51 protein-coding genes and 1 riboswitch (1 of these 52 cut by a window edge) are annotated in these 57,671 nt (G+C 38.9%); of the genes, 20 read left to right on the plus strand and 31 right to left on the minus strand.

Annotated features, from left to right (window positions below):
• From ACPF7B_RS06960 to ACPF7B_RS06970, 3 genes are all read left to right on the plus strand, one after another.
• On the plus strand, positions 1-605 hold the 3' end of the coding sequence (locus ACPF7B_RS06960) for a CoA-disulfide reductase (protein WP_490505100.1). The gene continues 745 nt to the left of window position 1, outside the view; the window shows 605 of its 1,350 coding nt (coding positions 746-1,350); the start codon falls outside the window, past its left edge; it ends in the stop codon at positions 603-605.
• A 156-nt stretch (positions 606-761) separates the two neighbouring features.
• Positions 762-1,505, plus strand: a complete 744-nt coding sequence (locus ACPF7B_RS06965; RefSeq protein WP_490505101.1) for a MipA/OmpV family protein — start codon at positions 762-764, stop codon at positions 1,503-1,505.
• 292 nt (positions 1,506-1,797) lie between these two features.
• Complete coding sequence (locus ACPF7B_RS06970; RefSeq protein WP_490505102.1) at positions 1,798-2,499, plus strand: FadR/GntR family transcriptional regulator; 702 nt, start codon at positions 1,798-1,800, stop codon at positions 2,497-2,499.
• 158 nt (positions 2,500-2,657) lie between these two features.
• Here the strand turns inward: ACPF7B_RS06970 and ACPF7B_RS06975 are convergent, their stop codons facing one another.
• From ACPF7B_RS06975 to ACPF7B_RS07010, 8 genes are all read right to left on the minus strand, one after another.
• The gene (locus ACPF7B_RS06975) at positions 2,658-3,359 is read right to left on the minus strand and encodes a LysE family transporter (protein WP_490505103.1); all 702 of its coding nucleotides are present in this window, start codon (positions 3,357-3,359) and stop codon (positions 2,658-2,660) included.
• 169 nt (positions 3,360-3,528) lie between these two features.
• Positions 3,529-4,440, minus strand: coding sequence for a Kdo hydroxylase KdoO (gene kdoO / locus ACPF7B_RS06980; RefSeq protein ID WP_490505104.1), 912 nt, complete (start codon positions 4,438-4,440; stop codon positions 3,529-3,531).
• A gap of 151 nt (positions 4,441-4,591) precedes the next feature.
• Positions 4,592-5,800, minus strand: coding sequence for an anhydro-N-acetylmuramic acid kinase AnmK (anmK, locus tag ACPF7B_RS06985; protein WP_490505105.1), 1,209 nt, complete (start codon positions 5,798-5,800; stop codon positions 4,592-4,594).
• Entirely contained in the window at positions 5,800-6,732 is a 933-nt protein-coding gene (gene murQ, locus ACPF7B_RS06990; RefSeq protein WP_490505106.1) for an N-acetylmuramic acid 6-phosphate etherase, read from the minus strand. The genes anmK and murQ overlap by 1 nt, the downstream gene beginning before the upstream one ends.
• Before the next feature lie 183 nt (positions 6,733-6,915).
• Positions 6,916-7,569: an outer membrane protein gene (locus ACPF7B_RS06995; RefSeq protein WP_490505107.1), complete on the minus strand. Its 654-nt coding sequence runs from the start codon at positions 7,567-7,569 to the stop codon at positions 6,916-6,918.
• Between the two features lie 212 nt (positions 7,570-7,781).
• Positions 7,782-8,414 (minus strand): outer membrane protein, encoded by a 633-nt coding sequence (locus tag ACPF7B_RS07000; protein ID WP_490505108.1) that lies wholly within the window; start codon positions 8,412-8,414, stop codon positions 7,782-7,784.
• Between the two features lie 167 nt (positions 8,415-8,581).
• A complete protein-coding gene (locus ACPF7B_RS07005; RefSeq protein ID WP_490505109.1) occupies positions 8,582-9,223 on the minus strand; it encodes an outer membrane protein in 642 nt (213 codons plus the stop codon).
• An 802-nt stretch (positions 9,224-10,025) separates the two neighbouring features.
• On the minus strand, positions 10,026-11,615 hold the full coding sequence (locus tag ACPF7B_RS07010; protein WP_490505110.1) for a peptide chain release factor 3: 1,590 nt from the start codon (positions 11,613-11,615) through the stop codon (positions 10,026-10,028).
• A 184-nt stretch (positions 11,616-11,799) separates the two neighbouring features.
• Between ACPF7B_RS07010 and ACPF7B_RS07015 the strand changes: the two genes are divergently transcribed.
• Positions 11,800-12,246: a universal stress protein gene (locus ACPF7B_RS07015; protein ID WP_490505111.1), complete on the plus strand. Its 447-nt coding sequence runs from the start codon at positions 11,800-11,802 to the stop codon at positions 12,244-12,246.
• A 113-nt stretch (positions 12,247-12,359) separates the two neighbouring features.
• Here the strand turns inward: ACPF7B_RS07015 and ACPF7B_RS07020 are convergent, their stop codons facing one another.
• Positions 12,360-12,941, minus strand: coding sequence for a TetR/AcrR family transcriptional regulator (locus ACPF7B_RS07020; protein ID WP_490505112.1), 582 nt, complete (start codon positions 12,939-12,941; stop codon positions 12,360-12,362).
• 245 nt (positions 12,942-13,186) lie between these two features.
• On the opposite strand from ACPF7B_RS07020, the gene aas reads away from it, so the two are divergent.
• Together aas and lplT are read left to right on the plus strand one after the other, a co-directional pair.
• Complete coding sequence (gene aas / locus ACPF7B_RS07025; protein WP_490505113.1) at positions 13,187-15,340, plus strand: bifunctional acyl-ACP--phospholipid O-acyltransferase/long-chain-fatty-acid--ACP ligase; 2,154 nt, start codon at positions 13,187-13,189, stop codon at positions 15,338-15,340.
• Position 15,341: 1 nt separating this feature from the next.
• Positions 15,342-16,604, plus strand: coding sequence for a lysophospholipid transporter LplT (gene lplT, locus ACPF7B_RS07030; protein ID WP_490505114.1), 1,263 nt, complete (start codon positions 15,342-15,344; stop codon positions 16,602-16,604).
• A 145-nt stretch (positions 16,605-16,749) separates the two neighbouring features.
• On the opposite strand, the gene ACPF7B_RS07035 is transcribed toward lplT, so the two are convergent.
• Positions 16,750-18,285 carry a helicase HerA-like domain-containing protein gene (locus ACPF7B_RS07035; protein WP_490505115.1) on the minus strand — a complete coding sequence of 512 codons (1,536 nt, stop codon included), beginning with the start codon at positions 18,283-18,285 and terminating at the stop codon, positions 16,750-16,752.
• Between the two features lie 393 nt (positions 18,286-18,678).
• A riboswitch (M-box (ykoK) riboswitch) is annotated at positions 18,679-18,842 on the plus strand.
• Positions 18,843-19,053: 211 nt separating this feature from the next.
• Here ACPF7B_RS07035 and mgtE point away from each other — a divergent pair.
• Positions 19,054-20,058 carry a magnesium transporter gene (gene mgtE, locus ACPF7B_RS07040; protein ID WP_490505116.1) on the plus strand — a complete coding sequence of 335 codons (1,005 nt, stop codon included), beginning with the start codon at positions 19,054-19,056 and terminating at the stop codon, positions 20,056-20,058.
• 101 nt (positions 20,059-20,159) lie between these two features.
• On the opposite strand, the gene metG is transcribed toward mgtE, so the two are convergent.
• The 6 genes from metG to cmk all read right to left on the minus strand — a co-directional run bounded on the left by metG (position 20,160) and on the right by cmk (position 26,772).
• Positions 20,160-22,271 (minus strand): methionine--tRNA ligase, encoded by a 2,112-nt coding sequence (metG, locus tag ACPF7B_RS07045; protein ID WP_490505117.1) that lies wholly within the window; start codon positions 22,269-22,271, stop codon positions 20,160-20,162.
• A gap of 102 nt (positions 22,272-22,373) precedes the next feature.
• Positions 22,374-22,850 carry a 2-C-methyl-D-erythritol 2,4-cyclodiphosphate synthase gene (gene ispF, locus ACPF7B_RS07050; protein ID WP_490505118.1) on the minus strand — a complete coding sequence of 159 codons (477 nt, stop codon included), beginning with the start codon at positions 22,848-22,850 and terminating at the stop codon, positions 22,374-22,376.
• Positions 22,841-23,560 carry a 2-C-methyl-D-erythritol 4-phosphate cytidylyltransferase gene (ispD, locus tag ACPF7B_RS07055; protein ID WP_490505119.1) on the minus strand — a complete coding sequence of 240 codons (720 nt, stop codon included), beginning with the start codon at positions 23,558-23,560 and terminating at the stop codon, positions 22,841-22,843. Before ispD ends, ispF begins: the two co-directional genes overlap by 10 nt.
• A gap of 152 nt (positions 23,561-23,712) precedes the next feature.
• The gene (locus tag ACPF7B_RS07060; protein WP_490505120.1) at positions 23,713-24,018 is read right to left on the minus strand and encodes an integration host factor subunit beta; all 306 of its coding nucleotides are present in this window, start codon (positions 24,016-24,018) and stop codon (positions 23,713-23,715) included.
• A 224-nt stretch (positions 24,019-24,242) separates the two neighbouring features.
• Positions 24,243-25,910, minus strand: coding sequence for a 30S ribosomal protein S1 (rpsA, locus tag ACPF7B_RS07065; protein ID WP_490505121.1), 1,668 nt, complete (start codon positions 25,908-25,910; stop codon positions 24,243-24,245).
• Positions 25,911-26,103: 193 nt separating this feature from the next.
• On the minus strand, positions 26,104-26,772 hold the full coding sequence (cmk, locus tag ACPF7B_RS07070) for a (d)CMP kinase (RefSeq protein ID WP_490505122.1): 669 nt from the start codon (positions 26,770-26,772) through the stop codon (positions 26,104-26,106).
• A gap of 215 nt (positions 26,773-26,987) precedes the next feature.
• Between cmk and hemC the strand changes: the two genes are divergently transcribed.
• The 7 genes from hemC (at position 26,988) to ACPF7B_RS07105 (ending at position 36,566) form a co-directional block, all read left to right on the plus strand.
• Positions 26,988-27,911, plus strand: coding sequence for a hydroxymethylbilane synthase (hemC, locus tag ACPF7B_RS07075; RefSeq protein WP_490505123.1), 924 nt, complete (start codon positions 26,988-26,990; stop codon positions 27,909-27,911).
• Positions 27,904-30,249: a uroporphyrinogen-III C-methyltransferase gene (locus ACPF7B_RS07080; RefSeq protein WP_490505124.1), complete on the plus strand. Its 2,346-nt coding sequence runs from the start codon at positions 27,904-27,906 to the stop codon at positions 30,247-30,249. Before hemC ends, ACPF7B_RS07080 begins: the two co-directional genes overlap by 8 nt.
• Before the next feature lie 2 nt (positions 30,250-30,251).
• Positions 30,252-31,691, plus strand: coding sequence for a heme biosynthesis HemY N-terminal domain-containing protein (locus ACPF7B_RS07085; protein ID WP_490505125.1), 1,440 nt, complete (start codon positions 30,252-30,254; stop codon positions 31,689-31,691).
• A gap of 140 nt (positions 31,692-31,831) precedes the next feature.
• Positions 31,832-32,680 (plus strand): dihydropteroate synthase, encoded by an 849-nt coding sequence (gene folP, locus ACPF7B_RS07090; RefSeq protein WP_490505126.1) that lies wholly within the window; start codon positions 31,832-31,834, stop codon positions 32,678-32,680.
• Positions 32,681-32,776: 96 nt separating this feature from the next.
• Entirely contained in the window at positions 32,777-34,699 is a 1,923-nt protein-coding gene (locus tag ACPF7B_RS07095) for an ABC-F family ATP-binding cassette domain-containing protein (protein ID WP_490505127.1), read from the plus strand.
• 138 nt (positions 34,700-34,837) lie between these two features.
• Positions 34,838-35,596, plus strand: coding sequence for an SDR family NAD(P)-dependent oxidoreductase (locus ACPF7B_RS07100; protein WP_490505128.1), 759 nt, complete (start codon positions 34,838-34,840; stop codon positions 35,594-35,596).
• 40 nt (positions 35,597-35,636) lie between these two features.
• On the plus strand, positions 35,637-36,566 hold the full coding sequence (locus tag ACPF7B_RS07105) for a dipeptidase (protein WP_490505129.1): 930 nt from the start codon (positions 35,637-35,639) through the stop codon (positions 36,564-36,566).
• A gap of 94 nt (positions 36,567-36,660) precedes the next feature.
• Here the strand turns inward: ACPF7B_RS07105 and ACPF7B_RS07110 are convergent, their stop codons facing one another.
• From ACPF7B_RS07110 to ACPF7B_RS07120, 3 genes are all read right to left on the minus strand, one after another.
• The gene (locus tag ACPF7B_RS07110; RefSeq protein ID WP_490505130.1) at positions 36,661-37,464 is read right to left on the minus strand and encodes an outer membrane protein; all 804 of its coding nucleotides are present in this window, start codon (positions 37,462-37,464) and stop codon (positions 36,661-36,663) included.
• A gap of 181 nt (positions 37,465-37,645) precedes the next feature.
• On the minus strand, positions 37,646-38,722 hold the full coding sequence (gene alr / locus ACPF7B_RS07115; protein WP_490505131.1) for an alanine racemase: 1,077 nt from the start codon (positions 38,720-38,722) through the stop codon (positions 37,646-37,648).
• 69 nt (positions 38,723-38,791) lie between these two features.
• Positions 38,792-39,451: a glutathione S-transferase family protein gene (locus ACPF7B_RS07120; protein ID WP_490505132.1), complete on the minus strand. Its 660-nt coding sequence runs from the start codon at positions 39,449-39,451 to the stop codon at positions 38,792-38,794.
• A 229-nt stretch (positions 39,452-39,680) separates the two neighbouring features.
• Here ACPF7B_RS07120 and ygfZ point away from each other — a divergent pair, with 229 nt between their 5' ends.
• The 3 genes from ygfZ (at position 39,681) to ACPF7B_RS07135 (ending at position 41,911) form a co-directional block, all read left to right on the plus strand.
• Positions 39,681-40,379 (plus strand): CAF17-like 4Fe-4S cluster assembly/insertion protein YgfZ, encoded by a 699-nt coding sequence (ygfZ, locus tag ACPF7B_RS07125; RefSeq protein ID WP_490505133.1) that lies wholly within the window; start codon positions 39,681-39,683, stop codon positions 40,377-40,379.
• 20 nt (positions 40,380-40,399) lie between these two features.
• A complete protein-coding gene (locus tag ACPF7B_RS07130) occupies positions 40,400-41,431 on the plus strand; it encodes a 6-phosphofructokinase (RefSeq protein ID WP_490505134.1) in 1,032 nt (343 codons plus the stop codon).
• A gap of 90 nt (positions 41,432-41,521) precedes the next feature.
• Positions 41,522-41,911, plus strand: coding sequence for a RidA family protein (locus ACPF7B_RS07135; RefSeq protein ID WP_490505135.1), 390 nt, complete (start codon positions 41,522-41,524; stop codon positions 41,909-41,911).
• 221 nt (positions 41,912-42,132) lie between these two features.
• Here ACPF7B_RS07135 and ACPF7B_RS07140 read toward each other — a convergent pair whose 3' ends face one another.
• The 12 genes from ACPF7B_RS07140 to ccmC all read right to left on the minus strand — a co-directional run bounded on the left by ACPF7B_RS07140 (position 42,133) and on the right by ccmC (position 54,502).
• Positions 42,133-45,369 carry an efflux RND transporter permease subunit gene (locus ACPF7B_RS07140; protein WP_490505136.1) on the minus strand — a complete coding sequence of 1,079 codons (3,237 nt, stop codon included), beginning with the start codon at positions 45,367-45,369 and terminating at the stop codon, positions 42,133-42,135.
• 65 nt (positions 45,370-45,434) lie between these two features.
• On the minus strand, positions 45,435-46,640 hold the full coding sequence (locus ACPF7B_RS07145) for an efflux RND transporter periplasmic adaptor subunit (protein ID WP_490505137.1): 1,206 nt from the start codon (positions 46,638-46,640) through the stop codon (positions 45,435-45,437).
• A gap of 54 nt (positions 46,641-46,694) precedes the next feature.
• Complete coding sequence (locus ACPF7B_RS07150) at positions 46,695-47,186, minus strand: MarR family winged helix-turn-helix transcriptional regulator (RefSeq protein WP_490505138.1); 492 nt, start codon at positions 47,184-47,186, stop codon at positions 46,695-46,697.
• Positions 47,187-47,355: 169 nt separating this feature from the next.
• The gene (gene ccmB, locus ACPF7B_RS07155) at positions 47,356-48,027 is read right to left on the minus strand and encodes a heme exporter protein CcmB (protein WP_490505139.1); all 672 of its coding nucleotides are present in this window, start codon (positions 48,025-48,027) and stop codon (positions 47,356-47,358) included.
• Positions 48,020-48,661 carry a cytochrome c biogenesis heme-transporting ATPase CcmA gene (gene ccmA, locus ACPF7B_RS07160; RefSeq protein WP_490505140.1) on the minus strand — a complete coding sequence of 214 codons (642 nt, stop codon included), beginning with the start codon at positions 48,659-48,661 and terminating at the stop codon, positions 48,020-48,022. The genes ccmB and ccmA overlap by 8 nt, the downstream gene beginning before the upstream one ends.
• Before the next feature lie 2 nt (positions 48,662-48,663).
• Complete coding sequence (locus ACPF7B_RS07165; protein WP_490505141.1) at positions 48,664-49,953, minus strand: tetratricopeptide repeat protein; 1,290 nt, start codon at positions 49,951-49,953, stop codon at positions 48,664-48,666.
• A 1-nt stretch (position 49,954) separates the two neighbouring features.
• On the minus strand, positions 49,955-50,446 hold the full coding sequence (locus ACPF7B_RS07170; protein WP_490505142.1) for a cytochrome c-type biogenesis protein: 492 nt from the start codon (positions 50,444-50,446) through the stop codon (positions 49,955-49,957).
• Positions 50,443-51,003: a DsbE family thiol:disulfide interchange protein gene (locus tag ACPF7B_RS07175; RefSeq protein ID WP_490505143.1), complete on the minus strand. Its 561-nt coding sequence runs from the start codon at positions 51,001-51,003 to the stop codon at positions 50,443-50,445. The genes ACPF7B_RS07170 and ACPF7B_RS07175 overlap by 4 nt, the downstream gene beginning before the upstream one ends.
• A gap of 9 nt (positions 51,004-51,012) precedes the next feature.
• The gene (locus ACPF7B_RS07180) at positions 51,013-52,995 is read right to left on the minus strand and encodes a heme lyase CcmF/NrfE family subunit (RefSeq protein ID WP_490505144.1); all 1,983 of its coding nucleotides are present in this window, start codon (positions 52,993-52,995) and stop codon (positions 51,013-51,015) included.
• Between the two features lie 39 nt (positions 52,996-53,034).
• Entirely contained in the window at positions 53,035-53,532 is a 498-nt protein-coding gene (ccmE, locus tag ACPF7B_RS07185; protein WP_490505145.1) for a cytochrome c maturation protein CcmE, read from the minus strand.
• Positions 53,516-53,692 (minus strand): heme exporter protein CcmD, encoded by a 177-nt coding sequence (gene ccmD, locus ACPF7B_RS07190; RefSeq protein ID WP_490505146.1) that lies wholly within the window; start codon positions 53,690-53,692, stop codon positions 53,516-53,518. Before ccmD ends, ccmE begins: the two co-directional genes overlap by 17 nt.
• A 33-nt stretch (positions 53,693-53,725) precedes the next feature.
• Positions 53,726-54,502 carry a heme ABC transporter permease CcmC gene (gene ccmC, locus ACPF7B_RS07195; RefSeq protein WP_490505147.1) on the minus strand — a complete coding sequence of 259 codons (777 nt, stop codon included), beginning with the start codon at positions 54,500-54,502 and terminating at the stop codon, positions 53,726-53,728.
• A 227-nt stretch (positions 54,503-54,729) separates the two neighbouring features.
• On the opposite strand from ccmC, the gene ACPF7B_RS07200 reads away from it, so the two are divergent.
• Genes ACPF7B_RS07200 through ACPF7B_RS07210 form a run of 3 tightly spaced genes read left to right on the plus strand, consistent with a single transcriptional unit; the run spans position 54,730 to position 57,564 of the window.
• Positions 54,730-55,860 (plus strand): NAD(P) transhydrogenase subunit alpha, encoded by a 1,131-nt coding sequence (locus tag ACPF7B_RS07200; RefSeq protein ID WP_490505148.1) that lies wholly within the window; start codon positions 54,730-54,732, stop codon positions 55,858-55,860.
• Between the two features lie 9 nt (positions 55,861-55,869).
• A complete protein-coding gene (locus ACPF7B_RS07205) occupies positions 55,870-56,163 on the plus strand; it encodes an NAD(P) transhydrogenase subunit alpha part 2 (RefSeq protein WP_490505149.1) in 294 nt (97 codons plus the stop codon).
• A gap of 3 nt (positions 56,164-56,166) precedes the next feature.
• Positions 56,167-57,564 (plus strand): NAD(P)(+) transhydrogenase (Re/Si-specific) subunit beta, encoded by a 1,398-nt coding sequence (locus ACPF7B_RS07210; protein WP_490505150.1) that lies wholly within the window; start codon positions 56,167-56,169, stop codon positions 57,562-57,564.
• Positions 57,565-57,671: the final 107 nt, after the last annotated feature.

Raw genomic sequence — 57,671 nt, forward strand, 5'->3', positions numbered from 1 at the left:
CAAACACCGAGTTTATTACCGATACGCGTTTAAAAAAACTCCCAAATGGCGCCATCATTATTAATCAATATGGTGAAACATCGATCCCTAATGTCTTTAGTGCCGGTGATTGTGCCACTGTTCCTCATCGTCTATTAGGGGATCGTTATATTCCTTTAGCAACCTCAGCTAATAAACTGGGACGGATCATTGGAAGCAATATCGTTTCAGATCGAGAACATTATATCGCTTATCCCGGAAGCCTTGGTTCAAGCCTTATTAAAGCTGGACAATATGAGGCCGGCAGCACCGGACTAACAGAGACAATGGCAGCAACCATTGGGGATGATTTCAAAACGACCTTAGTGACAACGCCCAACCATACCAACTACTATCCCGAGCAAGAGATACTCACCATTAAACTTGTTTATCATAGAGTAAGTAAAGTATTGGTAGGTGCACAAATCTTTGGAAAAAAGGATGCGGCACTCAGACTGCATGCTTTATCAGTAGCAATTCATGCAGGTTTGACTACCGATGAGTTAGGGCTTTTAGATTTAGGATATGCCCCTCCCTTCACAACAACATGGGAAGCCATCAATATTGCGGCAAATACGGCTAAGTAATAAAACATTATGGAATATAAATATTATTAAACTCGCTTTTCTTCAATCCTTTTTACAATTAATATAAGTCCATAATCTTATAATGGAATGATGGGGAGCGATCTTTTAACACGCTTTCATTACCGAATAACGCTATTAAAAAAATACAAAACTAATATGAAAAAATTACTAATTGCGAGCCTCTTTATAACAACTAGTTCATTTGCATTCGCTCAGACGAGCAATTTAAGCCTCGGCGTAGGGGTTGGTTATCAACAAAAACCGTATGTCGGTGATAATTCTGACTGGGTTCCTGTGCCCCATTTAGAGTATCAATCAGGCGCTTTTTTCATTAAAGGGCTAAAACTCGGTGTTGATGTCATTGATATTAATAATACAAAGGTTGATCTCCACTTAAATTATCAATCATTAAGCTTTAAACCGGGAGATTCTCATTGGCCGTTCAATGGATTAGATCGCCGTAAATCAACCATTCAACTCGGTGCGGGTATTAGCCATCGCTTTGATAATAACCTCTTTGTGAGTGCTGATATCGGTGGCGATATTCTTGGCCGAAGTAAAGATATGGTGGCGAATGCAAATGTTGGATATATCTATCGTGTCAATGATCATTTTAATCTTGTTCCACGCGCCGGATTAACATGGGATGATAAAAAACACAATCGCTACTACTATGGAGTTTCAGCAGCTGAATCAATGCGTACAGGGATTCGTCAATATCGCCCAGGCAGCTCTGTAACACCTCATATCGGCATTGGTATGACTGTCAAAGCGACAAATAACTTCCACGTTTTTGGTGGTATGGAATTTAAATTCCTCCCAAGTGATGTAAAAGATAGCCCAATGACAAACCGCTCTACCTTATCGAGCTTCGCATTAGGTCTTAACTATAGTTTCTAACACTGTTAGCCATAAAATAATATCGACCAAGCACTCACTTCAAGAGTGCTTTTTTATTGTTCGCCATAAGGCCTTGTAAAAATATTTATTGCGCAGAACGCACTTTTGTGCAAAAGTGAAATTGTTCCGATTTTTTAAATACACAAGCCTATCAAAAATAATCATGCGATCGGTTCTCATACAACAATAATAATAAATAGACTGCGCATAGTGGTTTATCCCATACGATGAGTCATCCTATACACTTATAAAAAGACTCAAATCGACCATCATTCTATAGGAGGAATATAGTATGAAATTGAAAGCTGTTGAGCGTCCACCCCATGAAGAAGTGATTGTAGATATTATGGAAATGATTGAATCTGGCGTTTTTCTACCCGGAGAGATCTTACCCTCCATCGAGCAACTCTCAACAGAGCTCAACAAAGAGCTCAAAGATGTGACAGAGGCCGTTGAACTTCTTGTCGCTGAAAGTATTTTCCTTGATAAAGAAGGGCTACTCTTTTTAACCCACAGCGATAAAGATCTTATTTTAAGCCGCTTACGCTATCGCCTTTTAAATATTCACTCGGCCGATATTATCGAGCTTTTAGAAATTCGAGAAGGCTTAGAAACTCGCGCCTTTATTCTCGCAACAAAAAGGGCGACAAATCAGGATTTAGAAGCCATTGAAACGGCACTAATCGCGCTTGAAGAGCGGATTAAACTCCATAAAGCGGCAACAAAAGAGGATCTTCGTTTCCATTTAGCACTCGTGAAAGCAAGTCATAATAGTGCACTTGTGGATATTGTCGAAACGCTTTATCAACAGCTCTTTGAATCGATCTATGAGACGCGCACAACCATGCGTAAATTAAGCGATGTATCCCATTTTGTTGAAATTCATCGTGAACTTTATAATGCGCTTTTGCATAAAGATGCAGTAAAAGGTGTCACAATTTTGCAGCAGCATATTGAAGATACCATTTCACTGTATCAATCGGTTCCACAATAACCATTCTTTTGAAGAATTTGATCATCATAAAAAAGCGAATAGTGTAAAGATCTATTCGCTTTTTTCAACTCTCTATTGGGATAACTTCTCTCTTATCCACAATTTCTTAGGACAAGGTTATGGATAACTCTGCGCACGGCAGGATAATAACTTCTATCCTACTGATTTATCACCTGTACAGCCGCTTGATAAAAGAGACTAATCGCAAATCCAATAAAGAAGATTCCGGCAATCCCATCAATATAACCGCCGGCACGCTGATACATTGCTTTAAGCTTTGGCATTGAGAAGAGTAAAATAACAACACAAAACCAAAGAAATGTCTCAATTACTACTAATGAGAAGATCTCAACGCGCATTACATTGGAAATATGATCGCCGACAAAAATCACAAAGACGCTGCCAAAATAGATTAATGATTTAGGGTTCGAGAGATTGGTGAAGAGTCCTTTGAGAAAAAGATGCCAACGAGTACTGTTTTTGGAAGGTAGATCAATATCCACAACCCCTTCTTCTAAAGGATTATCAAGCATCTCTGCCATCGCTTGCTTCGGAGTCTTAATCTGTTTGTAGCCACTTTTAATTAGGAGAATTCCTAAATAAGTTAGATACATTGCCCCACCTGCAAAAAGAATCGTTTGAATCCAGGGGAATTTTTCCACAAGTACATGTAAACCCAACAATGCGACAATCGCCCAAACAGCAACCCCCATCGTAACACCTAGAACAGTCATCAATGCATCTTTACGCGAATGACTGACAGCGATTTGCGTCACTAAGAAAAAATCAGGCCCCGGTGTTACTAATGCCATAAAGTGAATCCCAGCGAGCGTGACTAATAACATTGTTGCTTCATACATAATAGACGTATTATCCCTCAATAATTATTTTAATTACTAACAAGTAGAATATTATCAATAAGTTGTAGATAAAATCACAAAAAAATACTGACATGTAGAATATCAGTATTTTTTATAGGATAGTGCAGAAAACTCAAAACGGTTTTATTCCGTTTTATTCATAAGGCTTTTATAAAAGCGGCTTTCCAATCATTCCCTCTAATATCTTTAAAGGCGATTGCGCAGGATTAACCATATCTTCGACATCCAGCTGATAAGTCTGTTCTAGCATAAATTGCCCACTCATTGCCGCATGTGGCGTTTGATCGGAGAAACAGATCCAAGTTGAACCCGGCATAAAATTGACATCCCATTGAATACCATTTTTTTGATAATCTTCATCTTCTTTCATCAGATCATGAAATTGCAGCATAATATGATCATAATGAGTTCGACGACTTTTAGTGATCTGTAACTTATCCAACAATGATGCACCTAAACTCGAATACGACTTGGTTTTAGGTAATAAACGATTGGCTAATTTCGGAAATGCTTCACCAACACGCCATTTACGAGGAATACCATTAGGATTAATATTATTAAAGATACGAATAATACGTTTACCATGAAGAGGACGCGATGGGAATGCATCCACATGTAGACGGCGGTCATCTTTACGGAATGAATGACTATCACTCCACTCATCAATCGCATTAAGTCGTAACGTATTCATTGGGCTATGAAGCTTGCCTTTGTACTCAGGAATAAGATCCGTTAATAGACGATAACTCGACTCAGCGTACCGTTTTAATAATCCTTTTAATGCCGCTTGTTGAGCATCTGATACATTATCAGCAACGCCGCGAATAGCATCTTTGTCCGCCTGATACATGATATTTTTACGCTTAGGACTAACTAAAGCAGGATCTAACAGGGCCGATTCTTCAGACGTTAAAATAAAAGGAAGTGATGGAAAATAGAGCACATCGCCTGCTTCGAGATGACGAACGATATTGTCGTGATCATTCTTTTCTGAACGCCACTCTGTAATTCCTAACTCTAAAATGGGTGCATCTTGTTGTGAGTTGACCGTTTCAGACATGTGAACCTCCTAAAATAGCGTCGATAGGTTAACGTTTGATTAAAAATCAGTTTTTTCCGTAACAATTGAATTTTAACTATTTGAAGTTAAATAAAAAATATTTAGTCACTAACTATCAATTGAACTCGTTTTCAATGGCAATATTCTACCATCAATTCTTATTTTGCGGGAATGGATTAGGACAAACTTGACCTAGCACCAGCGGCAAATGGCTACCGGTTGCACGTGGAACATTCCCCGCTTGCCCAAGTTTCGCCAAATAACCGAGTAACGCAAACGCAACAGCTTCTTTAGCATCACTAGAAATACCGATATCTTCATTCGTCAATACAGATATTTTGGGTAATTCTTCTTGTAAACATATCATCAGTGCAGAATTATAAGCACCACCGCCCCCGACAATAACCTCATCAACCTCAATAGTCGGAAAAATAAATTGACGATAACTCTCAGCCATCGAATACGCCGTAAAACGTGTTAACGTATGAATAATATCTTCCGGAGAATAGGACTGATATTGTAAAAGAAGCTGCTTAGTATAATCTTGTCCAAATAGTTCTCTACCAGTCGATTTGGGAGGTTTTTCCGATAGATATGGATGCGCTTTGAGCTCTGCTAAAAATTCTGGGATAACCGTTCCCTTACGCGCCACTTCCCCATTATCATCATATGACCTGTTGAATAGTAACTGCATAGCATCATTGATCATCATATTTCCCGGTCCCGTATCAAATGCCCATAGATCATCAATCGTACTGTTGCTCGGCAAAACCGTTACATTTCCGATTCCACCAATATTTTGTAATAATCGGTTTTTAGAAGCGTCACGATATAAAAACCACTCCGTCATTGGTACAAGTGGCGCACCATCTCCGCCAGCGGCAATATCCATCATCCTAAAATTAAAGTAAACATCAGTTTGATGTGTAAGCGCCATCATCGATGGGTCACCGATTTGCAAGGTTGAACGACAAAGCCCCTCTCTTTGCGCTTTTGTTTGTGGTAGATGGTAAATCGTTTGCCCATGGGAAGCGATAAAATCGAGCTCCCCAGTAAAGTCTTGAAAGCGAAGAGGTTCATGTTTTTTCAGCTCATTCACCTCATTCAACAGCACTGTAACACTTTCACTGTAAAGCTCCCCAAGTTCGCAATTTAATGAACAGATTTGCGAGACTTTCGCCGTATCATCATGACAAACTGCTTGCAGCCGCTCCTTTAAATCATTCGCTAAAGGTAATGAGATAAAATGTAAAAGCTCGCAAGTAATATTCTCCTCCGCACCATTAAGCACGACCAATGAAAGATCAACTCCATCTAGCGATGTACCAGTCATGATCCCAACTGCAAACTGTCGTGACATTATTCAATCCTTTTTACTGACTCATCGTTCTTTAAGAGCCGATGCACACTACCATTATACATTTGGAGAAGTCGCTCGGCCTCCGAAAAATCAACATCTAATAATTCCATTACAATGGCACTTTTCACATGATTATTCGCTGCCGTTAGAAGCTCCACGGCGCGCTCATATTCACAATCGGTGAAATAGATCACCATTTTACGCGCACGTTCAATCAGCTTTGCATTGGTTGCCCGAAGATCAACCATCTGATTTTGATAAACTTTACCCAATTTAATCATCGTACCAGTGGAAAGCATATTAAGGATCATCTTTTGAGCACTTCCTGACTTCATGCGTGTAGAACCAGTAATGACTTCCTCCCCCACAATCGCTTCAATTACGATATCGGCTCTTGCCGCCATTGGGCTCTCTGCTGTGCAGGTTAAGGCAATCGTTTTGCTTCCAATTCTTTTTGCATACTCAAGCCCTGCAATACAATAAGGTGTTCGCCCTGATGAGGCTATCGCACAGAGAATATCTCGCTGATTAAAATGAATTGATTTTAAATCCTCCACTGCAAACAAACAATTATCTTCCGCAGCTTCAACAGGATGCCGTAGAGCACGATCACCGCCGGCAATCAGAGCAATAATCTTCTCTTCCCCAACACCAAATGTTGGTAGACATTCCGAGGCATCTAAAACGCCTAAACGCCCAGAAGTCCCTGCGCCAATATAGACTAACCGACCACCATTATTGAGCGATACAACAATCGCATCAATACTCTTAGCAATAGCATTTGTTGCCGCTTCTACCGCATCTATAACTGAGCGATCTTCCTGATTAATCAATCTCACCATCTCAACAGTAGAGAGTTGATCAATATGCTTTGTACGAGGATTAACCTGTTCGGTACCAATATTCTCAAGAGATATTCGCTCACTTTTCATCAATATTATTCCACTATTTTCTAATCAACAATAGAGCTATCTTAACGGTTTTTCATAAAAACCGCTCAATTGGTAAGCAATAAAAAACCTTGCGAAAATAGTAATATACTTTCACTATGTTCGTAAGGTTTTATTTTATATAAGGATTATGAATTAATAATTCAAAAAGTGGAATGTACTTTCTTAGAATGTATAACGAACACCTAGATTCAATTCGTTTGCACGAAGTTTAGAAGTTGCTTTAACATTATTTTCTGAAGCATTAAATTTCACTTTACCATAATCAGTAAAACGGTAGCTCACATCTAATGCAAGATTTTTATCAATCTTGTAAGCTGTTCCTACTGAAGCATTCCAAGCAAAATTACCTTTGCTTTTTGACATTGAGAAACTTTCTTCAGCATCTGTATACCCAACACTATTTTTCAAGCGGGCATAACCAATACCAGCACCAATATAAGGTGTAAAGTTTGTACCTGTATTGAAATCATAATAGACATTTGCCATTAATGATTGAGACTTCATACTGTTTTTAAGTTCGACATGCTCATCACCATCAAAAAATGACTTATTCATTTTTTGCTTTCCATTTAAACCATACTCTAATTCAGCACGAAGAGTGTTTTCGCCCATTGGGAAGATTAAACCATAAGCCAGACGGATACCTGCAACGCTTTTATTCTCTTTAAATTTCTCAGAGTCTTTATGACTTTTCACCTTATAAGTACCGTAGCTCCATACACCTTTACCCGATACATATTGCTCAAAATCTTGCGCCATTGCTGATGATGCAAAACCCATGACTGAAACCATTGAAATAATAAGTAACTTTTTCATTTTGAAATCCTAATATTCATTCTCATTAAGAAGGAATGTTAGTTTACAATATAAATATTTTTAAATAGTAGTTTTTTTTGTTAAATATATGTGAATTTAAAGCTAAACCATTGAAATTTTTGGTCATTTAATTCTCAAAACTTACTAACTTTTTTATAACAAACAAAAAACCACTCATGAAGAGTGGTTTTTTGTTTGTTATGAAAAAATAACTAATATTGAGGGAAAGTATAACGAATACCAATGTTCAATTCATTACCTCTGAGCTTCACTTTTCCTTTCGGTACAAATCCTTCTTTATTAAAGGTATGTTCTACTTTTCCATAATCCGTGAAACGATAGCCAATATCCATTTTTAAATTTTCATTAAATGCATAACTAACACCAGCCCCCACATTCCAAGCGAAATTACCTTTGCTTTCAGAGCCATGATAGCTAGATGGAAACCCAACTAAATCTAAACTATTTTTTACTCGTGCATATCCAAGTCCTGCTCCAACATAAGGGGTCCAATTCGAACCTGTATTAAAGTCATAATAGAAATTTGCCATTAATGTTTGGGATTTTGTTTCGCTTTTATCACCATCCATCGTTATTTTTGCTTTCCCATTAAAACCATATTCTAGCTCTGTTCTAATTTGATTTTGACCAACAGGAAATGCAATACCATATGCTAAACGAAGACCCGCAACACTTTTACTCTCACTCTCTGAGCTTGATCCTTCAAATTTATTCGTCAAACGATTAAACACACCCTTACCAGCAACATATTGTTGAAAATCCTGAGCCATTGCAACTGATGAAAATGTCGCCATTACTGCTACTGTTAATAATAATTTTTTCATAAAAATCCTTAATATGAGAAAGAGATAATTAATACAAGTAATTGTATTAATTGTAATTTTACATTTATAAAAATAAAGAGTAAAGGATCGAATCGCTCACAAAAAAGCTTACCAATTTCTAATTGGTAAGCTTTGAAATATATTAGTTACTTTAAATTAGCAACGAATTAGAAAGAGTAACGAACCCCTAAGTTGAACTCGTTCGCACGTTGTTTCACTTTTCCTTCAGTTTGGTCTTCAAATTTATGTGTGACTTTCCCATAATCTGCAAAACGATAGCTTGCATCTAATGCTAGATTCTTATCGATTGCATAAGTTGTACCGACACTCACGTTCCAAGCGAAGTTACCTTTACTTTTTGATGTTAAATAACCATCATCTCCGGTCTGCCCAATCGTATTTTTCAAACGCGCATATCCAATCCCCGCTCCCACATAAGGAGTCCAGTTTGAACCTGTATTGAAATCAAAATAAGCATTAACCATTAATGTTTGTGATTTTGTATTACTATGGAATTTTGCAAAGCCATCACCTTCACGCCAAGAATCCTCATATTTCACTTTCCCATTGTAGCCATACTCTAATTCAGCACGAAGATTGTTATCTGCCATCGGCACAATCACACCATATGCTAGACGAATTCCGCCAACATTTTTATTTTCCTTAAAATGACCGTCTTCATCTTCAAACTTATTATTTACGTGCGCTAATACACCTTTAGCGGATACATATTGCTCAAAATCTTGAGCAGTTGCGATAGATGTGAATGAAGCAGCTGCAAGCGCTGAAACGATTAATAATTTTTTCATCTGATCTCCTATTAACTTTTAAGCACTATAAAGAATCAGTATTTTAACCTTTACGTAAATATTTTTAAAGATTATTATATTTTAATAATTTTACACTCTACTATTATTAATTTTTATTTCTACAATCAATGTCTTGTAATAATCATTAAGTATTGAATGATGGATAATTATCTTTAAAGATTTGATAATTTCTTCAATAATCTTCGCTTTTAATTCTCAATTCCAAGCTAACAACATATTAGAAAACATGCGAGGTTTTGTTTTTTAGCGCTACAAGCCCCCACTGACAACATAAGGCTAAGAAATAGAAAAAGGTAAAAACCCAATCCTTCGACTATGCAAGTGATATATCAATTCTATCCGCAAATTCAGAATGATAGTCTCTTTCTAACCTTACAAGAACCAAGCAATTATTTTGGAAATTACGGGCAACACCTTCAGCATTAATTATTTAATATTTATTAAAATAATTATCGACAGATAATTAATCTATTTTCGCCAATTACTAAAACCATTACCGATTTTATTTTTTGAGTACCTGATGCCATTCTTTACCTCCCTATAAATAATCATATAGGTTTTCTAGCCTATCATGTTCGTTTTTCGAGGCGAATAATGCGACTAATTATCGAAACAAAAGCTTACCGAAATTAAATATTTTAGTGATCTTAACCGCATGATCAAACAAAGTATGAATCGTGAAAACAGTTTCTCATTATTAAGACTGCTGATTTCACGATTTTTGATTGCTTAACGTAACGATGACCTCTTTCTACTTTTCCCAGAGAATATTTACAACTTACTATCCATGAATTTCACGGAAGGCATCAAAGGAAATATCAGGATAACGCTCTTGAGCAAGATGTAGATTTACACGAGTTGGTGCAATGTAGACATATTCGCCATGATGATCAACCGCTAAATTATCTTCTGCTTTACGTTTAAACTCATCAAACTTCTTCGGATCTTTTGAATGCACCCAGCGCGCAGTAGAGACATCCACGTGTTCAAAAATACAATCCACATTATATTCGAGCTTTAGACGATGAGCAACGACATCAAATTGTAGAATACCAACAGCGCCAATAATGAGATCATTATTACGAAGGGGTTTAAAGAGCTGTGTAGCCCCTTCTTCACAGAGCTGTTCAAGTCCACGCTCTAGATGCTTCATTTTCAGAGGGTCACGTAGACGTGCACGGCGGAATAATTCCGGTGCAAAATCAGGAATCCCTTTAAAGCTCAACTCTTCACCTTCGGTAAAAGTATCGCCGATACGAATTGTTCCATGATTATAAATACCGATAATATCACCTGCATAAGCCTCATCTAAATGCCCACGATCAGACGCCATAAAGGTTAAGGCTTCAGGAATACGAATATTTTTACCAATACGAACATGACGCGCTGTCATCCCTGGCTTGTATTGCCCCGAGCATACACGCATAAAGGCAATACGGTCACGATGACGTGGATCCATATTTGCTTGAATTTTAAAGATAAATCCAGTCAGAGGCTCTTCATCCGCCATCACATCACGAGTAAGCGTTGCTTGCTTTTTAGGGCACGGTGCAATCTCCACAAAACCATCGAGCATCTCTTGTACACCGAAGTTAGTAATTGCGGAACCAAAGTAGACCGGCGTCAAGCGACCTGCTAGATACTCTTCAAGATCAAATTCATGACTTGCGCCACGAACAAGTTCGACCTCTTCACGAAATGCATCTGCTCGTTCTTTTCCAAGCACGTCGTCAAGCTCTGAGCTATTTAACCCTTGAACAACGCGCCCTTTACTTTTTGTTCCGCGCTCAGTGGAATCATAGAGATGGATATAATCCTCTAGAATATGATAAACCCCTTTGAGATCACGCCCCATTCCAATCGGCCATGTTACCGGTGCACAATTGATTTTAAGCACATCTTCCACTTCATCAAGAAGATCAATAGGTTCTTTTCCATCGCGGTCAAGTTTATTGATAAAAGTAATAATCGGCGTATCTCGCAGGCGACAAACATTCATTAGTTTAATTGTCTGCTCTTCAACCCCATTCGCACAATCAATCATCATTAATGCTGAATCTACCGCAGTTAAAGTACGATAGGTATCTTCGGAAAAGTCCTGATGCCCAGGGGTATCAAGTAAGTTAATCATACAATCGCGATAAGGGAACTGCATCACAGAGGAAGTCACTGAGATTCCCCGTTGCTGTTCAAGTTCCATCCAGTCAGAAGTTGCGTGTCTCGCGGCTTTTCGGCCCTTAACTGAACCTGCGAGATTAATCGCTCCTCCAAATAAAAGGAGTTTTTCAGTCATTGTTGTCTTACCCGCATCGGGGTGAGCAATAATGGCAAATGTACGGCGGCGTGCAACTTCTTTCGCTAATTTACTCATGATCTCTTATATTTAAATTCTGCTATAAATCGGTGCCCGTATTGTACACGTTTTTTTAATCTAGGTCGTTTTTTCAAAGCTTTTCAATTGCTAAAAAGCCCATCTCTTGCTATAACGAAAAAAGAAATTATATTCTTCAACAGTAGAATGGAAACTTACTTATCACATATCGGAGATTCAAAAAATGTCTGAACATGAAACTGAATATCAACATATTCTTGTAGCAGTTGACCAATCACAAGATGCAGAAAAAGTTGGGCGCCAAGCCTTAGTGGTGGCAAAACGTAATCACGCAAAAATTACACTTCTCAATATTCTTGAAGGAATCAGTATTAGCGCAGGGTATGAATTAATGCCTATTATTCCTCAAGTATCTGATAGTGAAATTATTGCAGAAGCGAAAAAGACAATGCGTGAACTATCGATGAAGCTCGGCATTCCTGATGCAGATACTATGGTCATTTCAGCACTTTCAACCAAAGAAGGCATTTTACGCGCAGCTGAAGAATTAAAAGCGGATCTTCTTGTTATCGGTTCACATACGCGTTCAGGCTTAGGTGTTTTGCTAGGATCAACCTCTGGAGCAATCATTAACGATTCTCCTTGTGATATCCTAACGGTGAAGGTGTAATCCCTTTCTATCATTCAAAATCGGTGATGGCGTTTAAACATACTCAAAAGGTGCATTTGTAAATGCACCTTTTTTATCGATAGCTAAAAAATTATTTATAAATCAACTCGATACTATTTTGCTAAAAATTTATAAATACTACCGGCAACTTCTTCGGTAAATGCCTCCCATGAAGCATGTTCTTCTTGAAAGAAATTATATTGAATCAACGGTTCTAAAATTAAACCTGTATAAAGTGATACCAACGTTAATAAGGAGATTTGATTATCAATTTCTCCTGCTTCAATACCTTGCTCGAGCATTTTTTGCATCCAAAAATGGGGTTTCAGTGCATCATCAACTTGTGCCCAAAATTTATATTGCGACAATAATGCAAATTGAACGCTTGCCGGATCCGCATGATAGAGCGCATAAGTATAGCGTTGCATCGCTTGAAGCCGCTCAATCGTTGTCTTATTCGTATCTAAAGCAATTCGTTCGATCTCTTTGGTATATTTTTTTAAAATGAGGCTAAAGAGATAGAGTGCCATCTCCTCTTTGCTTTTAAAATGTTTATAGAGAGCAGCTTCTGATGTACCTGCCTCTTTTGAAATATCACGAACTGAAACAAGATCATAACCATGTTCCGCAAACAGTGTTAGCGCCGCAATAAGATAGCGGCTTTTACTACCCTCATTTGAAAAATCAAATTTCATACTTGCCTCAAAAAAGATAACGATCGTTAACGTTAAGTCTAGCAAATATCGAATGATTGATAAAGAATCTTTCTTTCTAGTCTTTCAGATAGATACAAAAAGTTAACGATTGATTACTTTTTTCTTGACATCTAAATAAAGAGACTTTAACCTACAAAAAGTTAACTATCGTTTACCAAAAATATTTATGACAAAATGGGCGATGGGAATTAAAAAATTTATTTTTAAAAAGGATTAATAAAGGCATGAGAAGCTTCTTGCGCATTCTCTTTAAACTCTTCTATCGCATTGAAGTATCTATTGCACCGGAGAGCCAAAACTGTGAGGGGATTATTATCTGTAATCACCAATCTTTTCTTGATGGTTTACTGCTAGGCGTCTATCTTCCACAGCGCCCACTCTTTGTTATTGATCGGGCCATAGCAAATCGTTGGTATTTTAAATATCTACTGAGGTTTGTTCCCCATTTAACTGTTGATCCGCGACATCCTATGGCGATTAAGACGTTATTACAGCATGTGCAAAAAGGAGAAAGTATCGCGATTTTCCCAGAAGGACGTATCACTGTAACAGGCACTTTTATGAAGTTTTACGAAGGCGCGGCTTTTATCGCCCAAAAGAGTGGTAAACCTCTTATTCCCGTCTATATCAATGGTGCGCAATTAAGTTATTTCAGCCGACTGAAAGGCATTATTAAACAACGCGCTTTTCCTAACATTACTCTTTCGGTAAAAGCTCCACAACATCTTGAAAATTTACCAAATACAGATAAATCAACACAATTAGATCGCTATGATCTTGCTACTAAAACTCAGGAAATTCTTATGAATACACGTCTTGATGCCTTTAATCCCACATCTATTTTTGCGAGCTTTGTTACTGCACGCAAAACCTTTGGTAAACGAACGATCTGTATCGAAGATATTCAACGTAGGCCCATGAGCTATGGCGATATTATTACTCATAGCCTCGTACTTTCACGTCTCTTTTCACGTTTTACAAAAGAGGCTGAACGCGTTGGGGTTATGCTTCCCAACACAATTGCCGCAGCAACAACGATATTGGGATTAAATGCCATTAATCGTGTTTGCGCAATGTTAAACTATACATCGGGCATCGAAGGCATTAAAGCTGCGATTACCGCTGCCGAACTCAAAACAATCATTACTTCACGCCGTTTTATTAAAGAAGCAAAGCTGCAATTTTTAATAGACGCATTCCCCGATATTCATTGGCGATTCTTAGAGGATCTCAAAACTGAAATGCGCTTAAAAGATAAACTCTGGGCTTTTTGGGTGCGACGATCACCGTTAAAATATCTTCCGAAAAATAGCGCCGACAATGAGGCGGTCATTATTTTTACCTCTGGGTCTGAAGGAACACCAAAAGGCGTTGTTCATACCAACCGCTCAATCTTAACAAATGTTGAACAACTTCATACTGTGGCAGATTTTTCTCCCAAAGACACCTTCATGGTAATGTTGCCACTGTTTCATGCTTTTGGATTTACGGTTGGTTTACTCACCTCAACGCTCTCTGGTGCAAAAGCCTTTTTATATCCATCTCCGCTTCACTACCGAATTATTCCAGAGATGATTTATGAAATTCGAGCGACGGTACTTTTTGGAACTTCAACATTCCTTCAAAACTATGCTCGTTACGCTAATCAATCCGATTTTGCATCGCTACGTTATGTTGTTGCCGGTGCCGAAAAACTCAATGACAATGTTAAAGCTACATGGCAGAAAAAATTTGGCATTCGTATCTTAGAAGGCTATGGCGCTTCTGAATGTGCACCGGTCATTTCGATCAATCTTCCTTCACTCTATAAAGAAGATAGCCTTGGAAAGTTATTGCCGGGGATGAAAGCAAAATTACTTCCCGTCGAGGGGATTGAGAAAGGCGGACGATTATTAGTGAAAGGAGACAATGTCATGAAAGGTTATCTATTTGTCGATCATCCTGGCGTAATCTCCACTGAAACACTTGATAATCATAAAGGTTGGTATGATACCGGCGATATTGTCGATATAGATAAAGCGGGATTCCTAACCATTGAAGGTCGCGTGAAGCGATTCGCTAAAATTGCCGGCGAAATGGTGTCACTTGAAACAGCAGAGCGAATCTTTCGTGAAACCTACCCTGACTACCAACATGCAGCAGTGATTCGAAAAGATCAAGCAAAAGGTGAAGCGATCGTGATGTTTTCAACAATTCCTTCAGATGTTGACCGTAAAGCCCTCTCTCAATCAGCACGAGAACTAGGCTTACCGGAAATAGCGATTAGTAAAGATACACGTTTCATCCCTGAGCTCCCTCGTTTGGGTACTGGAAAAATTAATTACCAAACACTCAATACACTCGTAGAAACAAGTAAATATGAGGAAAATGAGATTTAATATGACTGCCAAAACTCAAACTTTGACTAATCAAGGCTTCAATCGAGAAAAGCTTTTTAACCGCGGGATTATCACAACCGTTAATGCGCAGTTTTTCTCCGCTTTTGCCGATAATGCTATCTTTTTTGCACTTCTTGAGATGTTACAAACCGATTCATATGGTAAAGAGAGCACCTACATCTTACAAGGCTCATTTGTGATCTTCTACATTGCGCTCGCCCCCATTGTCGGATTTTTTGCGGATAATATTGCAAAATCAAAGATCTTAATGATTGGAAATAGTCTCAAAATTTTAGGAGTACTTCTGCTCTTTACCGGCATTAGTCCTTTTCTCTGCTACGCTTTTGTCGGACTTGGAGCAGCAGTCTATTCTCCAGCCAAATTTGGAATTTTAAGTGAGTTTGTAAATGAAAAGTTATTGATTAGAGCAAATGGTCTAGTAGAAAGTTCCACCATTCTGGCAATTCTTGCAGGCTCTGCAGTCGGAGGGATCCTTGCTGAGATAAGTATTTATCATGCTTTAGCATTAACAATTTTCGCCTATATTCTCGCAGCATTTTTTAATGGATTTATCCCAAAGATTATTCCGAACGCTCCACAAAAACTCGAGCCTAAAATTGTGGCATACCAATTCTTAACGACGCTCACAAAATTACTACAAGATCGTAAAGCACGCTTTGCCATTATGGGAACAAGTCTCTTTTGGGGGGGCGTCGCAGTATTAAAGTTACTGCTCAATGATTGGGTACGTGACATCTTGGGCGAAGGAACGGAGATGGTGTCACAACTAAGCGTTATTGTTGGAGTCGGCGTCATCATTGGTGCAGCACTTGCGGCAATTTTTATTCATCAACGCAATATTCGCATCAGCCTTTTTGCCGGCATCACGATGAGTATGTTAATTTTTCTCTTTTTACTACAAAAAAACTACCTTCTAACTTATCTCATTCTACTGTTGATCGGTGCTTGCGGCGGCTGTTTTCTTATTCCCCTCAACGCTCTTCTACAAACTCGTGGGGGAATCTTTAATACCGTTGGATCTGCAGTGGCGATTCAAAATCTCTTTGAAAATAGCTTAATGTTAACTGCTATCGCCATTTTTGGTGTATTAACAAGCTTTACTGTCTTTAGTATTACAACGCTTATGGCGCTCTTTGCTGCACTCTTTTTCTGTGCCATTTTAGGACTCTTTTATGATGCCCGTAAATATAAAATCTTTGCTGAAAATCATCGTTCAGATCATGCTAAGGTTCAAGTTGAGTAATTATCTTACAAATATAAAAGCCCGCTATCAAAGCGGGCTTTTCACTACGTTAGAAATTACAAAATGTTTATCACAAAACTTATCCACAGAAATTGGGGATTACTCTACATAAGGTTTAAAATCATCGCTAATCATCGCTAAAAAATTAGCGACGTTTACGCCCCCCTAGCGTTCCACGTACAATTTCATTGCTCAATTGGCGCATTAAAGTTTTACTTGTTTGTTGCACAAGACCATCCTTTTTTCCACCTCGAGGCCCCGTTGATCCAAAGAGAAACTCTTTCAGTATCCCAAATAACCCACCGCCAGCAACTTCTGCGGGTACTTTTTTTGCAGCCTCTGCTTCCGCTTTTTCTCGTTCTGCGACAGCAGCCGCTATTTCAGCTTCTTTTGCTGCTTCAAGCTCCGCTTTTTCTAATATTTCATACGCAGATTCACGATCAATCATCTCTTCATAACGCCCATAAATAGATGATTGATTAATTAATGTATTGATCTCAGCCGGTGTTAAAATCCCCATTCGTGATTCTGGTGCGAGAATAAATGCGCGTTCGACAACATTCGGAGCACCTTTCTCTCCTAAGAATGAAATTAACGCCTCACCAGTACCAAGCTCACCAATCACTGTTTCTGCATCAAAATTAGGATTTGCACGCATCGTCTGTGCTGCTGCTCGAACTGCTTTTTGATCTCTCGGCGTAAATGCTCGAAGTGCATGTTGAATACGGTTCCCTAGTTGACCAAGAATATTATCCGGAATATCTAATGGCGTTTGAGATATAAAGTAGATACCAACCCCTTTCGAACGAATCAGACGTACCACTTGCTCAATTTTATCCAAGAGCGCTTTAGGTGCGTCTTTAAAGAGTAAATGCGCTTCATCAAAGAAAAAGACAATTTTAGGTTTATCCATATCACCTACTTCCGGCATACGTTCAAAAAGTTCCGACATGGTCCAAAGCAAGAACATTGCATATAGTTTAGGCTGGTGATAGAGTTTTTCTGCCGATAAGATATTGATCATTCCTCGACCATTACTTTCTCGCATAAAGTCAAAAATATCGAGATTCGGCTCTCCAAAAAACTGCTCAGCGCCTTCAACTTCTAATTGTAATAAACCACGTTGAATCGCACCAATTGAAGCAGTTGCGATATTACCATACTCTTTTTGCAAAGATTTTGCATTATCTGCAACATAGCGCGTCATCGCACGCAAATCTTTAAAGTCAATAAGAAGTAAACCATTATCATCTGCTACTTTGAAGATGATATTTAAGATTCCTAATTGAACCTCATTTAATCCCATCAATTGCCCTAAAATAAGCGGTCCCATATCGGAAACAGTCGCTCGGATAGGATGACCTTTTTCTGCAAAAACATCCCAAAATGTCACAGGGTTATCATGCGGCGTCCAATCTTGGTAATCCGTTGCTTCTAAACGTTCTTGTAATTTAGGGTTGAGCGCGCCTGCGGCCGCAATACCTGAAAGATCACCTTTCACATCAGCCATAAAAACAGGGACACCAATTTTTGAAAAACTCTCTGCGAGTTTTTGCAATGTCACCGTCTTACCTGTCCCCGTAGCTCCTGTAATAAGCCCATGACGATTGGCCAAATTAGAGAGAAGATTAAGTTCTCGATGATCTGCTGTTTTACCAATTAAAAGAGGATAACCGCTCATATTCTTTTTCCTTTTACTAATAATTCGATAAGGTGACATTACTATTTAACATGCATATTCAAGGCGCAATTGTACTAAATATTCGATCATTTAGGGATAATTTCCTGTATTTAATGATAAATTTTGATTATTTTTTGAAAGTTATTGCTCTAAAAAGCGTAACATTTCACCTAAATCATTATACCCCCTATCTTTGCCTTCTTTTCTTCGAAGCCTCATTTAAAATTTTATTTTAAAAAACAATATATTAAATTTCACCCTATGAGAAAATACCATTTAATTTAACAAATAAATAATCATTAATATCATTATATTTACAAAAATCATTGATAATCCTTGAAAGATAGGTAATACTACGCACACAATTATTTTGTCTTAATAAGATTTCTTATTAACTATCCTCGTTAGGTGAGGCTCCTATATGGAGATACGCTACTGCCCAGAAACGTCGAGAGACACCAACGGGTCAGCAGAAACTGTCGAGCTAAGGCAGTATCTAATGTAGTCGGAATTCTTCCATGCCATATAGTGCTAAAACTTTACGAAAGAGGAGCGATCTTTGACAGATCTTTTGAATATACAATTCAATACTGATGATCATGTCATAAAAACACCCTCCTCACTCTGTGATTGGGTGTTTTTTTGGATCTAAAAAAGTAGATTTTTTTAAAGTCTGCCGACTCTTTTACGTGGATACCACGCGTTAGCTTCAGAGCGACGCTTAACAAAATATTATTTTTATGTAAATAAAAGATAGGAGTTAAGCAAATGGTAATTCAAGACCGTAATAAAAAATTTGGTTACGAAACAGCAGGTTCATTGATGTCCGATGATTTCATCACACTACCAATGGATAAAAATGTGGATGATACCATCAACTATTTACGAAAAACCCTCTACCAACGAGAAGATATTCACTATATCTATATTCTCAATCCTGAAAAGGTGTTAGTGGGAGTGATCGCGATTCGTGAACTTTTAGCTGCTAAAGGAGATGCAACATTAGCAGATATTATGAAAACAAAGCTCAAGAAGGTCACCACTGATATTGACCAAGAGCAAGTCGCGCAATTGTTCCAGAAAACTGATCTTGTTACTGTACCTGTGGTCAATAATGCTAATCAGATCATCGGGGTAATCCATATGGATCAAATTCTCGATGTCATGGAGCAAGAAACAACAGAAGATGTCTATCGCATGGCCTCAATCAACAGTGATCATCTCGAGAGCCAAAATATTCTAGTTGCAACGATTGGGCTACTCTATCGCAAACGTATTGCGTGGTTGATTATTCTGGTCTTTATGAATATTTTCTCTGGCGCTGGTATCGCAACATTTGAAGAATTGATTGAAAGCAATGTTGCGCTTGTCTTTTTCTTGCCACTTTTAGTCGATAGTGGAGGAAATGCAGGTGCGCAATCTGCAACATTAGTTATTCGTGCAATGGCGCTTGGTGAAGTTCGGATGAAAGATTGGTTTAAAATGATGAGTAAAGAGATTGTTATATCTGCTCTACTTGGTTTTACCATGGCACTTGCTGTGTCATTGATCGGTATATTCCGAGGAGGACCAGAAATTGCATTTGTTGTCGCATTAACCATGATTGGGGTTGTGATGATTGGTAGCTTAATTGGTCTTTCACTTCCATTTATCTTTAATAAGTTAAATATGGACCCTGCAACAGCAAGTGGACCATTAATCACCTCTATTTGTGATATCGTCGGGGTCTTTATCTACTTCGGTATTGCCAGCGTCTTTATCTCTTTGACTTAATAGTATCATCATCAAAAAAGCTAGCGGATCCTTTCACAAAGTCGCTAGCTTTTTTATTAAGAATGAACACTCCAAAGAGCTTTGATTCCTATCAGTCCACGTTAGGAAATTTTTGCACCAGGCTTCAATTCACCTAACGACGTTAAGACAGATAAAGAATCATCTGCAGCGGCTGAAAGAATCATTCCCTCACTCACACCAAAACGCATCTTCCGTGGTGCTAGATTTGCAACAACAACTACATATTTACCTTCAAGTGCTTTGGGGTCTTCGTAGAATTTTCGAATACCAGAAAAAATAGTACGCGGTTTTTCCTCACCTAGATCAATCTGGAAAGTTAGAAGCTTATCGGCACCTTCAATAAAATCACACGATAAGACCTTCCCTAAACGTAAGTCAATCTTTGAAAAATCATCAATCGAAATATATTCACTCACTTCTGATTTTGTTCCTTCTTTACTCGATTGTTTATTCTCAGATTTTGTATCGACAGTTTTTACAGCATCTTTACGAACCGCTGAAAGTGCCTCTTTATTTGCTTCAATTAAACGATCTAAGTCCTTACGATTTAAACGTGTCATTAAATGCGTATATGCTTCAACTTTATGCCCTTTAGGTAATGATTTCTCTAATGTTGCAAAAGAGAGTGGCTCAATATTTAAGAAGTTTTCGACACGCGCGGCAACCACAGGGATCACAGGCTTAAGGTAGAGCGAGAGTAAACGAAACGCTTCTAGATAGCCTGTACAGAGATCTTGTAACTGTACACGCTTTGTCTCATCTTTCGCGATTTCCCATGGTTTCATCTGATCAAAATGTTCATTTACATCATCACATGCTTGTGAGATTTCACGAAGCGCTGCACCGAAATTACGATTTTCAAAGCCAGCTTTAATTTTCTCCGCTCGAGCTTTAATCGATTCGATAAGATCATCTGTTTCTGCTGATACTGTTCCTAATTGATTATTAAACTCTTTTTCAATGAAACGGCTTGTACGGGACGCAATATTGATATATTTACCAATAAGATCAGCATTTACACGATTCACAAAATCATCAAGGTTTAAGTCAAAGTCATCAATCACACCACTTGATTTTGCTGCAAAGTAATAACGTAACCATTCGGGATCAAGATTCTGTTCCACATATGAACGTGCTGTAATAAAAGTTCCGCGTGATTTACTCATTTTAGAACCATCAACTGTTAAAAAACCGTTAATCGCATATTGCGATGGAACACGATGTCCCGAAAAGTTTAACATTGCTGGCCAGAAAAGGGTGTGGAAATACATAATATCTTTACCGATAAAATGCACCATTTCAGTACCCGCTTCAATAGCTTTATCCCGTTGAATAAAGCTCTCAAAATCAATATTACCTTGTCGGTCACAATAGTTTTTAAAAGAGGCAAAATAACCAATTGGTGCATCTAGCCAAACATAGAAATACTTATTTTCAGCATTAGGAATCGGGAAACCAAAGTAAGGCGCATCACGAGAGATATCCCAATCCGACAGTTTACAGTCGCCTTCTTCACCAATCCATTCACGCATCTTATTCGCAGCCTCTGGCTGTAAACGTGATTTATCTTCTAAAAATTCCCGCAAGAATTCTACACAACGTGGATCTGATAATTTAAAGAAAAAATGCTCAGATGGACGCATAACCGGTGTTTTCCCAGTTACCGCTGAAAATGGATTAATCAATTCCGTTGGACGATAGGTCGCTCCACATGCTTCACAATTATCCCCATATTGATCTTTTGCATGGCATTTGGGACATTCACCTTTGATAAAGCGATCTGGTAAGAACATTTGACGTTCTTCATCATAAAATTGTTCAATCATTTTTGTTTCAATCAGCCCATTTGCTTTCAGCGTTAGATAAATCTCCTCAACTAATTGCTGATTCTCTTTTGAATGAGTTGTGTAATAGTTGTCAAAGTTCACATAAAAACTATCAAAATCTTGCAAATGAGCATCATGAGCTTTCGCAATTAGTGCTTCTGGAGTGATACCAAGCTCATCAGCTTTAAGCATAATTGGTGTTCCATGCGTATCATCCGCACAGATATAATAGACATTGTTTCCGAGCATGCGTTGAAAACGAACCCAAATATCGGCTTGTGCATAGCCTAAAAGATGACCAAGATGAATATCACCATTTGCAAATGGTAAAGCGTTCGTTACAAATATATCTCTCTTCTTTTGCATACTCTTTTAAATCCTATTAATAATAAATATATCGAGTTATGACTTTGATACTTTTGATCAGCCATAAACTCTCTTTTCTCTTTTGGGCAAAAATAAAGCGATTTAAGCGACTGGAAAGAGACTAACCACAACTTGTGCTGCAATACCTTCCTCTCTCCCTACAAAACCCATTTTTTCCATCGTCGTCGCTTTAACATTGATATCGTTTACACTAATAGCAAGATCTCCAGCAATTGTCCGCTCAATGGCTTCGCGATATGGCATAATCTTAGGCCGCTCAGCTAAAATAGTAATATCAATATTACCAACCTGATATCCTTTGTCTAACACTCGCTTATACGCAGCAATTAATAATTTTCGGCTATCTGCCCCTTTATAGGCCGGATCGGTATCTGGAAATAATGTACCAATGTCGCCAGCTTTTGCTGCGCCTAAAATCGCATCCGTAAGCGCATGCAATACAACATCACCATCGGAATGCGCCTTAAATTTTTTATGAAACGGGATTTTCACCCCGCCCATCATTAAATGATCACCCTCTTCAAAAGTATGAACATCAAACCCGAATCCTACTCGCATCGTTTTCTCTCTTTAAAATAGAGACTCATCAACTCTAAATCTTCAGGATAAGTGACCTTAAAATTATGAGTATAGCCTCGATATACCTTTGGGAAGAGCCCATTATACTCTAAAACAGAAGCCTCATCAGTGGCATTTACACCCTCTTTTTTAACGCGCTCCATCGCAGGTAAAAGCACGGATAACTTTACCATTTGCGGCGTCTGGGCCTGCCATATTTTTGATCGATCAAGTGTTTGCGTAATACAATGGTTATTATCTACAATTTTTAATGTATCCGGTGCAGGAATCGCCATAATACCGCCAGATTCAGGCGCATCTGCAATCACTGATTGTAAAAATCTTGATAATTCCGACGGTGCTAAACCAGGTCGTGCAGCATCATGCACCGCAACCCATACGTTGTCTATGGGCTCACCTTTCTGCTCTAAGGCCGCCTTCAACGATTGCACTCCTGCTAATACTGAATCAAAACGTGTTACGCCGCCTTCTACTCGCCAAATGGGTTTGACAAACCCTGCTGGGGAAAATGAATCATTCGGAGCAAGCACCAAAATTCCCCCTTTAATTTCCGGTGTTAAATCGAATAAAGTCAGGGTTCGATGCAAAATCGACTGCCCTGCAAGATGAAGGTGCTGTTTAGGAGTTGCACTCTCCATGCGCTGCCCAAACCCCGCAGCAGGAATGATAAAATAGATCGGTACTTGCATAAAATGCTCTAATAAATTCGAAAAAATAGTAACTAATATCTTACCGCAAACTCAAGACCCTAATAAAATAAAAGAGTATCTTTATAAAGATACTCTTTTATAAGTTACATTCTAGCAACAGATATTTTAAACAAGTAACATTTTAAGTGATCTTATTTTGTCAATGTAAAATGTGCTTTACTTGCATCTACGCGCTCACGCAATAATTTTCCAGGTTTAAAATGCGTTGTATATTTACCACTTAATTTAACTGCATCACCCGTTTTAGGATTGCGACCAATTTTTGGTTCGCGATAACGAACAGAAAAACTTCCAAAACCACGAATTTCGATGCGGCCACCGTTTCCTAAAGTATCCGTAATCTGTTCTAAAATCTTTTTCACACTTTTTTCTATCTCCGAAACAGAACAATGTGGATATTTTGCACTTAAACGTTGAACCAATTCTGATCTTGTCACTATTTAACTCCTTTAAATATATGTATCTCAAGCGTTTGATTTAATGAAAATTAGTAAATATATGTATATTTTGATGAATATTACAATTTATTCTTTTGTTTCGCAAGATTAAATATAGAAAATCATGATTTTTAAAACATATAGGAATCAATATGATCAAAGAAAAAACCGCAAGAAGCTTGCTTCTCACGGTTTTATTAATATTACATTTTTTTACAAAAATATTACTGCTGTTTCATTTGTTCTTTTAAAAGATCACCAAATGTTGTAGCAACTTGACTGTCATTATTGTACTCAGCGATATCTTGTGAGCTTACTTCATCCACAGCTTTCACAGAGAGTACGATTGAACGATTACGACGATCAACGCTTACAAAACGCGCTTCAACTTCATCACCAACATTGTAGACATTACGAACATCTTCAACGCGCTCAGATGAAATTTCAGATGCACGAAGGTTACCTTCAACACCGCCACCTAAGTCAACAACTGCATATTTAGCATCAACTTCTGTCACAGTACCTTTTACTAAAGAACCTTTCTCATGCTCTGCTAAGAATGCAGAGAATGGGTCTTGGTCTAATTGTTTGATACCAAGCGAGATACGCTCACGGTCTGCATCTACGGCAAGAACCATTGCTTCGAGCTCATCACCACGGCTGTAATCACGGATTGCTTCTTCACCAGGCATACTCCAAGAGATATCTGAAAGATGAACAAGACCATCGATTCCGCCATCAAGACCGATAAAGATACCGAAATCAGTGATTGATTTAATAGTACCGGAGATACGATCACCCTTGTTGTGTTTCATCTCGAACTCAGTCCATGGATTTGGCATGCACTGTTTCATACCGAGTGAGATACGGCGACGTTCTTCATCGATATCGAGAACCACAACGCCCACTTCTTCACCCGCTGTAACAACTTTAGAAGGGTTAACGTTTTTGTTAGTCCAATCCATTTCTGAAACGTGAACAAGACCTTCAATACCTGGCTCGATCTCAACAAAACAACCATAATCAGTAATGTTAGTAACTTTACCTTTTGTTTGAAGTCCTGCAGGGAAGCGCATAGCGATATCTTTCCATGGATCTTCACCAAGTTGTTTAAGACCAAGTGATACACGGTTACGCTCTTTATCGAATTTGAGAAGCTTCACTTCAATCTCTTGATTGATTTCTACGATCTCAGAGGGGTGACGAACACGCTTCCAAGCCATATCAGTGATATGAAGAAGACCATCAATACCACCAAGATCAATAAACGCACCGTAGTCAGTAAGGTTCTTAACGATCCCTTTAACCACATCACCTTCTTCGAGGTTTTTAAGTAATTCTTCACGTTCTGCAGAATACTCTTCTTCAAGTACCGCACGGCGTGAAACAACGATGTTGTTACGCTTTTGATCAAGTTTAATAACTTTTAACTCAAGCTCTTTACCTTCAAGGTAAGCGATATCACGAACAGGACGAACATCTACTAATGAACCTGGTAAGAACGCTCGCTCTGTACCAATATCAACAGTGAAGCCGCCTTTAACGCGACCTGAGATAACCCCTTTAATGATTTCATCATTTTCGAGTTTTTTCTCAAGGAACGCCCAAACTTCTGCACGTTTCGCTTTTTCACGTGAAAGACGAGTTTCGCCGAAACCATCTTCTAGTGACTCAAGGACAACATCAACTTTATCGCCAACTTGAACTTCTAACTCACCGTTTAAATCTTGGAACTGTTCGCTAGGAATGCGGCCTTCACTCTTAAGACCTGCATCAACGATCACAAAACCATTTTCGATTTTTACAACCGTTGCTTGGATAATTCCACCGACTTCACGTGCTTGTTCTTCGGCAATTGATTGTTCAAATAATTCTGCAAAACTTAATGACATATATATAAAAAATGCATAGACAATACGAATATCAATTATAAAGGCAATTACCTTTGTTAATATTCCATCTACGACTTGTTTAAAGGAATAAAAAACATAAATAAAATTACGGTTTCATTACTTCCTAGAAGTTTGTCCCCGCTATTTATGATACCAACGCTCTTTTATCGAAGTAGTATGTGAACCGAAACGATTAAGCTAGCCTTTTTTCAACTAACGCCCACACAGCTTCAAAAACTTCTGAAACCCCTAATGTCGATGTATCAATAACAACAGCATCATCTGCGGGAAGTAAAGGAGAAACGCTACGAGTTCGATCTCGTTCATCACGTGCTTCTACTTCAGATAAAATCTCGTCTATATTAACGCATATACCCGCATCTAACAACTGTTTATATCGTCTTTTCGCACGTTCCTCGGCACTTGCTGTTAAAAAGATTTTTAACAGTGCATCAGGGAAAATCGCCGTCCCCATATCACGACCATCAGCAATTAAACCGGGAGCAATCGCAAAAGCACGCTGACGTTCAATGAGATTCTGCCGTACAAGAGGATGTTTAGCCACAATTGATGCATTACTACCAGTAGACTCTTTTCGAATTATTTCTGTCACATTCTTACCATCGAGAAAAATAACTAAATGATTCTCTTGTGCTTCAAAACGAAGCGGTAACTTGATCGCGAGTTTTGCAACTGCATTTTCATCTTCTAAGTCAACAGCTTGTTGAGTTGCGAATAGACCAAGCGCCCGATAAATTGCTCCGGAATCCAAAAAATGCCACTGTAATTTCTTCGCTAATTGCAGCGAAAGCGTCCCTTTCCCAACACCACTTGGTCCATCTACTGTAATAATCTTTGTCATGACGCTTCCTTCTGTTATTTTGTCGCCAATTATATATACTGTTTTATGATAGTAACGAATAAGGGGAATTTCTCCTTGATTCCCTAATTATTACTTCAAATAGATCTCTGAATATGATTCATTTTGATAAGCAATCAATTCTATCGCAAGAGATATTTATTATAAATATCGATATAATAAAGCGTATTTAATCAACAATAGATAGGAATTACTCGATGAAACTCACCATTGCTACGCGTGAAAGCCCTTTAGCTCTCTGGCAAGCGAATCATGTTAAAGATCAACTTCTCAAGCATTTTCCTGAACTGCAAGTAGAGCTACTTGGCATGACCACAAAAGGCGATCAGCTTCTCTCTTCGCCTCTTAGCAAAATTGGTGGAAAAGGTCTTTTTATCAAAGAGCTTGAAGTTGCGATGATGGAAGGTTTAGCCGACATCGCTGTACACTCGATGAAAGATGTTCCGATGGCTTCACAGTTACCGGAGGGATTTAGTGTCCCTGTTATTATGAAACGTGAAGACCCTCGGGATGCGTTTGTATCTAACAAATTTAAATCCATTAATGAGCTTCCTGCCGGCGCTATCGTTGGCTCTTGTTCCTTACGTCGCCGTGTACAACTGATGGCAAAACGCCCAGATCTTATCCTGAAAGATTTAAGGGGCAACGTCAATACACGCCTCAAAAAACTCGATGATGGTGAATACGATGCAATTATTCTTGCGTCTGCAGGTCTAAAGCGTTTGGGATTTGAAAGTCGAATTACTGAAGCACTTGCAGATACGATTTCTCTTCCAGCCGTTGGACAAGGTGCAATTGGTATTGAATGCATTACAGCTAATCAAGCAATTAATGATATTATTAAAGTATTAAATGATGCTAACACGGCAATATGTGTCAAAGCAGAGCGTGCTTTTAATGCCCGTCTAAATGGAGGGTGTCAAGCACCAATTGCCGGGTTTGCGCAATTAACAGATCAAGGTCTCTATCTTCGCGGTTTAGTAGGCGATCTTGACCATAATACAATTATTTTCCATGAAATGATTGGCAACCCTGAAAATGCTGAAAAAATGGGAGAAGAACTCGCCGACAACCTTTTAGCGCGTGGTGCAAAAGCGATTCTTGAAAAAATTTATGGCTAAACAGATTTTAGATCATCAGATTGGAATTATTGTCACTCGGCCAAAGGGACAAGGTTACTCTTTCCTCGAAAAAATCAAAAAAAGTGGTTGTATCCCGTTTGAATTACCGGGTATTTTAATCGTTCCAACGCGATACGCCAAAACCGCTATCGAGACATTAAAAAATGCACAACAATATGACTATCTTCTCTTTACCAGCCCAAATGCTGTTCGATTTGCTAAGCGATTACACTTAGATTTCCGAAAAATAAATGGTTTTATCTCTATCGGTTCAGGAACACGTAAAGTATTAAACCCCTTTATTAAGGGAAAGCCCATTATTACTGCACCCAAACCATATACTTCTGAAGCACTTATTGAAGCGCTCAAAAAACATGGAATCGCTGGAAAATCCGTACTCATTATCAGCGGCGAAGGTGGCCGTCGGCTACTCGATGAAGCTATTAATGAACTCGGGGGTAATGCACAATATTGCGATGTTTATCGCAGACAAGTACCTGAAGAAATTGATATCTCAAACATTATTGCTTTCAAAAAAGATTCTCGTTATAAAAACCGAAAGCTATACCTCACCATTACTAGTCAAGAAGCATTTAAGAATCTTGTGCCAACACTTAAAAGTAGTGGTTTAAAAGACCTCATCGAAGGTACTTTTGTAGGTAGTGAACGTCTTAAAAACATTGTAGAAAATGAAGGATTTAGCAATATTTTTGTCGCAAAATCGGCATTAGAAGCTGATCTCTGGCACAAAATTAATGAAAGCGTAATAACTCATTCCCCTACTCAACCAAATTCCCCTTTAACGATCTCATCTGATAATAATAAGGAGCTCTCTATGAAAAAAGAGCAAAAGCAGAATAAACCAGTAATTAAAGACGATGTTGTAGATACAACTCAAGAGCATACACAAAACGCTATCGAATCGAATGTGCCTGATATCAACACCGAAAGCGTCGCTATTCAAGATACAACAAAGACAGAGGCGCCTATTCCAAATCCTCTGGAAGTTGAATCAGCATTACAAGCAGAAGCTGAAGATCAAGAGGAAGCCAAAGAGACAAACTCTCCATCAGCTGAAAATAATAATGATAGACCGACAACAACAGAATCTTCTAAAAAAAGTAGCAATAGAGGTATTAGCTATCTTGCGCTTATAGTAGCGTTAATAAGCGCTGGCGTTGCAGGATATACCTATTATCAAGGATCTGCCTCCCAAACAAGCCAACTCAATACACTAATGGCTTCAATTGAGAAAGAGCGATCAGCTGTCACCTCATTAACTGATCAGATCGCCACTATACAAAAAGAATTGATAACAGTTAAAACAGACATTTCAAAAAATAACGCTTCAGATGGGAAATCTCCGCAAGATCAGATCGCACTCATCGCCCAAAAAGTTGAAACCATTAATAACGCCTTAGCACAATCGTCTAAAAATTTACAAACTCAGATCGATTCACTCAATAATGAACAAAAGGTTCTCTCTTCACAATCTAGTAAAATTGATGATGTCGCAAAAGTGAGCCAACAAGCAATTACGATTGCCAATAATTTTGATAAACAACTTGCAGAACAAAAGCTAGAACAATCTGTTGTATTAAATGAGGCTAAAGATCTTATTACAACGATCAAAAGCATTACTGATTTAGAGATGCTTCGCACAACAGAAGTGGACTATTTACTTAAAGTTGCTATACAAAAAGTTAAGTATGATAAAGATTATTCTACCGCTTCGAATTTGTTAACAACTGCGCTAGAACGATTGACTGAAATAAAAAGTATTAACTTTAGTGAAACCGAAGCACTGATTCGCAACAACATTAAAGAACTAAATGCGCTTCAGCCTGTTGACTTAGTCAACGTAACCGCTCGACTCGAAAAAATCATTGTATTGACACAACATGCTCCACTTAAAAGCGATAGCGCCCTAGTCAATTTAAAAAAAGAGATCTTCGACCAAGCGGAATCTGATGGTGAAACATGGAGTGCAAAACTCAAAGACTCATTAAAACACCTTATCGTCATCGAAGATAAACGTGCTGATGTACCAGAGTTAATGGCAAAGGATGACCGATTCTTCTTGCTGCAAAATATTCAACTTGAAATATCTGCTGCAAAATATGCCATCCTCAAAGATCAATATGCGATCTTTGACCGTTCTTTAAAAACAGTAGAGACGTGGATTCGTACATATTTTGATGAAGATAATGCAGATGTTCGCGAAGCACTTAAGCAAATTCAATGGTTATTAGATGCAAAACTAGAGGTCACTCCACCAAATATCGAGCGTAGCTTAACCGATTTTGAAGCAACACTCCGAGCTTATAAAGGAGCGTAATCATGGGGAAATTTTTAAAAATTATTGGATGGATCATCCTTATTCCATTATTGGCGATTTTGCTCTTTTACACCGTAAAAGATGACACAGGACAAGTACTCATTACAGGTACATTCCCAATTATTGGTCCCAAAACAATTCACACCACAATTATCGGCGGTATTCTCCTTGCTGCTATTACTATCTTAGTGATCTATGTGGTTATTCGCTTATTCATCACAATCGTAAAAATGCCAAAAAATTGGCATCGTTTCTCACTTAACCGTAGAGCAAGAATTGCAGATAAAAAATATACGCAAGCAGAATTAGCACTACTCGAGAATAAACCGGCAGTTGCTGAAGACCTCTTTTTAGCAGCAGCTAAAGGAAGCAAAAGTCCTAATCTTTGCTATATTGGTGCCGCGAAAGCTGCACAATTACTACATAAAACAGATCGACGGGATCGATATTTGCGTGAAATTGATCTTTCAAAATCAAAACATGACCGTGAATTTGCAGAGATTAAACGTGCGGAGATCCTCATAGATGCAGATGAAAACGATAAAGCAGAGGCATTATTAGAAGACATGCTTCATCGTCAACGTAACTATCCGGCAACACTTTTATATGCCGTTACGCTACAAAGACAAGGGAAAAACGAAGCGCTCTTTAGGCTCCTCCCTGAACTCCAGAAAGCACTTCCTCGTTTAACACCGAGTGACAACGTGACCAAATACACACACGATGTCTATAAAGCTCTTTTTGATTATGCGAGTCGCATCAGCAAAGAGTCAGATCAACTACGCTTAGTTTGGGGCCGTTTACCCAAATATCTTCGGCATGATCCAGCACTTCTGATTCACTATGCAAATCGATTACTCGATGTTGGCGATACAAAACGTGCTGAAGAACTCTTACGAAAAGAGATTAACCAGACACATGATGATCAATTAATCTTAGCCTATGCTCATCTCTATCGTGGAGATCAAGTAAAGCTCTTGAAACATGCTAAACGTTTTCAAGAAAAAGATCCGGAGAGTGCAATTACTCAATATACTTTTGCCCATATGCTCTTTCGGAATCAACAATATAAAGAAGCGAAAGAACATCTGACAAAAACATTGGAGCTCGACCCTCATTTCGCAAAAGCTTATCGCCTTTTAGGGGAAATCAATCTTATTGAAAATGATGAGAAAGGTGCACTAAAAGCATTTAAAGAAGCTACAACATTGATGCTTGAAGAGCGTCCGAAGGATGTAAAAGTTGTTGATGGCCAGCTACTCATTGCCTCTACCGATAAGCTCTCACACAACATTGAAGGAAATAAAGAGACTGTTGAAGGAGAGCTCATTGAAGATGAAGGTATCACTGATTCAGATATGCATAACGCTTCTACTATCGAAGATAACGATAATAAAGCAGAAGATCTTCCCAATAATCCAGATCCTCGCCGCACACTTTAAAATTAATATTTATTGCCCCTATTTAATGAGGTAAATAGAGAGAAAGTAGCATTGATTGTTACTTTCTCTTTTTTATAGCAGGCCTTATATTCTACAATCAACTTCTTCGACTCCATCAAATCTAATTATTAAAACTCATTATGCAAATTACCTTTAACAACCAAACGCTCGATCTCACATTCCCCAAAATTATGGGTATTTTAAACCTCACTCCCAATTCATTTTCTGACGGTGGTGATTTTTTTGATCCTGAAAAAGCACTGGATCATGCATATCAAATGATCGAGGATGGTGCTGACATCCTCGATATCGGAGCTGAGTCGACCAACCCTAAAGCAATCCCGATATCAAGCAATGAAGAGATCGTGCGCCTACTACCTGTTATTCGGAAACTACGTAAAAATATTACTGTACCGCTCTCTATCGATACTTTTCGCGCCGCAACAATGAAAGTGATGATCGCAGAAGGTGTCGATATCATTAATGATGTGACTGCCTTAAGCGATCATGATGCTCTTAAAACAATCATCAATTCAGATGTTGCAATTATTTTAATGCATATGCTTGGTAATCACGAAAAAATGCATATCATCGGTGATTATGTAAACGATGGTGGCGTAACTCAGTCCGTTGGAAAAAAACTAATTGAAAAAGCACAGCTTTGTATTCATCAAGGAGTTTCGAAGTCTCGAATTATTCTTGACCCTGGCTTTGGTTTTGACAAATCGCTCCAAGATCAACTCACACTTCTCAAAGAGTTTGATCAACTAACCCAATCCCCCTTCCCGTATCTCGTTGGCGTTTCTCGAAAAGGATTTATCGGGGCTATCACTGGCGTAGAATCGCCTAAAGATCGGTTAGCAGGTAATTTAACAATCGCATTACATGCTCTTAATAAAGGGGCAAAAATTCTCCGTGTTCATGATGTTAAAGCTACTAAAGAAGCCTTTTTAATGTGGGATGCAATTCAAAATGCCCCAGATTCATAAGAAAATAAAGATGGCTTTTCTATATCATTCGTTTTTTTCGGTATAATAACCGCCTTATCATTTCACGATACCTCTAGACTAATATGACAAAATACCATGATTGAATTTCAAAATCTTACCGTTCGAATGAACGCAAATATTCTGATTGATAACTTTAACTTTTCAGTCACTCCCAAAATGCGTGTCGGACTCGTCGGTAAAAATGGCACCGGTAAAACAACACTCTTCAATACGATCCTCGGTCGAATTGAGCCCGATAAAGGGGATATTCAAATCCCAAAATCAGCAGTTATGGCAGAAGTTGCCCAAGAAGTTACCGATACAGAACTCACTGCATTTGAATATATCCTCAGTGGCGATGAAGAATTGGTAACACTGCGCCGAGCAGAACAAGAAGCGCTCGATACCGAAGATGGTATTCGTATTAGTGAAATTCATCAACGATTTGCCCAAATTGATGGCTATCGTGCCGATAGCCGAGCATACCAATTATTGGATGGTTTAGGCTTTAAACAAGAAGATCACCATAAAAAGGTGAAAGAATTTTCTGGCGGTTGGCGGATGCGTCTTAATATCGGCAAAGCATTAATGTGCCGTTCCGATATTTTGCTGCTTGATGAACCCACAAACCATCTTGACTTTGAGACAGTTGTTTGGGTTGAGGATTGGCTCAAACAATACCAAGGGATTTTAATTGTAATCTCTCATGATCGCGATTTTCTTGATAATATCTGCACCCATATCATCCATCTTTATCAACAAAAAGCGACACCTTATACTGGAAATTATACCGATTTCTTGCGCCTTAAAGCCGAGCGCCTCGCACATCAACAGGCACAATTTGAAAAGAATGAAAAAACACGGGCTCATTTACAGAAATTTATTGATCGTTTTAGCGCCAAAGCAACAAAAGCAAAACAAGCTCAAAGCCGCGTAAAAGCGTTGCAAAAATTGGAAGATATCTCCCCTGTTGTTGCCGAAAACGAATTTTCTTTCCAATTCAGAGAACCTCATCGCCTACCAGATCCTTTAACACGTTTAGATGATGTGAGCTTTAGCTATGATGGATCTCACAATATTCTTAAAAATATCGAACTAACCATTACTCCTGAAACGCGTATGGGAATTTTAGGTCGCAATGGTGAAGGTAAATCGACACTCATTAAGATGATTGCTGGAGAGAACCTCCCAACAAAGGGACAAATTATCGCTTCGGAGCACCTTAAGATTGGCTATTTTTCACAACATCAAGTGGAATATCTCAATTTAGATGCCGATGCTATTTGGCATCTTCTTCAGCTCGATGGTAATCTCACGACCCAAGAAGCACGGAACTTTTTAGGGTCTTTTGGCTTTCATGGCGATAAAGTAACTGAAAAAATTGCACCATTTTCCGGTGGTGAAAAGGCTCGTCTTGCGCTTGCAATGATCGTTTATCAACGTCCTAATCTTCTACTTCTGGATGAACCAACGAATCATCTGGATATTGAGATGCGTGAAGCAATTGCCCTAGCCTTGCAAGAATTCACCGGCGGCGTATTAATGGTTTCGCATGATGCATCTCTTTTAGAACTCTGCTGCGATCAATTTGTCTTAGTAGCGAATCAAGGTCTCAAAGAATTTAAAGGAGATCTCGAAGATTATCGACAGTACCTTATTGAGCAAAATCGTGCCGCAAATCGTCCACAAAAAGATGATAACCCAACACACAAAAAGGTCGAGAAAAAGCCAAAGCCAGAGCTTGATCGCGATACTAAAAAACAACTTCAAGCAGCACTAAGAAAGGCTCAAAAAGAGAGCGAACAGAGCGAGAAACAGATTCCTAAACTTCACGCCGCTATTGAAAAAATTGATCTTATTTTAGGAAATCCTGAAACTTACAACTCACACTCTCCGGAAGAAGTTCAAACACTCAATGATGAAAAAGCGGTGCATGAAAAAAAATTGGCAGAAATTGAAGAGAAGTGGTTACACTACTCAGAAGAGATCGAAACAATTTCTGCGCAATTAAGTGAGTAGTTGCGCAATTAAATCATCGACCACCCGATTTTTCTTGTAACCTAAACCGACATACGTCACTCAAAAGCTTGAGTACACTGATCTGAATAAATCATGCTACTATGAAATCATTATCATAAAAAGATCATCGGAGGTTTCATGAATATTCTTATTACAGGTGCTTCATCAGGATTTGGCTTAGAAGCTACAAAAATTTTTATCGAAAATGGGCATACGGTTATTGGACTTGCTCGTAGACATGATCGTTTAATGGCTCTGAAAGAAGAATTAGGCGATAATTTCTATCCATTGACAGCTGATGTAGCAAATCTACAATCCGTTCAACAAGGCATTGAAAATCTTCCTGAACCATTTGATAAAATTGATGTACTCATTAACAACGCTGGACTCGCTCTCAATCTTGAACCTGCTTTTAAAGCTGATTTTAGCGATTGGGAAACAATGATTAATGTAAATATTCGTGGTCTTACCTTCTTAACTCATCTGATCCTACCACAGATGGTTGCACGTAATGATGGATATATCATTAATTTAAGTTCCACGGCTGGTAATTATCCTTATTATGGTTCCAATATTTATGGACCAACAAAAGCTTTTATTACAAGCTTTTCAATGAATTTACGCGCAGATTTAGTAGGCAAAAATATTCGTGTCACGAATGTAGAACCTGGACTTTGTAGTGATACTGAATTCTCTAACATACGCTTTAAAGGGGATAATGAACGTGCAGCAAATGTTTATGCAGATGTTGATGCTGTCACCGGTAAAGAGATCGCCGATATTCTCTATTGGCTCACAACACAACCTAAACATGTGAATATCAATCGCATTGAAATTATGCCCACACTGCAAACATTCGCAGGGCTTACCGTTGCTCATCCCAATAAAAAAGCATAATACACTCCTATTTTAGACCTACTATAAAAGTTCCATATCTATGAAAATTATTGATCTGCATTGTGATGCATTAATGAAGCTCTCCGAACAGAAGGGAAAAATTCGTTTTACAGATTCTGACCTTTTAGATGTCAATTTCAAAAAAATGCAACAAGGCAAGGTTAAACTCCAAGCTTTTGCCATTTTCGTCTACCCCTCTCTTCCAAGCGCTTCTCAATTTCAAGAAGTCGTTGACCAGATTCATTACTTCTATTCTGAGATTCTTGCAAAAAATCCACAAATACGTTTAATTCGTTCATGGCCAGAAATTCATTCTCTTCAAGAAGATGAAATCGGCGCAATTCTAACATTAGAGGGGGTGGAACCTATTGGCAACGATCTCCATAAATTAACGCTCTTGTATGAGCTCGGAGTACGATCAATCGGGCTTACTTGGAATAGCAGCAATCTAGCAGCCGATGGTGTAGCTGAGGTACGAAGCGGAGGATTAACCCAATTTGGTAAAAAAATTGTCGAATGGTGTAATGAGCATAAAGTATTTGTTGATGTATCCCACCTTCATCCTGCAGGGTTTTGGGATGTGATGGAGCTTGCTAAATATCCTATTGCTAGTCATTCAAATACCAAAGCCATTTGTGATCATCGCCGAAACTTAGATGACGAGCAAATCAAAGCGCTTATTAAACGCAATGCAATGATTCATATCGTATTCTGCCCAGCATTTGTCTCAAAAGCAAGGCCCGTAAACATTGCAGATGTGATTGCACACATTGATCATATCGTTGCACTTGGTGGTATCAAAAATATAGGACTTGGTTCTGATTTTGATGGCATTGAATCTAAAGTAGAAAATCTAAGTGACGCATCAATGTTTCCAAACCTTACTGATGAATTAACGAAAAAATATTCACCTGAAGAAATTGAAGGCTTTACCTCTAAAAACTTTCTACAGTTTATTGAACGTTTATAAGATATATAGAAGCTTTGTATCCAGACATAAATATAGGCACCAATTTATAGGTGCCTCTATTTATGTATGAGAACATTTAAAGTTTTTTCATAAACTAAAAACGTTTCTCACCAAGATTATCTCTAAAGCTTGCACTATGATTACTGTAATTTGTACGCTCAAAACTTTCTCTTAACTCAGGCGTAACATGATCTGCATAGATATTTGTCACTGGTTGATTTTCATCTTCTGTATACCATTCGCCAAGCATATAACGAATCCCCAAAGTAATTTCATTAGAAGCTACCTTCGCTTTCATCTGTTCTGACGTACCACCAAAGTTTGTCATGCCACTATTGGCTTTCCCTAAATTCACATGACGAAAGCCAAGATCAATATAGGTATTATTCACAGGTTTAAATGAAGCACCTACCCCTAGTGACCAAGCAAAGTTATTATCGCTACCTGAGTTAAAAGGAGCCGAACCACTATTTTGATAGCCCGTCGATTTTAAGCGCGCATAACCAATACCTGCCGTACCATAGACAGCGAACTGTTCATTGATAGGATACGATGCATAAGCATTTAACATCAGGCGCTGCGATTTAATTTTATGGTGCGCAAAACTTCCTGCTTGCGAACTAATAAATTCATTCTTTTTAGGAAAAACGTATTCAAGTTCAACACGAAAAATATCATCGAACTTATAACCGGCATCAACCGACCCTGAAATAAATTTTTTCTTCTCTTTCTCTTTTATAAATACGCCATTAGGTCGAATAGAATCTTCCATATCTTTCGCTTTATGTTCTGCACCAATTAAATTGGCCCCTACATAAAACCCCTTTGTTATTTCTGCTTCCGCGTTAGATACTGCGCCTAGTAACAATGCGGATGCCAATAAGGCACGGATCTTCATATTACCTTCTTCCCCTATATTAAAAAATGTTAATCTACATAAACTCGTTAATTCTACCATTGTATCAAGCAATGTGTATAATTATATAAAACAGAACGTTATATTGTGATAATAATCATTTTTTATTTGTAAAGCCAAGTACAAAATATTTCAAAAAATTCAATAACCCGCTGAAATACATTTATATTTTATCAACCTTAAAATGTACTCTGTGCGCAATATGCGTCAATATTGTATAGGGAATTGTTCCTGCCCACTGAGCTACCTTTTCAAGCGGTAAGCGATCTCCAAAAATCTCGACTTCATCTAACCAAGCAGATTGTGGAACATTCCGTAGATCTATCATCATCATATCCATCGCAGGTCTTCCAATAATGGGCGCAACATAATCCCCGACTAAAACAAATGCCTCATTGCTGATCTCTCGAGGATATCCATCCGCATATCCACAAGCAATAACACCAATAGGCATTTTTTCTGGAGCAATAAATTTTGCGCCATATCCAACACTTTCACCCTGATCGATCACTGTTGTATGAATAACTTTAGATTTTAGTGTCATCAGCGGGCATAACCCAAAATCTTTACCTGTATAGTCATCAATAGGTGAAATACCATAAAGAGAAATGCCCATGCGTACCAAATGATGATGTGTCTGCGGAGCAGTTAAAATCGCAGCTGAATTAGCAAAAGATTGCGCTAGTCCTAAGTCATTTAACTGCGCCATTCGCTTAATCTGCGTGGCAAAAAGAGGTGAATCTTTCTCATCAGAGGTCGCAAAATGACTCATCAAAATGATTTTTTTAACAGAACTCATGCCCAATAATTCTGTCGCAACTTGTTTAACGGCTTCAGGCGAAAATCCTAAACGGTGCATTCCAGTATCAACTTTTAAAAATATTGTTAATGGACTTGGGATATCCGCATCTTTTAACATTGAAAGCTGTGTTTGATTGCCAATCACCACCGCATAGTTTTGCTCAGAAGCGAGCCGATATTCATCAACTGAAAAGAGACCTTCCAACAGTAGAATAGGTAGTTCGCTACCTTTCGCCCGAATGTCATCCGCTTCTTCGCGCATAGCAACAGCTAAATAATCCACTGATCGATTCAAAATTGGTAAGAGATTTTCAACTCTATGACCATATGCATTTGCCTTAACAACAGCGCAATAGAGGCTATTCGGCGATTTTGCCTTTAATATTGCGATATTATTTTCTAATGCTTTCTCAGAAAAATGGGCGACAAGCGGTCTCATGGTTCTCTTCTCTATCGATAATGATGCTCTGCAAAGTGTATCATTTAAACGATACACGTCACGATCAAATTAAACATTTTTAAATAAAATACCCCCTCGTTGTTTCTGAATCTCAATAAATTTATCATTCCAATCACCCGCTACCATCTGCAAAACAGCATGATGGGTAAGTAATTTATTGCTCAATGCTTGTAACTTTGGAAAGCCTTCTAAAATATTTTCAGTCTCAAGTGAGGCTAATAAATCAAAACGAATAAACATCGGAGCCAAGACAATATCCACAGCCGTCATTGATTCACCACTAAAAAAGCTTCGACCACATTTCTCTTCTAACGCTGATAAAGTGACTTTCATTGTCTTAATATATTGTTGTAATTCTTCCTCAGTTTTTGCCCCCATGCTCATATATTGCGGACCATAAAGCTCTCCTGCGATACCTGCCCATGCTCGTTGAACTGCTCTCTTTGCCGGAAGCTTCGCATAGATCGAGGGCACTTTATGAAGTTCCTCAATATATTCCACAATTGCCATTGACTCAAAAAGAACTTCCCCAGTAGTCACTTTCATCACAGGCACTTTGCCAAGTGGTGACCATTCTTTGAACCATTCAGGTAAATCTGCATGAGGATCAAGCCAAATCGATTCAAAATCGATGGCTTTTTCATTTAAAGTCATTAAAACGCGTTGTACAAAAGGACAAAAAGGGTAACCCACTACTTGATAACTCATACATATCTCCATTGATAGAATTCGGTTAGAATAAACACATATTTGTAGTATGCTAAATAATAGGTATATCGCTATTTCATTCTACTTATGAGAGATACCTATGTAAGGCGATTATACAAAGTTCTAACGGAATTCCAATACTGTAATGAAAGGAAACTTATCCCTCATTATTAGTGTTGTAAAATAGACTCACAGAATCAATATGATCCATATTTTGGAGGTTATATTTATGTCAATTAAGCTTCGCCGATTAATCGTACAAGGACAAGATGCGGCGAATTTTCTGCAAGGACAAATTACTGCAGATATTTCTAAGCTCTCTTTTATTAATCAAGATCCTGATAATCATACATATGGTTTATCCGCGATTTGCAACCGTCAAGGACGTGTAATTGCATTATTTTGGGCGATTAAGAAAGAGACAGATACTTTTCATCTTCTTCTGCCAGATTCATTAGCGGAGAAAATTCAAAAGCATTTGACTGTCTTTATTTTCCGTTCAAAAGTCACAATGACGATCGATGAACCAAGTGAAGAGGATTTAGCAACAATTCCGACAGAGCTGATCATTCCTTGGATTATTGAAGAAAATAGTGAAGAATATGTCCCTCAAATGCTCAGCTTAGATATTCTTAAAGCAATTAATTTCAAAAAAGGTTGTTATACCGGTCAAGAAATTATTGCTCGAATGCAATATCTTGGCAAACATAAAAGACGTCTCGCCTTAATCCGCTCAGAAAAACCAGAAGAATTTCAGGTCAACGTAAAAATTCTAACTAATAACAATATTAATGCCGGTGAAATTGTACATTTTGATAAAAACCAAGCATTAGCTGTTTTACGTTTAGAACAACGCGATAATCCATTAAAAATTGACTCGCCAATAGAAATTACTCATATTTGGCAAGATGATGAAGATATCCTCTAACCGATAAAAAAGGGATAAAAATGACACAAAAACATATTGGTGTATTAACTGCCGGCGGAGATTGCCAAGGGCTTAATGCCGCGCTTCGCGGAATCACACTTTCAGCACTTCGTGAAGGTTGGAAGGTTACTGGGATCCATGATGGTTTTGTTGGTTTAGCAGAAAAATCCCACAGCGAACTAACATTTGCAAAGGTCTGTGATATTGCGGGAACTGGCGGCACAATTTTAGGAACCGGTCGGGGCGGTGGTCGCGCACGTAATACTGAAGAGGCTGTTGCTGCTTGTGTTGAAAGTTTTCATGAACTTGGCCTAGATGCACTTGTATGCCTCGGTGGCGATGGTACACAGCGCTTTGCCAGCTATCTACATGAGGCAGGGATTCCTGTTGTGACATTACCTAAAACGATTGATAATGATATTGCTCACACCGATGTCACATTTGGTTATGATACCGCAGTCCATGTTTCTGCAATGGCACTTGATCGTCTCCGTACTACCGCAGATTCTCACCATCGCTTAATGATTCTAGAGGTTATGGGAAGAGATGCTGGCTGGTTAGCTGCCGGGGCTGCACTAGCGGGGTCGGCCGATATTTGTTTAATTCCAGAGATCCCTTACTCGCTTGAAGCGATTGTTAAATATATCCGAGATAATATTCGTAACCGCCGATCAGCGCTACTTGTTGTCGCGGAAGGCGCAATTTCGCAAGAGAACGATAAATTAGGTCTAACACCTAAAAAACATGTTGAAGCGATAAAACTCGTCGATAGTATTCCTGAACTCACCGGTATGCAATCACGCCTAACCACACTAGGCTATGTCAGCCGCGGTGGTTCGCCGACAGCAACCGATCGTATCTTTGCAACACAATGTGGCACCAAAGCCATTGAATTTATCAAAGAGAGTCGCTTTGGTGTAATGGTTGCAGAACAGGGACGTATATTAGTACCCGTTCCCATTGAAGAGGTTGCCGGAAAACCGCGTTTACTTCCGGTTGATCATCCTCTTATTCAAACTATGAAAGAGACTAATATTTGTTTAGGAATTTAAATTAAATTTTGAGAAAAACTGGGATGTTAATCACAAAGCTGTTAATATCTCTCCTCGTTAATCGCAACTTGTAATAGACAGAAATAGATTATGAAAAAAATTATTAATACCGATCATGCACCTGCAGCAGTAGGACCTTATTCTCAAGGGAATGCATTTGGTAATCTCGTTTTCACATCAGGTCAACTTCCACTAAATCCTGAAACAATGAAATTTCCCGAAGGTGGCATTAAAGAGCAAGCAGCACAAGCATTAGAAAATCTCAAGGCAATTTTGGTTGCCGCGGATGCTGATTTTTCAACTGTGCTCAAAGTAACCTGTTACCTCGATGATATTAATGACTTTGCAGATTTTAACGAAGTCTATACAGACTTTTTCGGTACTGAAAATGCACCCGCACGCTCTTGCTTTGAAGTCGGTGCCCTTCCTATGGGTGCATTAGTTGAAATTGAAGCAATCGCTTATCGTAAAGAAGATTAAAATCGACTATTTCAACGCCAAATTTTCGAGTAAGTCTAGATAAATCAAATGCAAAAGGTAGCTTAACGCTACCTTTTTTAATATCGGCAAAACTCTCACCCTACTATTTTCTTAGTAAAAAAAATATCAGTAGTACCAATACTACTGACATTTTATCTTTATAATGTATTCTACTTATTACTCATATTAACCAGAATCGTAAGCAGCTTACAAATGATCAATTACGATTGAGTTACAACCTTAACATCCCTCTCTTGCTGATCCTGCTTAGAATCAGGAGATGTAGGCGGATTCCCATCACGTTTATTCGCATCACGATTCAGAACAAGGAAGAAAATTGGTGTGAAGAGAATAACTAATAGTGTCCCTCCAATCATACCCCCAACAACAACCTGCCCTACAACGTTTTGTGCACCAGAGCCTGCTCCTGCTGAAAGCGCCAATGGCAATACCCCAAATCCAAACGCTAACGATGTCATGACAATCGGTCGCAAACGCTCTTGTCCTGCGCGAATAGCTGCCTGTGTTGCAGTCATACCAGAGCGAACAAGATCACGGGCAAACTCAACAATCAAGATCGCGTTCTTCGATGTTAAACCGATCGTTGTTAACATCCCTACTTGGAAATAGACATCATTTTCAATACCCATCATTCTTGCTGTAATTACAGAACCAACAACACCAACAGGAATAGTTAACAGTACTGAGATCGGCACTTTCCATGATTCATAAAGTGCCGCCAAGCTTAAGAAGATCACAAATACCGACACTAATAGTAACATGACCTGTGAATCACCCGCTTGACGCTCTTCATATGAAGTATCTGTCCATGCAACTGAAACCCCTTGTGGAAGATATTCATTCACAATGTGTTCAATCGCATCCATCGCCTCACCGGTACTTTTACCTTCTGCGGCATTGATAGAGAGCGGGAATGAAGCAAATCCATCAAAACGATTTAGCTGCGGTGCACCGTATGACCAACGACCTTTCGCAAATGCACTAAATGGAACCATTTCCCCTTTTGCATTACGAACATACCAACGTTGAAAATCATCGGGCATCATTCGATAAGGCGCATCTGCTTTTACCTGAACGTGTTTAATACGGCCACGATCAATAAAATCATTTACATATGAGCCCCCCCAAGCAATAGACAACGCCGTATTAATATCTCCGACGGATACTTGTAATGCTTGTGCTTTTTCACGATCGATATCTACGTGATATTGCGCAGTATCAAACTGCCCACCAGGACGCAAGGAAGATATATCAAGCGCTGGACTCTGTGCCGCCATCCCCATAAATGTCGTAACCGCGTTCATTAACTCATTATGACCAAGTCCAATTGTATCTTGCAATTGAAAGCTTACCCCTGTTGCAGACCCAAGCTCAATAATGGGTGGCGGACTGAAGACAAAGATCTGCGCTTCAGGAACTGTGGCGGTATACTTTTGAACTCTCTCCATCAATGCGGGGATTGATGTTGCCTCTGTTTCACGATCTTCCCATGGTTTTAGCTTAATAAAGAACATTCCTTGTTCACTACCTTGCCCGGAGAAGCTGAAACCCGCAACGGTCATCACAGAATCAACCGTACTGCTCTCTTCTTTAAGAAGATAATCCGTAATCTGCTCTAATGGAATTTCTGTCTGATTCAAAGAAGTACCATTTGGATTAATCGTCATACCGATAAGCATCCCTTGGTCTTCATCTGGTAAGAAGCTTTTTGGTAATTGCATAAATTGGTAGCCAACAAACGCAAGCCCAATCACTAATATACCGATATAGACAATCGGTCGTTTAAGAACATTAGTGATTCCTCTTGTATAACCATCACTTACTTTGTCAAATCCAATATTGAAGTATTTAACAATTAACCCGATCACATGTAGTACTGGCGCAAATAACTTCGCAAAAAAACGACCTAACGCTGTTTTAGGTTCTTTTTTCTCTTCATGGTCACGCAATAATGTTGCACACATTGCGGGCGTAAAAATAATTGCCACTAATACTGATAACAGCATTGCTGTGATAATCGTTACGGAGAATTGACGATAAATGACCCCTGATGCCCCCCCTAAGAATGCCATTGGGACAAATACAGCCGATAATACAACACCGATACCAACCAAAGCACCTGTAATTTGATCCATCGATTTACGTGTTGCTTCTAATGGAGAGATCTTCTCTTCTTCCATGATACGTTCAACGTTTTCAACAACGACAATCGCATCATCCACTAAAAGTCCAATTGCCAGTACTAAAGCAAATAGAGTTAGCGTATTTAAGTTAAATCCAAGCGCATTTAAAACAATCATTGTTCCCGCTAGAACATACGGAATAGCGAGCATTGGAATGAGAGTTGCACGGATATTTTTAAGGAATAAAAATACGATAATAAATACAAGACCAATCGCCTCAATCAACGTATGTTCAACACTTGCCACTGAATATTCAACAAATGGCGTTGTATCATACGGGAATGTGTATGCCATTCCTGATGGAAGATCTTTTTCAATCCCTTTTAAATAAGCCTTAACAGTATTTGCCGTATCTAAAGCATTAGCCCCTGATGATAAGCTTATCGCAACGCCCGCTGCTGGTTGATTATTGTATTTAGAACTTACCGATTCAGATTCAGGCGATAATTCCACTCGCGCAACATCTGAAAGCAGTACTTCACTACCATCTTCATTAACACGGAGTTGAATTGCCCTAAATTCTTCAGGGCTTTCTAAAAGCGATTGAGATGTCACCGTATAACTGATGAGCTGTTCCTTCACATTTGGCATCGCTCCGAGACTTCCAAGTGTTGCCTGTGAGTTTTGCTCTCGAATTGCTGCAACAACATCCGTAGGTGTCATATCATATTGATAGAGCTTCATCGGATCAAGCCAGATATTCATCGCATAACTAGAGCCGAAAAATTGGATCTCTCCGACCCCCTGGAGACGACTCATCTGATCTTGCAATGTCGAAGAAATATAATCTCCGATATCCCCCGATGACATAGATCCATCGGGTGAATAGAAGGCAACAACCATCAAGAAAGAAGTACTTGATTTTGCAATAGTAACCCCTTGCTGCTGTACAGCTTGTGGCAATTTGCTCAATGATTGTTGGATCTTATTTTGTACCTGTACTTGCGCTAAATCAGGATCAACACCCTGATTAAAGGTTACATTAATTGAGAACGTACCAGCGCTTGAGCTTGATGAACTCATATAACGATAGCCATCAAGCCCACTAATACTCTGCTCGATAACTTGCGTCACACTCTCTTCTACTGTTTGCGCACTTGCACCTGGATACACCCCAGAAATACTTATTTGTGGAGGCGCTATTGGTGGATATTGAGATACTGCCATGTTCCGAACAACTAATAGTCCGATAAACATCGTCAATATCGCAAGAACCCACGCAAAAATTGGTCGGTCTATAAAAAATCGTGCCATATTATTTAATTAAATCCTTTTATTGATAACGGTAGGATTGACGTTTACTACGACAATAGCGTGATTTACTGAATCGAGATGTCATCTTCAACGACATCAACAACAACATCTTTACCGCCACTGCGTTGCAACGCTGACTGAACTGTTTGTAGTCCTTTTATAACTACTCGTTCACCTTCTTCTAAACCACTTTCAATGACCCAATCTTGCTCGTAAGAACGAGAGATTTTCACTTGACGCATATGAGCAACATTATCTTTATCCACAACAATCACTGTACTCACACCACCGGGTCCTTGCGTCACTGCTTTTTGTGAAACAACCAAAGCACCATGCTCAATACCTTGCTGAACAACTGTTCGAACAAACATGCCAGGCAACAAGCTGCCATCATTTTCAAATTGCGCTTGTAGGAAGATTGAGCCTGTCGTTGGATCCACTGTTAAATCTGAGAACTTAATATAACCAACTTTGTCATACAGCGTTCCATCTTCAAGGTAGATACGCACTAAATGACCATCTTCTAGTTCACCTGTTTCAAGATTTTTTACTTGCGTTGGTCTATAAATACCCGACAAAATCTTTTTGCGTACTGCTGCATATTCAGCAGAAGAGTAGGTGATATTGACCTTCATAGGATTTAAAACCTGAATCACAGCCATTTCGGTCGATTGTCCAGGAGACACTAATGCACCCTGAGTAAAGTTTGTACGACCAATTTGCCCTGAAATGGGTGCCTCCATCTGGGTATAATCAAGATTAATTTTTGCATTAGTAACTTGTGCTTCTGCACCAATTACTTCAGCATTCGCTTGCATCAAGGCAGCATTTGCATCATCAACATCTTGTTGACTAACCGCTTTTGATTGCTTGAGTGCATTTAAACGATCCGCTTTTAATTTTGCCGCATTTTGATTTGCTTTAGCACGTTCTAAAGTTGCCTCTGCTTGCAATAAACTCGCTTTATAAACTGCTGGATCAATCTGATAGAGTTGATCACCCTCATTGACATAGCTCCCTTCTGTAAAGTTAACTGACAAGATAATCCCACCAACTTGCGGTCGAACTTCTGCAATTACCGATGCCTCTGTACGACCGGGTAATTCTGATTCAACGGTAATATTCTTACGTTCAACCGGTTGAACTACCGCTTGAGGAGCTATTGCATGCGCTTGTTCTGGCGCATTGTCGCTACATGCAGTGATCACCACTCCAAGACCGATGATTCCTAGCATATTTCGAAAATATTTTGCATTGCTACTTTTTCTCATTTTTTCTCTCATCTATTGATTAATAGTGTTTGACTTTTACTTCAGCAATTAGTCCTACTTCGACTGTTCACTCTTTTTAAAACTAATAGAGCTTATTGCATTGTCTAATTCCCTAATTGACGTTAACATTTTCTCGCCTTTTTCAGCGCCCATCTTAGTTGCTATCTCCATTAACCAATTGCCATAAACTTCCTGACCCAATTTTTCATAATATTTGGCACCCTTTTCAGTCACCGTATAGAGCGGAGATCGTTTATTTTGAGGATTTTCTAACGCCTCAATGTACCCATGCTCTAACAGAAATCCTATTTGGCGTTGCACAGCTTGTCTCGAAGTAAAACGAAACTCTGCAATTTGCGGAACCGTTAAAGGCCGCTTCTCACAATTGATAATTGAAAAAATTGTCCAACAAGAATGGGTAATTTCACTATCTGCGGCAATCAAAAGATCCTCACCAATGCGGTGAAGTTTTGAAAGCAATGTAAACAGTTCTTGAAATATTGATACAAAAAGCTGCTTCTCAGGGGGAACTTCATTCGGACACATAGCGACTCTTTATAACGGATTGGACAGAGTTAAATAGTAAATGTTGACAACAACGTTGTCAATAACATGATAGAACATTTTTTCATAAAAAATAGGGATTTAATAAATAAAAAAAACGCTTACATCGGGAAAATGAAGCGTTTAAGAAATAATATAGGCTCAGTTTAAATTAATCTAGACTCATTCGTATTGAATAGGTCGTTACTAATGGTGCAACTAAAAATGCAGCAATATTACCGCCAACTAATATCATTAATAAGCCTGATAATGAATGCCCTTCTTGCAATCGTTGCAACAATTGCACCCCCACTAATAACACAGGAATATAAAGAGGTAATGTAATAATCGATAATAGTAATCCCGCTTGCCGCAATCCTACAATCAACGCGACACACATGGCCCCGATAAAACTTAATAATGGCGTACCTACCAATAAAATCAATGCGACACTGAAAGAGCTATCAAGGCTAAAACCAAGCATCAATGCTAAAATTGGTGAAAAGATTACTAATGGCAACCCCGTTAAGAGCCAATGTGTAATCATCTTTGCCAAGATAATGCAATAGAGCGAAGAGCCACTAATCACCATCTGTTCTAAAGAACCATCATCGAAATCGTTTTTAAACACTCGATCAAGTACTAATATCGTTGAAAGTAAGGCTGCAATCCATAGAATTGCTGGTGCAGCAGCATGGAGTGTTTTCTGATTTTCAAGTCCTAATCCAAGAGGAAAGAGCGAAACAATAATTAAAAAGAAGATCAATGGCATCATAATTTCAGAGCGATTACGCATACCAATCCTCAGATCACGAGCAATTACCGTAAATAGAATCCTAAGCATTCTTAGAGACTCCTTTAATCATCAAGGTCTGATTGAAGCTTTCATCTGCAGGGTTTTGATGAGAAGTAAAAATAATCCCCCCACCTTGTTGGCAATGACTCTGCATTTTCTGCTCTAAAAGAGTCACAGAATCACTATCAAGTGCGGTAAATGGCTCATCTAAAATCCAGATTGGTGCAGGTTCTAGCCATAAACGAGCAAGAGTCACTCGGCGTTTTTGTCCGGCAGATAGATATCGTACAGGACGGTCTTCAAGTGGCAATCCTAAAATTAAAAAAACGTCTGTTACAACCTGATCACTTACTATTACACCTCTCAAAGAGAGCATGAACTTAAGATTTTCTCGAGCAGTTAGATCTAAATTAAGACTCAAAACATGACCAATGTAAAGTATTGGTTTACAGTAGAAATGCAGTAATTCTCGGCGATCATCGCCATTGAGAAAGATTGCTCCTTGATAACGTTGACTCACCCCCGCTATCGCCCGCAATGATGTTGTTTTACCTACACCATTACGACCTCGTACAAAAATCGAATCTCCATTTCGTAAACTCAAAGAGAATGGTTCAAAAATCGGACGATAATTTCGAGTCACACTTAACGATTGAACCTCAAGTAGAAATTTCGTTTCCAAAATCACTCCACAAATCGATCTAAAACAAGTTTTACTGGAGTTTCAATTTCTAAAATATCGACGACTTGAGCTTCAATATCCCCTTTTCCAGAGATAGGATCGCCCGTTAAACTAATCTTTGCGGAGATCGAGAGCCCATCTTGCTTTGCTAACGATTCCCCATTTTGCATTAAAAGATCAGCATCTGTAATTGCTACCTGAATCGGAAATTTTTGAATATCTTGTACAGGAATACGCTTTGCGGCCAAAGGTGGACCGACTTGACTATTACGCACAAAGATATAAAGGACCGCACTACCAGGCAATGTTGTGACATCTACACCTGCTAAATCAAGTTCGACATTAATCGATGTACTCTGTGGGACTATTGATATGTTTTTCTCACCGGCACCAGTTAAGGTTTCAATCATATTCATGATTAAATCGCGATTTTCTGACCCTTCAGGATAATGATCTGCCAAGATTGAGAAATAGTGCATCGCTTTATCGATTTTCTGATTTTCAAAAAGTACTGTTCCATAATAGAGTAGCAAGCTCTCATTATCTTGATTTCGCGTAACAAAATTATCAAAGAGTGCTTCCAATCGCTCGTTGAGTTGATAGTTATTCATCGCTAATTGGATATTGAGTAATGTGTAATAAGTATTTGTATTATTAGGATTTAAACGATACAGATCAAGATAAGCTTTTTCAGCTAATGGTAATTGATCCATATTAAGATAAATTTTCCCTAATAAATTTAATTCTTTCGGACCCGTATGATGATCAGAAGAACTCATTAAATTAAGTGCCGTCAATGTGCCAACGAGATTACTCTGCAATTCAACAGGAGGATTTAAATCAGCAATTGTGTTAGCGCTTTGTAATTCTTCAATCGATAAGCCAGCGATCCATTTTTGAACATACGGCATCGCAATACGTCTTTGTGTATCTAGATTACGAGCATCTTCTGGATAGCCATCTTCCCAAAATATGAGTGCAGCTCCTGCAATAATAGCGCCACCAAATAACAATAAAAAAAGTTTAGTAAAACTGTTAATTTTTCGATCAGGGTGAGCAACAGCCAAAAGATCCTGAGCTAGAGCCACTTTTGTTGCTTCATAAGTTTCAGTATCAATTTTCCCGCGTTGAAGATCATCATCAAGTGTTGCAGACTCATCTAAAAACTTATCTCGATAAACACTTTGGAGGCGAGGATATTTTGCAGCCCCTTTTCCCCACAATGCAAACGCAATTAGTAACAATGAGATACCAAGAAAAAGTAAGGTATATATTAATTCAATTCCCATCATTTTAATTATCCTTTCCCTTTAGTATCTCATTTAATCGCTGTTTCTCATCGGTGCTTAATGTCACTGCAACGGCATTGTCACTCTCTGTGAAAGACGTTTTTTTCTTTCGGCTCTTTGAAATAAATAGAATAACTAAAATCAAAAAGAGCAAGGAAAATGGGCCAAACCACAATAACCACGTAATAGGTTTCACAGGTGGATTGTACATTACAAAATCACCATAACGATCAACCATAAAGTTAATAATCTGCGCATCAGCTTGACCATCAATAATCATATTATATGTTAGATCTCGCATATCTTGAGCAAGAGGTGCATCGGAATCTGCAATATTTTGATTCTGACATTTTGGACAACGAAGCTCTCGTGTCAAAGACTGAAAACGTTGTTCATCAACTGGATTTTTAAATTCATAAAGATTCACTGAAGCAACTGAGAACGAAGATATAAGCAGCATCGATACGGTAAAGAATATTCTGATACAACGGATCATGATTCATCTCCTCTGCTCTTAGCAGCTTTAACAGCATTTTCATAAATAGGCTTTAACTCGTTTTCCCACAGCTCTACCGTAATTTCACCTACATGTCGATGGAGTATGACATTATTTTCATCTAAAAAATATGTTTCTGGCGCACCATAAACGCCCAAATTCAGACCAATTTGTCCACTCTCATCTGCAATCGTAAAGATATAAGGATCACCTAGCGTCTGAAGCCATTCATAAGCTTTCACGGTACTATCTTTATAATCTACGCCATAAATAGGTACGCCGGTTGAGCCAATCGTTTTTAATGCTGCATGTTCTGCTTCGCAAGTTGGACACCACGTCGCCCAGATATTTAAAAGTGCAGGGCCTTTAATATCTTCATCGGTTAAAATCTTAGCCGTTGTGCCGGGAGGCGCAACTTCATAGGCACTAAAGGCCGGTAAGGGTTTTCCCTTTAATGCAGAAGGAAGGTAGCTGGCGTCATTATTTAAACTCATAAAGAGAAATATAAGGAATCCAACAAGGATGACCACAATCCCAGCAATGACTGCTCTTAACATATCGTTCTCCTATACAACTTCGTTCGATTCACTACCATTTTGTAGCTGCTTACGCCCAATACGGTAACGGCGATCAAGTATCGATAACAATGCGGCAAAGGTAATAATTAGGCCTCCTAGCCAGATCCACCGAACAAATGGTTTTACATAAAGACGAATCGCCCATGCATTTTCTGCTCGTTCTTCAGCCATTGCAACATAAAGATCATCAATTAATGATGGGCGAAGAGCAACTTCACTAATTGGCATTCCACTAACGGTATAAGTGCGTTTCTCAGGGTGCATAATCCGCAGTGGTTTGTCGTTTTGATATACCTGAATTGTACCGCGAGTACCGATATAATTTGATCCTTGAATATCCTCAAGCGCCAATAACTCAAAACCGTATTCCTGCACTTTGACTGTTTGACCTACTTTCACTAATCGATCTTGTTCATCGCTATAATGTGACGTCAGCGTAATCCCCACAATCGTAACGATTAATCCTAAATGTCCAAAATTCATCCCCCAGCGAGATAATGTCTGACTTTTAAGGCACTTAAAGAAGTTATCTTTTTTACGACCATTGAGTTTAATTTCAAAGAGAATCCCAAAGAATACCCAATAACAGAGGACTAAACTTAAAAGAACAATTGACTGAATTGGTTTTGTATAGAGATACGCGACCCAAATACCTGAAGCTATACCCAAGATTAACGAGAATAGCGCCATAATTAACAATGGTTTTGCAATTCGCGAAAAAGAATCTTCTTTAAAACGCAGCAATGGGGTAAATCCTAAAACTACAAGAATAATTAGAGAAATAGGCACTAAATATTGGTTAAAGTACCCTTCACCAACAGAAATTTTCCCAATCTGCAAAATATCAACAATAAGCGGATAAAGAGTTCCCAAAAGAACAACAAAACATGCGACCGATAAAAAGATATTATTAAATAAAATCCCTGATTCTTTTGAAACCAAACTTAAATGAGACTCTTGGCGAATCTTGTGCGCTCTAAAAAGAAGAAGAATAAATCCAAAGAGCGCGATAATCGCAAGCAAGAATAGAATAAATTGTCCGCGCGATGGATCCGCTGCGAATGAATGGACGGAGGTTAAGACACCTGAACGTACTAAAAATGTCCCTAAGACACTTAAACAGAAGGTAAAAATAGCAATAATAACTGTCCAAAGCGTAAAGGCTTTGCGTTTTTCTGTTGCAGCGAGTGAATGAATAAGGGCTGCACCTAAAATCCAAGGGATTAACGAGGCATTTTCAACCGGATCCCAGAACCACCAACCGCCCCAGCCAAGCTCATAATATGCCCACCAACTGCCGACTGTAATTCCAACCGTTAGGAATCCCCAAGCCGCTAATGCCCAAGGACGAACCCATCGAATTGATAAGCGATCAATATGTCCTGTCATTAAAATTGCACAAACAAAAGCATACGGTACAGCAAATCCAACGTACCCCATATAAAGAAGTGGCGGATGAATAATTAAGCCAACATCTTGTAAAAGTGGGTTAAGATCACGTCCATCATACATATCAAGCGTTAAATTACGCGCAAATGGATCGGATGTAAAAATCAAAAATGCGATAAATCCGGTGGTGATTCCACCCAGTACCGCTAATGTTGTTGATGAGAGTTCCAGCGGCATTTTACGAGTAAAGAAAATAACCGCAAGCATCCACATAACAAGTGTAAATACCCAAAGGAGCATAGAGCCTTCGTGTCCACCCCAAATAGCCGTAATTTTATAGATCGCCGGCAACTTTGTATTGGAATTTAAAAAGACATAGGAGTAACTAAAATCACTAATCCAAAAGAGATGCCCTAGATAGATAAAGGAAAAAGCCACAAGAATGAAGAGCCAAATAGTTAATGGACGCGCACTATACATCAATTGTGGGCTACGAAGCTTTACCCCGATAAGCGGCAATATAAAGAGAGCAATCGAAACACCGAGTGCGATATAGAGTGCTAGCTGACCTAATGGAAGCATAATTAATTCTTAACCTTTTCTAAAATATGACATCAATAATTAGATATCTTTTTCTTTAAATGGATGCCCTTGCGCTTCAAGTGTTGCTGCAACTTCAGGAGGCATATATTCTTCATCATGTTTTGCGAGAATCTCTTCTGCTACAAACTCATTTCCTTGAATCAATTTTCCACGAGCAATAATTCCCTGCCCTTCTCTAAAAAGGTCTGGCAAAATTCCATCATAACTTACCATGATCTCTTTTGCTGTCCCATCAACTAAGGCAAATTCAACCGCTAATGAGTCTTCTCCCTTCTTTAATGTTCCGGGCACGACTAATCCCCCGACTCGAATTGTTTTATCAAACGGCGCTTCTCCATTATTCACTTGTTCTGGTGAATAGTAGAGATTAAGATTGTCTCTTGAAGCAAACATGGCAAATCCGATCACAGCAAATGCCGCAACGACAATTGCAATAATCACATACATCCGTTGTTTCTGCTTCGGCGACATCATTCGCTTTTTACCCATCGTCTTCATACTATTTTGTTGTGTCATTAATCATCCCCTCCTGCTTCATTGCACGCTTTAAACTTCTGCTTTCAGTCCATAACGAAACAATCAATCCTAACAGACAAACCGCAACAAACCCATAGCAAGCCCACACATAAGCGGTATGTTTTCCCATATCAAAAAGTGTTACAAAATCAGATAACATCGAATACTCCTCTTCTTAACGACCTTTTTCAGATTAATGCTTACTATAAACCTGCAATAGTTGTTCTTTGTAAATTAAATGGATACTTTTTAACAGAATATAACCTACTGTAAAAAATAGATAGGCAATCATCATCAACGCAAGTGGTTTTAACATAGTCGGATCAAGACTAGGACCACCCGATGCGAAAATCGTACTTTTTTGATGTAAAGTCGCAAAAAGGTAAACAGATGCTTTAATGATCGGCACAATCACTACACCAATAATCGCTAAAATAGAGATGCCAATATTGGCTTTTTCACGGTCTTCAAAGGCGGCATCAAGTCCGATATAACCTAAATAAAGAAAGAAAAGAATCAGCACCGAAGTCAAGCGAACATCCCATACCCACCACGTTCCCCAAGTAGGAGCGCCCCATATAGCGCCGGTAACAAGTGTAATTAACGTATATACGGCGCCCAAAACGGCTACCGAGCGTGCAATTACTGGAAATAGTTTGATCCGAAAAACCAAAAAAAGAAAGCTCAAAATAGCCATCACAACATAGAGAGCCGAGGATAAGATTGCTGCAGGCACATGGATATACATAATTCGTACGGTATCACCTTGTTGATAATCCACCGGCGAATTAAAGAGTCCATAATAGAGCCCCACAATTGCAAATAGTGCGCTTAATAAAAAGACCCAAGGAATAATTTTACGCGCAAAAGGCACAAAATATTTATAACTAATGAGCCGTTTCAAAGCGCTAAAATGCGACTTCTTCTTCTGCTCAGGAGCTATTTTCTTTACTTGATTTATATTCGACACAGCAACCCTTTTTCGAAGAATTTTTCCTAAACTAATTCACTCTTTTTTCAGCTGATTAGTATAACAAATCTTATAATATCAGTATCAAAAGATATTGAAAAAAGTTCTGTTTTCAGCTTTTAAAGCGCTTTTTTATATTCATGATGCCACTTTTAGCTAATTTATCTTTAAAGGGATAAATGGTACTATGAAAGTATCATTTTTTGCCACAAGGAGCCTATAAATCTATGATCAATACTATCATTGTTCTCAAAGAATCGAGCGCTCTTGAAAAACGCGTTGCGCTCGATCCTAAGAATACCGCACGCTTTGTGAAAGCAGGCTTCAAAGTTATTATTGAACCCGAGGCCGGAGCCCATGCTTTTTTTACAAATGAAGATTACGAAAAAGCCGGTGCTGTTGTTAAAACTCCCACATATAATGAACCTGCGATCATTCTCTCAATCAATACACCTGATGACAAAACTGCTCAAAAATTTGCAGCAGGTTCCCTGACAATCTCGTTGCTAGATCCTTATAACCACAAAAAACTAATCAACACTTTTATAAAAAATAAAATTAATAGCGTTGCATTAGAGTTTATTCCCCGTATAACGCGGGCACAAAGCATGGATGTTCTCTCTTCACAAGCAACAATTTCAGGGTACCAAAGCGCTCTTCTTGCCGCAGAGTTATCACCTCGATTTTTTCCAATGCTCACAACAGCCGCTGGCACAATCCGCCCGGCAAAGGTATTAGTGATTGGCGCCGGTGTTGCAGGTCTTCAAGCGATTGCAACAGCAAAACGACTCGGTGCTCAAGTAAGTGCTTACGATATTCGTCCAGATGCGAAAGAACAGGTTGAATCATTAGGCGCAAAACTTGTCGATACAGGCGTTAATGCTGCCGGTGAAGGTGGATATGCACGAGAATTAACCGAACAAGAGAAAGCTCAACAAGCCGCTGCGCTTACCGCATATGTTAAAGATATGCACGTTATTATCTCAACGGCAGCAATTCCTGGTAGACGTGCCCCTATCATTATCACTAAAGAGATGGTTGAATCGATGCTTCCAGGATCGGTCATTATCGATATGGCCGCAGAAACAGGCGGCAACTGCGAAATCACCAAAGCTGGCGAAAAAATTGACCACCATAAAGTCACTATTCTTGGCCCACTCAACTTACCATCGACAGTCGCAATTCATGCTTCTGAGATGTTCTCTCAAAATATTTATAATTATCTCTCACCATTTATTACAGAAGAGGGGTTAGTACTCGACCTTGAAGATGAAGTCATTAAAGATTCTTTAGTAACCTACGAAGGCGAGATTGTTTCCGAACGAATTAAAGCGGCTTTTGGCGCTTCTGAAAAATAAGGAGTATTTATGATTACAGGATTTGCAGCACTCTATATCGTTGTGCTCTCCGCCATCTTGGGATATGAAGTTATTTCTCGCGTTCCAGCGATTCTTCATACGCCATTGATGTCGGGATCAAACTTCATCCATGGAATTATCCTCGTTGGAGCAATGATTGCACTTGGCCACGCTGATGGTTTTTTTCAAACAGCCCTCGCATTTATTGCAGTGGTTTTTGGAGCAATTAATGCTGTTGGTGGCTATTACGTCACTGACAGAATGCTTGAAATGTTTAAATCTAATAAAAAAGAGGAGAAATAATTTATGGGTTCTCTAATTGTTAACATTGGTTATTTCGCCGCTGCTATTGCGTTTATCTATGCACTAAAAAGCATGAGTCATCCATCCACTGCTCGTAAAGGGATCCATTACGCTGGCCTAGCAATGTTACTTGCTGTCGTAATCACGCTGTTCCATCCAGCAATTACACACAAATCCTACTTTACCAATCTCATCTTAATCGTGCTTGCGATCGGCATTGGTTATATCATTGCAAAACGCTCGGCGCTACAAGTTGCGATGACAGATATGCCTCAGATGATAGCAATCTACAACGGTGTTGGTGGCGGTGCTGCGGCGATTATCGGTGCAATTGCATTACTTCAAGTTGGGATGCCAGATACAGGCTATAACTCTACAATGCTATTTTTAGGCGCAATTGGTGGGTTTATCGGAGCGGTCTCTTTCACAGGTTCAATCGTCGCTTGGGCGAAACTTGATGGCCGTATGAATAAAACAATCCGACTTAAAAATCGTAATCTTATTAACTTATTTTTGTTAATGTTCTCGCTCCTTTTTGCCATGATTCTTGCAAGCGATAACATTGTTCACCCATTCTTACTCTTTCTCTTCTTTGCATTTACGTTAGCGCTTGGTGCATTAGTTGCCCTTCCAATTGGTGGCGCCGATATGCCCGTTGTGATTTCACTCTTTAATGCATTAACCGGAGTTGCAGTTGCATTTGAAGGGATCGCGCTTGATAACGGAGGATTAATCGTTGCAGGTACAGTTGTTGGTGCAGCAGGAACACTCTTAACGATCCTTATGGCAAAATCGATGAACCGCTCACTTCGTAACGTGCTTTTCTCAAATTTTGGAGAATCAACCGGTGAAGAGAGTGAAATTGAGGGCGCGATGACAGAAACCGATGCAGCAAATGCAGCAATGACAATGGCCTATTCTGATCGCGTCATCGTTGTGCCTGGTTATGGTTTAGCCGCAGCCCAAGCACAACACAAGGTTGCAGAACTTGTAAAAATTCTCGAAAATCGTGGTGTCGATGTTCGCTTTGCCATTCACCCTGTTGCAGGTCGTATGCCAGGACATATGAATGTTCTATTGGCAGAATCAGGAATCTCATATGAAAGCATCTTCGACTTAGATGAGATCAATGGTGAGTTTAAAGATACAGATGTTGTCCTAGTCATTGGTGCTAATGATGTGGTTAACCCTGTTGCGCGCACTGATAAATCAAGTCCAATCTACGGAATGCCAATCCTCAATGCTGACCAAGCAAAACAGGTATTTGTCATTAAACGTGGACAAGGTGCTGGATTCTCTGGAATCGAAAATCACCTTTTCTATCTTGATAATACGGACATGGTTTATGGCGATGCACAAAAAGTTTTAAATGAGATGATCACAACTCTAAAATCTCTCTAATAGCCGCTAAAATATCTGGCTAACAAAACTAAAGAGCGTTAAATCATTTAACGCTCTTTTTCTATTCTGAATACAATTCATTTAATTCCAACAACGATAACGCATCT

The sequence above is a fragment of the Ignatzschineria sp. 22MB058224 genome (assembly GCF_058188435.1).

Excerpts from the sequence above, each read along its gene's own strand:
- ACPF7B_RS06965 (WP_490505101.1), top strand. The coding sequence starts at position 762 with ATGAAAAAATTACTAATTGCGAGCCTCTTTATAACAACTAGTTCATTT.
- ACPF7B_RS06970 (WP_490505102.1), top strand. The coding sequence starts at position 1,798 with ATGAAATTGAAAGCTGTTGAGCGTCCACCCCATGAAGAAGTGATTGTA.
- ACPF7B_RS06975 (WP_490505103.1), bottom strand. The coding sequence starts at position 3,359 with ATGTATGAAGCAACAATGTTATTAGTCACGCTCGCTGGGATTCACTTT.
- kdoO (WP_490505104.1), bottom strand. The coding sequence starts at position 4,440 with ATGTCTGAAACGGTCAACTCACAACAAGATGCACCCATTTTAGAGTTA.
- anmK (WP_490505105.1), bottom strand. The coding sequence starts at position 5,800 with ATGTCACGACAGTTTGCAGTTGGGATCATGACTGGTACATCGCTAGAT.
- murQ (WP_490505106.1), bottom strand. The coding sequence starts at position 6,732 with ATGAAAAGTGAGCGAATATCTCTTGAGAATATTGGTACCGAACAGGTT.
- ACPF7B_RS06995 (WP_490505107.1), bottom strand. The coding sequence starts at position 7,569 with ATGAAAAAGTTACTTATTATTTCAATGGTTTCAGTCATGGGTTTTGCA.
- ACPF7B_RS07000 (WP_490505108.1), bottom strand. The coding sequence starts at position 8,414 with ATGAAAAAATTATTATTAACAGTAGCAGTAATGGCGACATTTTCATCA.
- ACPF7B_RS07005 (WP_490505109.1), bottom strand. The coding sequence starts at position 9,223 with ATGAAAAAATTATTAATCGTTTCAGCGCTTGCAGCTGCTTCATTCACA.
- ACPF7B_RS07010 (WP_490505110.1), bottom strand. The coding sequence starts at position 11,615 with ATGAGTAAATTAGCGAAAGAAGTTGCACGCCGCCGTACATTTGCCATT.
- ACPF7B_RS07015 (WP_490505111.1), top strand. The coding sequence starts at position 11,800 with ATGTCTGAACATGAAACTGAATATCAACATATTCTTGTAGCAGTTGAC.
- ACPF7B_RS07020 (WP_490505112.1), bottom strand. The coding sequence starts at position 12,941 with ATGAAATTTGATTTTTCAAATGAGGGTAGTAAAAGCCGCTATCTTATT.
- aas (WP_490505113.1), top strand. The coding sequence starts at position 13,187 with ATGAGAAGCTTCTTGCGCATTCTCTTTAAACTCTTCTATCGCATTGAA.
- lplT (WP_490505114.1), top strand. The coding sequence starts at position 15,342 with ATGACTGCCAAAACTCAAACTTTGACTAATCAAGGCTTCAATCGAGAA.
- ACPF7B_RS07035 (WP_490505115.1), bottom strand. The coding sequence starts at position 18,285 with ATGAGCGGTTATCCTCTTTTAATTGGTAAAACAGCAGATCATCGAGAA.
- mgtE (WP_490505116.1), top strand. The coding sequence starts at position 19,054 with ATGGTAATTCAAGACCGTAATAAAAAATTTGGTTACGAAACAGCAGGT.
- metG (WP_490505117.1), bottom strand. The coding sequence starts at position 22,271 with ATGCAAAAGAAGAGAGATATATTTGTAACGAACGCTTTACCATTTGCA.
- ispF (WP_490505118.1), bottom strand. The coding sequence starts at position 22,850 with ATGCGAGTAGGATTCGGGTTTGATGTTCATACTTTTGAAGAGGGTGAT.
- ispD (WP_490505119.1), bottom strand. The coding sequence starts at position 23,560 with ATGCAAGTACCGATCTATTTTATCATTCCTGCTGCGGGGTTTGGGCAG.
- rpsA (WP_490505121.1), bottom strand. The coding sequence starts at position 25,910 with ATGTCATTAAGTTTTGCAGAATTATTTGAACAATCAATTGCCGAAGAA.
- cmk (WP_490505122.1), bottom strand. The coding sequence starts at position 26,772 with ATGACAAAGATTATTACAGTAGATGGACCAAGTGGTGTTGGGAAAGGG.
- hemC (WP_490505123.1), top strand. The coding sequence starts at position 26,988 with ATGAAACTCACCATTGCTACGCGTGAAAGCCCTTTAGCTCTCTGGCAA.
- ACPF7B_RS07080 (WP_490505124.1), top strand. The coding sequence starts at position 27,904 with ATGGCTAAACAGATTTTAGATCATCAGATTGGAATTATTGTCACTCGG.
- ACPF7B_RS07085 (WP_490505125.1), top strand. The coding sequence starts at position 30,252 with ATGGGGAAATTTTTAAAAATTATTGGATGGATCATCCTTATTCCATTA.
- folP (WP_490505126.1), top strand. The coding sequence starts at position 31,832 with ATGCAAATTACCTTTAACAACCAAACGCTCGATCTCACATTCCCCAAA.
- ACPF7B_RS07095 (WP_490505127.1), top strand. The coding sequence starts at position 32,777 with ATGATTGAATTTCAAAATCTTACCGTTCGAATGAACGCAAATATTCTG.
- ACPF7B_RS07100 (WP_490505128.1), top strand. The coding sequence starts at position 34,838 with ATGAATATTCTTATTACAGGTGCTTCATCAGGATTTGGCTTAGAAGCT.
- ACPF7B_RS07105 (WP_490505129.1), top strand. The coding sequence starts at position 35,637 with ATGAAAATTATTGATCTGCATTGTGATGCATTAATGAAGCTCTCCGAA.
- ACPF7B_RS07110 (WP_490505130.1), bottom strand. The coding sequence starts at position 37,464 with ATGAAGATCCGTGCCTTATTGGCATCCGCATTGTTACTAGGCGCAGTA.
- alr (WP_490505131.1), bottom strand. The coding sequence starts at position 38,722 with ATGAGACCGCTTGTCGCCCATTTTTCTGAGAAAGCATTAGAAAATAAT.
- ACPF7B_RS07120 (WP_490505132.1), bottom strand. The coding sequence starts at position 39,451 with ATGAGTTATCAAGTAGTGGGTTACCCTTTTTGTCCTTTTGTACAACGC.
- ygfZ (WP_490505133.1), top strand. The coding sequence starts at position 39,681 with ATGTCAATTAAGCTTCGCCGATTAATCGTACAAGGACAAGATGCGGCG.
- ACPF7B_RS07130 (WP_490505134.1), top strand. The coding sequence starts at position 40,400 with ATGACACAAAAACATATTGGTGTATTAACTGCCGGCGGAGATTGCCAA.
- ACPF7B_RS07135 (WP_490505135.1), top strand. The coding sequence starts at position 41,522 with ATGAAAAAAATTATTAATACCGATCATGCACCTGCAGCAGTAGGACCT.
- ACPF7B_RS07140 (WP_490505136.1), bottom strand. The coding sequence starts at position 45,369 with ATGGCACGATTTTTTATAGACCGACCAATTTTTGCGTGGGTTCTTGCG.
- ACPF7B_RS07145 (WP_490505137.1), bottom strand. The coding sequence starts at position 46,640 with ATGAGAAAAAGTAGCAATGCAAAATATTTTCGAAATATGCTAGGAATC.
- ACPF7B_RS07150 (WP_490505138.1), bottom strand. The coding sequence starts at position 47,186 with ATGTGTCCGAATGAAGTTCCCCCTGAGAAGCAGCTTTTTGTATCAATA.
- ccmB (WP_490505139.1), bottom strand. The coding sequence starts at position 48,027 with ATGCTTAGGATTCTATTTACGGTAATTGCTCGTGATCTGAGGATTGGT.
- ACPF7B_RS07165 (WP_490505141.1), bottom strand. The coding sequence starts at position 49,953 with ATGATGGGAATTGAATTAATATATACCTTACTTTTTCTTGGTATCTCA.
- ACPF7B_RS07170 (WP_490505142.1), bottom strand. The coding sequence starts at position 50,446 with ATGATCCGTTGTATCAGAATATTCTTTACCGTATCGATGCTGCTTATA.
- ACPF7B_RS07175 (WP_490505143.1), bottom strand. The coding sequence starts at position 51,003 with ATGTTAAGAGCAGTCATTGCTGGGATTGTGGTCATCCTTGTTGGATTC.
- ACPF7B_RS07180 (WP_490505144.1), bottom strand. The coding sequence starts at position 52,995 with ATGCTTCCATTAGGTCAGCTAGCACTCTATATCGCACTCGGTGTTTCG.
- ccmE (WP_490505145.1), bottom strand. The coding sequence starts at position 53,532 with ATGACACAACAAAATAGTATGAAGACGATGGGTAAAAAGCGAATGATG.
- ccmD (WP_490505146.1), bottom strand. The coding sequence starts at position 53,692 with ATGTTATCTGATTTTGTAACACTTTTTGATATGGGAAAACATACCGCT.
- ACPF7B_RS07200 (WP_490505148.1), top strand. The coding sequence starts at position 54,730 with ATGATCAATACTATCATTGTTCTCAAAGAATCGAGCGCTCTTGAAAAA.
- ACPF7B_RS07205 (WP_490505149.1), top strand. The coding sequence starts at position 55,870 with ATGATTACAGGATTTGCAGCACTCTATATCGTTGTGCTCTCCGCCATC.
- ACPF7B_RS07210 (WP_490505150.1), top strand. The coding sequence starts at position 56,167 with ATGGGTTCTCTAATTGTTAACATTGGTTATTTCGCCGCTGCTATTGCG.